Here is a 40,660-nt window from a genome sequence, read left to right on the forward strand (position 1 = left end):
ACCCCCCCCCCCCCCCCCCGCGCCGCCCCCCCGCGGCCCGCCCCGCCCCCCCCCGGCGCGTCCCCCCCCCCCCCCCCCCGGGGGGGCGGGGGGGGGGGGGGGGGGGGCCCGGGGGGGGGGGGGGGGGGGGCCCCCCCCCCGGCCCCAGGGGTCAGCGGCGCACCCCCGGGGTGTCGGTGCCGTTGCCGTCCCAGTCGCCGACGAGCGAGGAGTCGTCCTCCCGCCCGTAGTTGACGACCTTGTCGGCCTTCCCGCCCTGCAGGGAGTTCTGCACGTAGTACGTGCGGCCGCGGCGGACGGCGAGGGTGTCCTTGCCGTCGCCGTTCCAGTCGCCCACCAGCACGGCGTCGTCCGTCGTGCCGTACGGCAGGACGGTCGAGGCCTGGCCGTCGGCGAGCCTGTTGTTGAAGTAGTAGACGTTGCCGCGGCGCACGGCGAGGGTGTCCTTGCCGTCGCCGTCCCAGTCGCCCACCAGCACCGCGTCGTCGACGCGGCCGTAGGTGATCACGGTGCTCGCCTCGCCGTTGGCCAGCCGGTTGCTGAAGTAGTACGTGTTCCCGCGGCGCACGGCGATGGTGTCCTTGCCGTCGCCGTCCCAGTCACCCACCAGCGGAACGTCGCCCGACTTGCCGTACGTCATGACGGTGCTGGCCTCGCCCGACGCCAGGCGGTTGTTGAAGTAGTACGTGCGGTCGCGGCGCACGGCGAGCGTGTCGGTGCGGTTGCCGTCCCAGTCACCCACCAGCACGTCGTCGTCCGACCTGCCGTAGGCGAACACGCGGTTCGCCTCCCCGGCGGCCCAGGAGTCGTTGAGGTAGTAGAACTTCCCGTTCGACGTCGAGACGGTCTCGCAGCCGAGCCGCGGGTTGGAGCCCCGGGGCGAGTTGATCGCGTAGACGCAGATCGTGTGGTCGCCGGGCGTGACGGTGATCGTCCCGCCGAAGCCCGCCGTGCTGCGCCCGTACGTCTTGGCGACGTCCGGCCGGGAGCCGGTGGCCCGCAGCGTGCTGTGCATGACGCCGTCGACGTAGACGTGGAGGGTGACGGCCGTCGACGTGTCAGGGTCGAACGCCCAGCCCGCGACCCGGACCGTCGTGGTGCTCGTGCCCGCGACCGTCTCGAGCTCGCCCTTGGGGGGCCGGTTGCCCGTCGGCGAGCCGAACCAGGCCTTGAAGTAGTAGTGGAAGTTGCGGTTGCCGTACGAGGAGCACGAGTCACCGGTGCCGACGCCGGCGGCGAGCGCGGCCTTGTTCGGCTGGTACGGCGTGTAGTTGTACAGGCTCGCGGTGGCGATGTTGTCGATGTAGACGGCGGAGCTGCCGCACGCCGTGTTCGGGTGGTACCGCACCTGGTTGGTCGCGTAGGGCCGGTGCGCGTAGCGGGTGGGGTAGGCGGCATAGCGCTTGAGCTGCTGCGCCGCGGAGTAGACCTGGTTCGCGAAGCCCGCATACCGCGAGTCGCAGACGCCCCCGACGTTGTCCGGGCAGCCGAAGCCCAGGGCGCGCGAGTAGGTCCGCGCCGACTTGCCGGCCGTGGAGGTGACGAGGCCCTGCTCCTTCTGCAGGGTCACCAGCAGGACCTGCGGGTTGATGCCGCACGCGACGCCGACCTTGGCGATGATCGCCGCGGCCGACTCCCTGCTGGCACCCGTGTAGGCGATCGGGCACAGGTCCGTGGCGGCCCGCGTCGGGGTCGTCTCGCGGTAGTCCTTGAGGCACGTGTTGCCCGAGGAAGGGCGGCACGAGGCGCCCTTGGCCGCGACGAACGAGGCCACCTCCGACGTCGTCATCGCGCGGCCGTCGTACATGATGGCGTCGCTGATGATGTTGCCGGGGTCGAAGTCGGTGATCGCGGCGGCGCGCACCGGCCCGGCTGCCTGGGCGGACGGTCCGGAGGCGGCCTGGGCCGGCGACGTGAGCACGGCGGTCGTCACCGCGACCGCGCAGAGGGCCGCGACGAGCCGGACGCCGCGGGAGAGGCGGGCGCTCACGGGACCACCACCTCGCGGGCCTCGGAGGACCCCACGGTGGTGGGCGACTCGTACTCCAGGACCGCGCGCCAGGTGCCGCTGGAGAGCTGGCTGCGCGGCACCTCGAGGCCGCCGCACGACGTGGTCGCCACGTCGGGCAGCCCCTCGATCTGGCCCCGGGCGGTCGCGCCGTCCTTGGTCAGCACGAGCGTGCAGGTGCCGCCCTCCTCGTACACCGTGGCGTAGCCGGACGCCTCGACGGCTCCGGAGCCCGCGTTGAAGGCGAGGAACGACAGCTCGACGTCGGCCGTGGCGCGGGACGGGGCGGTCGGCGTCGGCGTCGGGGTGGCGGACGGCGTCGGCGTGGGCGTCGCCGTGGCCGTGGGGGACGGGGCCTCGGACGGCGTGGGCGACGGAGTCTCGGCGGGCTCGCTCGGGGTGGCGGACGGCGTCGGCGTGGGCTCGCTCGGGGACGGGCTGGCTGACGGGCTCGGGGAGCTCGTCGCGGACGGGCGGGGGGACGCGACGGCTTCGCTGTCTCCCGGTCTCCACACCGTCAGGTAGGCGATGGCCCCCGCCGCGCACACGGCGACGGCGATGGCGGCGATCAGGATCACACGGCGCAAGGTCGGCTCTCTCGACGGCTCGGCAAAGTCGCGACGACCGTAACCGACATGTCCGAGTTGCCTGCGGCGACTCGCGGGCGGCCCCCGGGCTCGCGCCGGGTCGCCCCCGCACCGCCGCGTCAGCGGCGCAGCCTCACCGACGCAGGGAGGCGACGTAGTCCTGGACGGCCTCGTAGGTGGGCAGCAGGCCCTGGGCGGCGGCCTCGGAGAGGCTGGGCGCGGCGGTGTCCTTGTCCGACAGCAGCGGGGTGATCCGGTTGCCGTGCCGGTCGGTGGTGGGCCACTGCAGCCCGACCGCGGGGTCGAGCGGGTTGATGCCGTGCTCGCCGCCGGGGTTGTAGCCGGTCGAGCACAGGTACAGCACGGTGGAGTCGTCCTCGAGCGCCATGAACGCGTGGCCGAGGCCCTCGCCGAGGTAGATGGCGCGCCGGTCGACGTCGTCGAGCAGCACGGAGTCCCACTGGCCGAAGGTGGGGGAGCCGACGCGCACGTCGACGACGACGTCGAGCACGGCACCCTTGGCGCAGGTGACGTACTTGGCCTGGCCCGGGGGCACGTCGGCGAAGTGGATGCCGCGCACGACGCCGGCGGCCGAGACCGAGCAGTTGGCCTGGGCCAGGTCGAGCGGGTGGCCGACCGCCTCGGCGAACGCCGGGGCCTTGAACCACTCGAGGAACACGCCGCGGGGGTCGCCGAACTGCTTCGGGGTGATCTCGAACGCGCCGGGGACCTTCAGCTCGCGGTACTGCATGGGGTCGGGACTCCTCGTCAGGGGGCGGGCGGGCCTTAGGATCCTACGCGTGAACGCTCCCACGGACGCCTCCGCGAACGCCCCGGTGAACACCCCGGAGGACGCCTCGGCGGGCGCCGCCGCCGGCCCCCTGGCCGGCACGCGCTGGCTGGTGGTCGGCGCCGCCGGGATGCTCGGCCAGGACGTGGTCGCCGCCGCCCGCGCGGCCGGCGCCGACGTGGCCGCTGCCGGGCGCGGCCAGGTCGACGTGACCGACCCGGCGAGCGTGGCCGCGGCCGTGGCCGGCGTGGACGTCGTGGTCAACTGCGCGGCATGGACCGCCGTCGACGACGCCGAGACGCGCGAGGCCGACGCGTTCGCCGTGAACGCCGTGGGGCCGGCCCACCTGGCCCGGGCCGCGGCCGCGGCCGGCGCGCGGATCGTGCACGTGTCCACCGACTACGTGTTCGACGGCGCGGCGAGCACGCCCTACGCGGAGGACGCGCCCGTGGCGCCGCGCTCGGCCTACGGGCGCACCAAGGCGGCCGGCGAGTGGGCGGTGCGGGCCGAGGCCTCCGACCACCTGGTCGTGCGCACCGCGTGGCTGTACGGCGCCGGCGGCGGCTGCTTCCCCAAGACCATGGCGCGGCTGGCGGCCGAGCGCGACCGGCTCACGGTGGTCGACGACCAGGTCGGCCAGCCGACCTGGACGGTCGACCTCGCCGACCTGGTCGTGCGGCTGGTGGCCGCGGACGCGCCGGCCGGCACCTACCACGGCACCGCGAGCGGCCAGGTGTCCTGGTTCGGCTTCACCCAGCAGGTCCTCGCGGCCGCCGGGCTGGCCACGGTGCTCGAGCCCACCACGAGCGAGGCGTTCGTGCGCCCCGCGCCGCGCCCGGCCTACTCCGTGCTCGGCCACGACGCGCTGCGTGCCGCGGGCGTCGAGCCCATCGGGGACTGGTCCGAGCGCTGGAGGGCCGCCGCCCCCGCCGTGCTCGGCCTCTGACCCGGCGCGGCGCCACGCCGTCGCCCCTCGAGCCGTCGTGCCCTCCCGGCGCGCCGCCCACCCGCTACGGTGGGCATCCCGGGAAGGAGGCGACATGCGCCCACGCGGACGTCCTGCCCCGCTGCCTCCCAACGCATGGCTGCGCTGGGACGTGGTCGGCCGGGTGCTGCCCCGCGAGCGGTCGCGGGTGCTGGAGATCGGCTGCGGCCGCGGCGCGTTCGGCTCCCGCCTGGCGCGCCGGCACGACTACACCGCCGTCGAGCCGGACCCCCTCGCCTTCGCCGTGGCGCGGGAGCGGGTGCTCGACGTCGCGCCGGGTGCGCGGGTGGTGCACGGCCTCGCCGAGGCGCTGGGGCCGGGGGCCACGTTCGACGTCGTGTGCGCCTTCGAGGTGCTCGAGCACATCGAGGACGACCGGGCCGCGCTCGCGGAGTGGTTCGGGCTCGTGCGCCCCGGGGGGCGCCTGGTCCTCTCGGTCCCCGCCTGGCAGGACCGCTACGGCCCGTGGGACGAGGCCGTCGGGCACTACCGGCGCTACGAGCCCGGCCAGCTGCTCGGCCGGCTGCGCGCCGCCGGCTTCGAGGACCCGGGGGTCCGGCTGTACGGAGCGCCCCTGGGCTACCTGCTCGAGCTCGCGCGCGACCGCCTCGCCGGCCCGGGCGGACCGGTGTCGGAGGAACGGACCATGGAGGGCCGCACGGCCCGCAGCGGCCGCGTGCTGCAGCCGTCGTCGGCCGTCACCGGCGCTGTCACGGCCGTGGGGACGTGGCCGTTCCGAATCCTGCAGCGCGCGTTCCCGACGCACGGCACGGGGCTGGTCGCCTGGGCGACGCGGCCCGGGTGACCGCAGACGACGACGCGGTGGCGCGCCGGAGCGCACCACCGCGTCGTCGTGACGTACCGACCTGTGTCAGCCGAAGTAGCTCTCGCACGCGATGCCGTCGTTGTCGCCGTCGAGGCGGTAGACGTCCGTGCCGGTCCTGCTCATCCCGTAGGCGAAGGCGGACTGCGCCTGGGACTGGGAGCTGAAGTCGCCGCAGTCGTAGTCGCGGTCCAGCGACCACGCCGGCGTCGTCGACCCGCCGCCCGATGGCCTCGGTGCCGGCTTCGGTGCCGGGCGGCGGACGCCGAGGGTGTCCTTGCGGTCGCCGTTCCAGTCGCCGGCCAGGGTGGTGTCGCCGGGGCGGCCATAGGTGAGCACCTTGGCGGCCTGGCCCCCGCGCAGGGTGTTGCTCATGTAGTAGGTGGCGCCGCGGCGGACCGTGAGCGTGTCCTTGCCGTCGCCGTCCCAGTCGCCGACCAGCACCTTGTCGCCGGCCCTGCCGTAGGCGACCACCGAGGCGGCCGGGCCGCCGGCGAGCCTGTTGCTCAGGTGGTAGACGTTGCCGCGGCGCACGGCGAGGGTGTCCTTGCCGTCGCCGTCCCAGTCGCCCACCAGCACCGTGTCGCCCGGCCGGCCGTAGCTGACCACGGCCTGTGCGCTGCCGCCCGAGAGGCGGTCGGTGAAGTAGTAGGTGGCGCCGCGGCGCACGGCGAGGGTGTCCTTGCCGTCGCCGTCCCAGTCGCCCACCAGCACCGTGTCGGTGGTCCTGCCGTAGCGCAGCACGGTCTCGGCAGTGCCGCCGTTCGCCCTGTTGGTCACGTGGTAGGTGTTGCCACGGCGCACCGCCAGGGTGTCGCTGCGGTTGCCGTCCCAGTCGCCGGTGTAGACCCGGTCGTTCTCGGCGCCGAACTGGAAGACGCGGTTGGCGGACCCCGACCACGCGTCGTTGAGGAAGTACTGCCGGCCGCTGCCGCCGACCTCCCGGCCGTCGGCGGAGGCGGGGGCGACGGCGAGAGCCGCCGTGGCGCCGAGGGCGAGGGCGGCGACCACGCCGCCCAGGACCCGGGCACGCTGCATGATGCGCATCGATGTCGCTCCTGGTCATGCCCGGTCCGTCGCCGGGCGCGAGCGGGAGCCTAGGGGGAGCGGGTCACCGCGCGGCGCCGGCGGACGGGTGAATTCGTCCGGCGGTGCGCCGCCCGCCCGAGCGGCCGGCCGTCGGCGCTCAGCCGTCGAGCAGGCCCAGCAGGTAGGTGCCGTAGCCCGACTTGGTCAGCCTCTCGGCACGCTCACGCAGCTCGTCGTCCGACAGGAAGCCGCGCCGCCAGGCGATCTCCTCCGGGGCGCCGATCTTCAGGCCCTGGCGGTTCTCGATGGTGCGCACGAAGTCGGAGGCCTCGAGGAGCGAGTCGAACGTGCCGGTGTCGAGCCAGGCGGTGCCGCGCGGCAGCACCTCCACCTGGAGCCTGCCGGCCTCGAGGTAGGCGCGGTTGACGTCGGTGATCTCGTACTCGCCGCGCGCCGACGGCTCCAGGCCCTTGGCGATCTCGACGACGTCGTTGTCGTAGAAGTACAGCCCCGGGACCGCGTAGTTGGACTTGGGCTTGGCCGGCTTCTCCTCCAGGGAGAGGGCCTTGAAGTGCTCGTCGAACTCGACCACGCCGTAGGCGGTGGGGTCGGCGACCCGGTAGGCGAAGACGGCGCCGCCGTCGATGTCGCCGAACCGCATGAGCTGGCTGCCCAGGCCGGGGCCGTAGAAGATGTTGTCGCCCAGCACCAGCGCTGCCGCGTCGGTGCCGACGAAGTCCTCACCGAGAACGAACGCCTGCGCCAGGCCGTTGGGCTCGGCCTGCACCGTGTACTCGATGTGCACGCCGAACTGCGAGCCGTCACCCAGCAGGCGCCGGAACTGCTCGGCGTCGTGCGGCGTCGTGATGACCAGGATGTCCCGGATGCCCGCCAGCAGCAGCGTCGACAGCGGGTAGTAGATCATCGGCTTGTCGTAGACGGGCACGAGCTGCTTGCTCACGCCGAGGGTGATGGGGTGCAGCCGGGTGCCGGACCCACCGGCCAGGATGATGCCGCGCATGGTGCCCCATTGTGCCCGACGCCCGGTCCTCAGGCCGTCTGCCGCCGTTCCTTCGTCGACGCGGCCACCTCGGCCTGCTGCCGGACGTACAGCGCGCCGGCGATCGCGAGCCGCAGCGGCGCCTGGTACCAGCGGTCGTAGCGGGCGAACAGGTAGCGGCGCGCGCTCGCGTGGTGGGCGCGGATCATCGGGGCGGGGGAGTGCTTCCACGACGTGCCCTGCAGGTGCGTGACCTCCGCCTCCGGCACGTAGAGGTTGAGCCAGCCGCCCTCGCCGAGCCGCTCGCCGAGGTCGACGTCCTCGAAGAACATGAAGTACCGCTCGTCGAACCCGCCGACCTGCTCGAACGCCTCCGGACGCAGCAGCAGGCACGCCCCGGACAGCCAGCCCACCGGGCGGCGCTCCCCGTGCAGCGACGCGTCGCCCTCGCGGTAGCGCGCCGTCCACGGGTTGCCCGGCCAGACCCGGCTGAACAGGGCGTGGCCGGCGCCGACCTTGAGGGACGGCACCGCGCGGGCGGACGGGTAGACCGTGCCGTCGGCGTTGAGCACCCGGGGGCCCACGCTCCCGGCCCGCGGCTCGGTGGTCGCGGCGTCGAGCAGGACGTCCAGCGCGCCGGGCGCCCACCGCAGGTCCGGGTTGGCGACCACGAGCCACGCCGCCGTCGTGCGGGCGGCGCCGAGGTTGGCCGCGCGCCCGTAGCCCACGTTGCCCTCGGGGTGGCGGACGACGACGGCGCGGCCGGCGCCCACGAGCTCCTCGACGACCGCGCTCGGGCCCCCGTTGTCCACGAGCGTCAGCTCGACCGGCCGGCGGGTCGCGTCGCGCAGCGAGTCGGCGAAGTCGCGCAGCTCGTCGCCGGGGTTGAACACGACGCACACGACGTGCACGAGGTCCCGGTCGGGCACGGCGCCGTCGGGTCGAGGGGGTGCGGGGGTCATCGCGGGGAGCGTACAGGCCGCGCCTGGGCGGTGCGCCACGGGCGCGGGGATCGGCGCCGGGACGTGGCCGACGACACTGCGGCGGCATGCCGAGGGCCGCCGGAGGCGACAGACTGTCGCCATGCCTGTCGCGCGGCGCACCCGCCTCCTCGACGTGCTGCTCACCGTCCTCGTGGCGGGGGTCGCGTGCTCGTGGGCCCTGCTGACCCCGCCGTTCCAGGCCCCGGACGAGCCGCAGCACCTCAACAGCGTGGTGCGGCTCGCCCACGGCGGCGGCTGGCCGCCGCCCCGCGAGGCGGCGATGTCCCTGTCGATCCGCGAGGCTCGCCAGGAGGTGGCCTACGGCACCGACGTGCCGGGGCGGTTCGCCGACCGCGACGACCGCCGGCAGCTCGTGGACGCCACCCCCGTGCCCGCCGCCGAGCGCGTCCGCGTCGACGCGGACAGCTCGCAGCCGTACGGGTCTCCCACCAACCCGGCCGACATCGACCAGATGACGCAGCACCCGCCGCTGTACTACGCGCTCGGCGCCGGGGTGCTGCACGCGCTCGGCCTCGCGGACGGGCGCTGGGACCTGCAGCTGCTGGCGCTGCGGCTGCTCGACGTGCTGCTGCTGGTCCCGGTGGTGCCGCTGGCGTCCTGGGCGGTGCGGCGGCTCACCGGGTCCGCCGCGGCGGGGCTGCTGGCCGGGACGTTCACCCTGTTCGTGCCGCAGGTGGGCCACGTGCTGGGCGCGCTCAACAACGACGCCCTCGTGACCCTCGTGGGTTCCGTGGTGACCGCGCTGTGCGTGCGCGTGCTGACGGGGGACGGCTCCTGGCGCACCGCCGTGGCCGTGGGCGCCGTCGTCGGGGTGGGCCTGCTGACCAAGATCATGGCCGCGTTCCTGCTGCCCGTCGTGGCGCTGGCGTACCTGCTGGCCCCGCGCGGGGCGAGGCGTGGCGCGGCGTCGCTGCTGGCCCCGGCCGGGCGGGTGCTCGTCATGGGCGTGACCGCCCTGGTCGTCGGCGGCTGGTGGTGGGTGCGCAACCTGCTCGTCCTGGGCACCGTGCAGCCCGTCGGCGTCGAGATCCGGCTGTCGGACCTCGAGCCGGAGGGTCCGGTGACGTACGTCGCGACGGCGTGGCCGCGGCTGGCGCGCAGCTTCTTCGGCGACCTGGGCTGGCTCGACGTCCGCACGCCCGCGGCCTTCTGGCTCACGGCGACGGTGGTGCTCGGCGCGCTCGCCGTCGTCGCGCTGACCACCCGGGGGCTGCGCCGCAGCGTGGGCACCCTCGTGGCGCTTCCGGCCACCCTCGCCGTCGCGGTGCTGGCCAACGGCTACGGGTTCTACGCCGAGCACGGCCGCCTCACCGGCCACCAGGGGCGGTACCTCTACGCCGGGCTGCTGGCCCTCGCCGTGGTGGCCGCGATCGCGCTGTGGCGGCTGGCGGGCCGCGACGAGCGCCGCGCGGCGGCGCTGGTGCCCTTCGTCACCGTGGCCGGGCTGACCGTGACCTGCTACGGGCTCGCGCTCGGGTTCACCGGGTTCTACCGGGGCCCGGGGGAGTCGCTCGGCGAGGCGGCCGACCGCTGGGCGGCCTTCAGCCCGGTGGGGGCCCCGTGGCTGGTGGCCGTCCCGGTGCTCACCGGCGTCGTGGCGGTCACGGCAGTGCTCGTCGGCGTGCTGCACGCGCTGGCCACGCGGCGGGACGCGCGGACCGCGCCAGCGCTCGGGCGGGCGCCCGTCCCGGTGTGACGGCGCCGTCGGGCCCGGCCGGGCCGGCGGTCCGGGCGGCGCGGACCGCGAGCACCACGGCGCACGCGGCCGCGGCGGTCAGGACGACGGCCGCGACGGCGGCGGCCCACGCGGCGCCGGTGAGCGCCGGGTAGCCGGTCGCCGTCTCCAGGGGCCGGTCGAGCGCGGCGCCGGGTGCGCTGGGCTCCCCGGCCCGCAGCCACTGCACCACGTCCACGAGGACGACGCCGGCCCACGCCAGGACCGCGACCGGCCACCGGCGCGGCGCCCACGCGAGGCCGGCGGCGACGCCGAGCGCCACCGGCAGCACCACGGGCAGCAGGTAGCGCGGGTACAGGCCGCCCCCGGTGGTCGCGTAGGTGAGCTGCACGCCCAGCGCGACGCCGGCGGCGGCCACGGGCAGCAGCACGAGGAGCACCCGCAGGGCGCGCTCCCGCCCGCCGCCGGGCACCCGACCGCGACTCGCTGCGCCCGGTGCCCGGCCCCGCAGACGGCGCCCCACCACGGCCACGACGGCGCCGAGGAGGGCGACCGCCAGCGGCAGCCCGACGAGCACGTCGACGGCCCACGCGCGCGGGACCGCGGGGCCCCACCAGAAGAGGTTCGGCAGGCGGTCCCAGGTCTCCGGGTCGGCCAGCACCTCGGGGAGCGTGCGCACCTCCCGGCCCTGGTTCTCGGCCGCCCACTCGGGGTGGCCACCGGTGATGTTCCCCGTCAGCCGGACGTTGCGGGCGTAGAACCAGCCCGCCGTCCCCACCACCGCGACGACGGTGGCGAGCGTCAGCGCGGCGGTGCGGGCGACCTGGCGGTGCAGCAGGCCGGCGACGCCGGCCGCCAGGAGGCAGACCGCCGCCGTGATCATCGCGGACGTGCGGGTCAGGGCGCAGGCGCCCGCGACGGTGGCCGTCGCGGCCACGAGGGGCCACGCCACCCCCGCGCGCACGAGGCGCGCCACCAGCCCCAGCAGCACCGTGACGAGCAGGGCCGCGAGCAGGTCGTTGAACACCGTGCCGCTCACCTGGGCCACGACGGCGCTGCACGCGACCACGAACGCCGCGACGGTCGGCAGCGGCGAGCGCGGGCCCGTCAGCCCCGCCGCCGCCCAGCGCGCGACGACCACGAGGAGGGCGGCGAGGACCGCGCCCAGCAACCGGCCGGCGTACAGCGCGACCACCGGGTGGCCGGCGTCGGCGAGCGGGCCGACGAGCGGCGCGAGCAGCAGGTAGTACAGCGGCGGGTGCTGCGCGGTCCACTGCACCTCGGGGATCCACGCGTGCTCCGGGCGCAGCGCCAGCCCCTCCTCGAAGACCGGCAGCCGGCCGTGCCACACCTGGTAGGCGTAGTCGAGGTGGGCCTGCTCGTCGCCCGAGACGAACGGGGCGACGGCGAACGCCTGCACGAGCGCGAACGCGGCCGCGGCCGTCGCGCTCAGCGTGAGAGCCAGGCGGTCGGTCGTGCTCGCCCTGGCTAGGGTGTGGGTCACACGCCCAGCCTAGGGAGGCGCTCCTCCTGCGGCCGGGACCGTCGTCGACGCGCTCGACCACCCACGGAGGTCTTCTGGTGCCGCTGCCGCCGCTCACGCCGTACGCCCGGCTCCGCTGGGACGTGGTGTCCCGTGTCCTCGACGCCGAGCTGCCGGTCGCCGGTGCGCGCGTGCTGGAGGTCGGCTGCGGGCAGGGCGCCGTGGGCGTCCGCCTGGCGGCGCGGCACGACTACACGGGCGTCGACCTCGACGGCGCGAGCGTGGAGGTGGCGCGGCGGCGCATGACCGAGGCCGGGCTCGGCGCCACGCTGGTGCACGGCCCGCTGGCCGAGGTCGACGACGCCGAGGGCTTCGACCTCGTGTGCGCGTTCGAGGTCGTCGAGCACATCGAGGACGACCGGGCGGCCGTGGCCGAGTGGGTCGCCCGGCTGCGCCCCGGCGGCCTGCTCCTCGTCTCGACGCCCGCCTGGCCGTCCCGGTACGGCGCGATGGACGAGGCCGTCGGGCACTTCCGCCGCTACGAGCCGCGGGCGCTCGCCGGCCTCCTGAGCGGGGCCGGGCTGCAGGAGGTCGGCACCCGGCTGTACGGCATGCCGCTCGGCTACGTCCTGGAGGCGGTGCGCAACCGGATCGCCCACGGGCGGCTGGACGTGCGGGAGCAGGACGTGGCGGACCGCACGGCCCGCAGCGGCCGGCTCTTCCAGCCGTCCTCGGCGGTGCAGGGCGCGGTCATCGCCGCCGGCACCTGGCCGTTCCGGGTGGTGCAGCGGGCCTTCCCGGGCGCCGGGACGGGCCTCGTGGCCTGGGGCACGGCGCCCGGGCGCTGACCGGCCGTCGCGGGCGCGGCGACCGCGTCCGACCGCGTCCCGGGCCCCGTCCGGTCCGTGCGCGGCGCCGCGCCCGGCGCGCGTCAGGCCGCGGGCGCGGCGTCGGTGACCCCTTCCTGCGCGACGAGCCGCTCGCGCCGGGCGGGGTCGGCGTCGAGCGCGGCGGCGGTCGCGGCGGAGACGAGGACGACCGAGCCGCCGTCGGCCCAGACCGCGACCAGGCGCCGCAGGACGTCGGGCAGCGGCCCGTCGCCCCGGACGAGCACGCGCGCGCCGGGGGCGGCGCTCGCGGACCCGTCGGCGGCCCACGCGAAGAGGTCGTCGTGGGCGACGGCGACGTCCCCCGCCTCGAGCGCCGGCGCGGCCGGGTCGGGCGCGGGGGCGGCGAGGACGACGTCGGCGTAGGTCATCACGGCGGAGGCGGCGTCGACGGCGCCGCGGGGCAGCGCGCCGGGGAACGTGCGGGCGAGCGCGGGCAGGGCGACGGCGACCACGTCGCGGGCGCCGTCGTGGCGCTCCGGGTCCGCCGTGACGACGACGTCGGCGGCGCCGTCCCGCGGTCCGCCGCCCGCGTCAGGGGCCGGGACGCGCACGGTGGCGCCGCAGCGCCAGACGGCGAGCGCCCAGACCGCCGTGCGCCAGTGCGCCGGCAGGTCCAGCAGCACCGTGGCCCCGGGCGCGGCGTCGAACTCCTCGACGAGCAGGTTGGTCGTCTTGCTCACCCAGTTGTCGAGCACGGCCCCGGACAGCTCGATGCGCTCGCCGTCGTCGCCGTACCACGTGAGCCGGGGGCGGCCCGGGTCTCCCGACAGTCTTTTCGTCAGCTCGTCGACCGTCTTGAGCATTCCGCGTGCGATGTTCACCACATCAGGGTATAAGCGCGCCGACGATGACGCCGATTATGGGTGAAATGCGCCTCGATACCGATCACTAGCACATTCTGGCTTGACGCACCCGAAAGACACGCGTGTAATTCCCGGTATGCAGTTTCCCTAGAGCGTGGAGGGGCACGGGGATGTGGAACTTGCTGGACGGGGACGATCTCCCGTCTGACGCCGACCGCCGTCCGGAGCGCGTCGCGCCGGTGCTGCCGCTTTTCGGCGAGCAGCCCGACGACGCATTGCTGGGGTGGCAGGAGCGCGCCTTGTGCGCGCAGACCGACCCCGAGGCTTTCTTTCCCGAGAAGGGCGGCTCGACGCGCGAGGCGAAGAAGGTGTGCGGCAGCTGCGAGGTCCGCGCGGAGTGCCTCGAGTACGCGCTCGAGAACGACGAGCGGTTCGGCATCTGGGGCGGGCTGTCGGAGCGGGAGCGCCGCAAGCTGAAGCGCCGGGCGGTCTGACGCCGGCGTGCACGGGCCCCGGCTCGTGCGCGCCGCGCCGAGGCGCGGCAAATCCCACGGCGTCCCTCCGCGCCACCGCATGATGACCGTGCGATGAGTGCTCCCGACATCACCCAGCTCCACGGCCCCGGACCGGACGGCCCCGTGCCCCCGGGCGCGGCCCTCGACGTGGTGCACGCGCTCACCGGGGCGCTCCCGCAGGTCGTGAGCGTCACCGCCGTGGTCGTGACCCGCGGCCGCAGCCCCTTCCTGGCCCCCACGCTGGCCGCCGTGCGCGCGCAGGACCGCGTGCCCGAGCACGTCGTCGTCGTGGACGTCGACGCGCCGCGCACCACCGGCTCCACGCTCGACCTGCGCCTCGACGACGCCCGCTTCGTGCCCGCGTCGGGCGCCCGCAGCCTCGGCGAGGCCGTCGACGCCGCCCTCGAGGCCGGTGCCGCGCCCGTCGACGGCTGGCTGTGGATCCTGCACGACGACTCCGCGCCCGAACCGGACACCCTGGCGCACCTGCTGCGCGCCGTCGAGCACACCCAGGCCGTGGCCGTCGCGGGCTGCAAGCAGCGGCGCTGGCCGGTCGCCGAGGACGGCACGCCGCTGGACCCGGGCGCCGACCGCGGCCTGCTCGTCGAGGTGGGCGTGACCGTCTCGCCGCTCGCCCGGCGCATGACCGGCATCGACGACACCGAGATCGACCAGGGCCAGCACGACGCCCGCGAGGACGTGCTCGCGGTGGGCCTCGCCGGCGCGCTCGTGCGGCGCAGCGTGTGGACGGAGCTGGGCGGCACCGACCCCGAGTACGGCGCTTTCGGCGACGGCCTCGACCTGTGCCGCCGCGCGCGCCGCGCCGGGCACCGCGTGGTCGTCGTGCCGGACGCCGTCGTGCACCACGCCCAGGCCTCGCTGCTCGGCCTGCGTGAGCACCCGCAGGGCCCGCCCGACGAGAGCGCCTCCCACGGCGCGCGCCGCCGCAGCCAGCTGCACCACCGCCTCGTGCACGTGCCGCCGTGGCTGCTGCCGGTCGCGCTCGTCGCGATGCTCGTGTGGGCCCCGGTGGCCGCGATGTACCGGCTGGCGCTCAAGCAGCCCGGCCCGGCGCGCGACGAGATCGTGGCCGCCGTGTGGAACGCGGCGCGCCTCGCGCCGCTCGCGCGGGCGCGCCGCCGGGTGGCCCGCACCAGCCGGCTGCCGCGGCGCGTCCTGCGGCCGCTGCTGGCCGGCTGGCGGCAGGTGCGGGCGGAGCGGCACGACGTCCGCCTGGCTCGGGCCGAGGCCAACCGCAGCCGGCGCGTCCCCACCGACCTCGAGCGGGCCGAGCTGCGCGAGCTCGCGCGCCGCCGGCGCACCGGGCTCACCCTCGTGCTGCTCGCCGCCCTCGGCCTCGCGGTCACGGTCTTCGGGCCGTGGCAGGGCGTCCTGGCGCAGGGCGGCCGCGTGGTCGGCGGTGCCCTGCTGCCCGCCCCCGGCACGCTCGGGGACGTGTGGGCCGCCGCCACCGCCGGCTGGGTCGAGACCGGCCTGGGCACCGCGGCGCCCGCCGACCCCCTCCTGGTGCCGCTGACGGTCCTGACCGCCCTGGCCGGCGGCTCGCTGCAGCTCGGCGTCGACCTCCTGCTGCTGGCCGCCCTGCCGCTGGCCGCGCTCGGCGGCTGGTTCGCCGCCGGGGCGCTGACCCGCTCACCCTGGGCCCGCGCCGCGGCCGCGCTCGGGTGGGCAGCGGCGCCGTCGTCCCTCGCCGCGCTCGCCGGCGGCCGCCTCGGCACGCTCGTCGCCCACCTCGTGCTGCCGTGGGCCCTGCTGGCCGCGCTGCGGGCGGTCGGCGTCCAGGCCCGCGACGTGCTCGACGTCCCGGAGGCCCGGGACCCCGCGGAGCCGGCCCCCGAGCGGACCCGCGAGCGGGCCCCGCGCGGGTCGCTCGGTGCGCTCGGCGCCGCCGGCCTGCTCCTGGCCGTGGCCGTGTGCGCCGCGCCGGTGCTGCTGCCGGTGGCCGTCGTCGCGGCCGTGCTCGGCGTGCTCGCCGCGCCTCGCACCCGCCGCTACCTGCCCCTCGCGCTGCTGCCGTCGGTCGTGGTCGCGGCGCCGTTCTGGCTCGCCGTGGCCCGCACGTGGTCCGACGGCGGCTGGCGGCTGCTGCTGGCCGAGCCGGGTGCCGCGGTGCCCGCAGGCGCCGCACCGCAGCCGTGGCAGCTGCTGCTCGGGCTGCCGGCCGAGCCCGCCGCGTGGTTCGGCCTGGACGAGGGCGGCGGTCCGGCGCTCGCCGTCGTCGGCCTCGTGGGGCCGTGCCTGCTCGGTGGCCTCGTGCTGCTGCTGGCGCTGGTCGCTCTCGTGGGCCGGCGCGCCGCCGGCGGGGTCCGCGTCGCGTGGTTCGTCGCGCTGTGCGGGCTCGCCGCGGGCGTGCTGGCCGTCGCCGCGGGCGCGTGGCCCGGGCCGGGGGCGAGCGTCGTGACGCTCGCCCTGGGCGCCGCCGCGCTGCTCGGCGTGCGCGCCGGGCTCCCGGCGGCCGGCACCGAGGCCGGCCACCCCCGGCGGCGCGTGGCGCGCTCCCTCGCCGTCGCCGGCCTCGTCGTGGCGCTCGTGCTGCCTGTCGCCGCCGCGGCCTCGTGGACGCTGGCCGAGGCGCACGGCCACCGGGTCGGCGACCTGCGGGCCACGGCCACGCCGGTCGTGCCCGCCGTCGGTCGCCAGATGCAGGACTCGGGCCGCAACGCCCGCGTGCTGCAGCTCGAGCGGGACGACGAGGGCGTCGTCGGCTACGCCCTGATGCACGCGGACGGCACCGCGCTGACCGACGCGTCGACGGTCGTGCGCGGCCGCGACGCCGGGACGGCCGACCTGGCCGCCGGGCAGCCGCAGGCGGGCGACGGCCGGCTCGACGCGGTGGCCGCCGACCTGGCCGCCGGGCAGGCGCCCGACCTCGCCCCGCGCCTGGCCGACCTCGGCGTCGGCGCGGTGCAGGTGCCGCCGGGCGCGGACCGCGACCTGGTGACGACGCTCGACATGGTGGCCGGCCTGACCCGCGTCACCGAGGGCGAGGGCACCCTGCTGTGGCGGGTCACGCCGGAGGGCGAGCCCGCCCCGGGCTGGGCGCGCCTGACGGACGCGGCGCCCGGCACGGGCGACCGGCCCGAGGTGCTCGGGGTGCTGTCCTCGCACGGCCTGCGGGTGCGCGACGACGTCCCCGTGGCGTCCGACCCCGAGACCGTGCGGGTGGTCGTCCTGGCGTCTGCCGCCGACCCGGGGTGGCGGGCCACCCTGGACGGCCGCCGGCTCACCGCCGTGGAGGCCGGGGGCCTGCAGGCGTTCGAGGTGCCCGCCGAGGGCGGCCGCCTGCGCGTCGACTACGTGGACCCGCGCCAGCCGCTCTGGTTCGCCGTCGGCGGCGCCGTCCTGCTCGTGTTCGTGCTGCTGGCGCTGCCCGTCGGGCGCCGGCGAGGGAGGTGACCGTGGCGAGGAAGTCGGCCACGAACGAGGCCGGGCAGGAGGCCGTGCCGGCCGCCGGCACGCGGGTCGAGAGGTCCGCGGGGCGGTCCGCCGGCCGGACGGCCGCCGGGGCGCGCCGCGCCGGCACCCGCACCGTCGTGCGCTGGGTCGGCCTGGCCGTCACCGGCGTCGCGGTCGTCGGCGCGACGGGCGCCGTCGCCGCCGTCGGGCTGCCGTGGGCGCAGGCCCTGACCGGCGGCGGGCCCGCCGCCGAGCCGGGCGCCGCGCGCACCGTGGCGGTCGACCCGGCGCCGGCCACGCTGGTGTGCCCACAGCCCGCGCGGCTGCCGGAGGGCAGCGACGTCGGCGACGACCAGTTCCAGGCCGCGCCGGTGCGGACGACGTCGACCTACGCCCTGGCCGTCGTGGGGTCGCTCGCGCAGGCCCCGCGCGTGTCCGCGCTCGACGGCGGCGGGGAGCGAGACCTCGTCCGGGGCGCCGCCGGCTCCGCGACGGCGGACGAGACGTCCGGCGGCGTCCTGCTGCGCGCCCGGCCCGACGCCGAGGGGCCGTTCCGCGCGGCCGGTGCCCTGGCGTCGGTCACCACGGCCGGCGACCTGCGCGGCCTCGCCGCCGGTGCCTGCACCGCGCCGGCGATCTCGCAGTGGGTCGTCGGCGGCAGCACCGAGGTCGGCTCGAGCGCGATGCTGGTCGTGCAGAACCCGAGCGAGCGCGCCGCCACCGTCACGCTCACCGTCCACGGCCCCAGCGGCCAGGTGGCGCTCGGCAGCAACGGCTCGTTCGTGCTCGGCCCGGGGGAGTCCCGCGAGACCCGCCTCGAGGCCGCGGCGCCGGACCAGCGGCGGCTCGCGGTGCACGTGACCTCGTCCGGCGCCCGGGTCAACGCGCACCTGCAGGCGCAGTCCATCGACGGTCTCGTGCCGCAGGGCGTCGACCTGCTGACGCCGGGCGCCGAGCCCCGCCGGACCGTCGCCGTCCCCGGGATCGTCTCCGGCGGCCAGGCCGTGGACGACCCGCACGCGCCGCAGCTGCGGATGCTCGTGCCGGGCGAGGAGCCCACGACCGCCCGCGTCAGCGTGTACGGCCCCGAGGGGCGCGTGTACCTGCGCGGCGGCGAGGAGGTGGACCTCGAGCCGGGCGTCGTCACGGACCTGCCGATCGGCGGGCTGCCGGAGGGGTCGTACACCGTGGTGGTCGACGCCGACCGGCCGCTCGTGGCCGCGGCGGTCAGCGCGCGCGAGGGCGTGCCGGCGGCCGACGCGGTGGTGTCGGGCGCGCCGTACGACGTCGCGTGGGTGGCGGGCGCGGCGGTGCCCGAGGCCGCGGGCTCAGCCCAGGCGGCGCTGCCGGCCGGTGCCCGGCCCGTCCTGGCGCTCACCGCCGTGCCGGCCGACCGCGGCGAGGACGCCGACCCGAGCGGGCGGACCGCCGCCGTCGTCCGCCTCTACGGCGCCGACGGCGCGCGGGTCGCCGAGCGGGAGGTCACGCTCGAGGTGGCGCGCAGCACCACCGTGGACCTCGCCGGTCTCGCCGACGGCGCCACCCCGGCCGCCGTGGGCGTCGAGGCGGACGGCGCGGGCGTCGTGTGGTCGGTGCAGCTCTCGGCCGACGACGGGACGTCGGCGGCGGGCACCCTCGTCGCGTCGCTGCCCGCGACCGCGACCGAGGCGGCGCCCGGCAGCGTCAGCGTGCGCGAGGTCGACGCCGTCGGCTGACGCGTCAGCGGCGGGGCGCGGCCACGGTCGTGGGCCGCACGCCGGCGGCAGGCGCGGCGTCGGTGGCGTCCACGGCGGGCGCGGCGGCGGCCTCCCGCGCGGCGATCGCGGCACGGACCCGCGCGCCGACGCGGCGGGCGAGGGTGTGCGAGTGCCGCTCGACGAGGTGGAAGAAGGCCACGGCCAGCACGGCGGAGACCGCGACGCACAGCAGGGCGCGGTAGCGCATGTCCAGGGTGCCCGCCGGGCCCCACGCCACCGCCATGATCACCGGCACGTGCACGAGGTAGAGGCTGAACGAGTACCGGCCCGCCGCCTGGAACGGCCGGGTCGCGAGCAGCCGGCGCAGCGGCGACCAGCCGAGGACCGCCACCACGACGCCGAGCGCGCCCAGGGGGCCCAGCGCCCGCAGGGCGTCGACGTCGTGGGTGAGCTCGGGCGAACCCCGCCCGACCAGCCACGGCATCGTGAGCACCGCGAGCGCGGCCGCCACCACGAGCGGCCAGCCCGCCAGGCGCCAGGCCGGGCCGTCGCACCGCGCCAGCAGGGCCTGCAGCCGGGGGAGCAGGACGGCCAGCAGGGTACCGAGGAAGAACACCGGCAGGTAGTGCAGCGCGCCGTTGGAGGTCTGGAACCCCGCGTACGTCACCAGGGGCGTGGCCAGCAGCACGAGCGGCCACCGCCGCCGCAACCACAGCGCCGCGGCCACGTACAGCGGCAGCGCCAGGGAGAACAGCAGCTCCCACCGGATCGACCACAGCGGGTTGTTGATCGCGTAGCTGCTGCTGGAGACCAGGTCGAGCGCCACGACGACGTTCTTCCAGGACAGGTCGCCGAACGGCATCGCGTGGGTCCACACGCTCGCCGGCGTCTGCCGCACCGGCACGACGAGGATCCACAGCGCGGCCAGCGCCACGGACGCCGCGACGGGCACGCCGAGGCGCACCAGGCGCCCGGGGTAGTAGCTCATCCAGTCGTAGGCCGGGCGCCGCAGCACGGGCAGGGCGAGGACGAGGCCGCTGAGCACGAAGAAGACGAGGACGGCCTCGGGCCCGGCGACGAGCAGGTGCGCAGGCGTGTGCGCGAGCGTCCACTCGAGCGTGCCGGGCCGTGGCTGGTCGCCGCCCTTGTAGGTCGCCGCGAACGCGGGGACCAGCAGGGCGGTGTGGTGCAGCAGGACGATGATCGCGGCGACGCCTCGCAGTCCGTCCAGGCTGTGCAGCCGGCCGGGGGCCGCAGGGCGGGGGGAGGGGCGGGTCACGGGCCACGAAGGTAACAAACCCGCCTGTGCCGCACCTCCCGGCGCCGGCTCGGGGCCGCCGGGAGGGCGCCGGTCAGCGGCCCTCGAAGCGCGGGTCGATCTCCTCGGGAGTGCGTGCCAGCAGGTGGGCGACCTGCTCGACGACGACGTCGTGGACCAGGTCGGCGAGGTCGTCGTCGTCGAGCGCGCGCAGCTCCACCGGCCGCCGGTAGACCACGACGCGCGCGGGCTGGCCGGCGTGGGCGGGGAAGCAGCGCCCGAGCGGCACGCCGCCGGCCTCCCACGGCGCCGGGTCGGACGGCGGCACGTCCTCGACCGCGAACTCCGTGCCCGCCAGCTGGCTCGACCACCGGCGCTCGACGTCCTCGACGGCGTCGAGCACCAGGTCGTCGAACCGCTCGGCACGGGTCCTGTGCGCCGGGGCGCCGGGCGGCAGCAGCGGCCCGCGCAGCCCGCGACCGCGCCGGTCGCGGCGTCGGGCGGGGGCGGCGTCGGCGGTGTCGGCCTGCGCCGACGGGGGCGCCGGGGCCACGAAGGGGACGACGGCGGGCCGCGCCCGCCGCGACGGGCCGTGCGGCCGGGGCGCCGGCTGTCCGCCGCGCGAGGAGCCGAAGAGTCCCACGAGCCGACTCTACGACGGCCTCGGCGGCCGCCCGGGGCGCCGCACGGCGCGGCGCCGGTCACGCTCCGGTCACGCCCGGCGTGGGCGCGCGGGGCAGCCCCGCGCAGGGCGTAAGGTCGCGACGTGAGATCGGTCAGGCAGTGCTCGCGCACGGCATGCACGCGTGCGGCCGTGGCGACCCTCACCTACGTGTACGCGGACTCCACCGCCGTCCTCGGCCCGCTCGCCCAGCTGGCGGAGCCGCACTCCTACGACCTGTGCGCGGACCACGCCGAGCGGCTCACCGCGCCGCGCGGCTGGGAGGTCGTGCGCCTGACGACGCAGCTGGAGGACGCGGGCCCGACGCCGGACGACCTGTCCGCGCTCGCCGAGGCGGTCCGCGAGGCCGGGCGCGTGCGCCCGCCCGCAAGGCCGGAGCCCGGCACCGTCACCGAGACCGCCCGCCGCGGGCACCTGCGCGTGCTGCGCGCCGAGGGCGACTGACCCTCAGGGCACCCAGGCGCACACGAGCTGGCCCTCGCCGCTCACCCTGACCGCACCGGTGGCGTGGGGGACGAACACCGACTCGCCGTGGCGCAGCACCGTCGGGCCGTCGCCGTGCTCCAGCGCGATCTTGCCCTCCAGGCACAGCACCACCCGCGGCCCCTCCGCGGGCAGCGCCACGGACTCGCCGGCGTCGACGTCCGCCACCGTGAGCGCGAACTCGTCCACCGGCGCGCGGAACGAGTGCACCTGGCCGCGGTTGCCGGCCGTCTCCAGCACCGGGTGGACGGGCGGCGTGGGGGTGAACGTGGCGCACTCGACGAGCGCCGCCTCGTCGACCAGCTTCGTGGTGAGACCGGCGCGCAGCACGTTGTCCGAGCTCGCCATGACCTCGATGCCCAGGCCCGACAGGTAGGCGTGGACCTGGCCGGCGGGCATGAACATCGCCTCGCCCGGCTCGAGCGTGACGCGGTTGAGCATGAGGGAGGCGATCGCGCCGGGGTCGCCGGGGTGCTGCTCGGCGAGCTGGAGCACCGTGGCGTCGGCGCGGTCGTACGGCGAGCCCGCCGCGAGCCGGGCCTGCACCGAGGCCACCGTCGCGTCGATGTCCGCGCGGCACCCGGCCCGCGAGCGGGCGGCCAGGAGCCGGGCGAACGCCTGCTTCATCCCCCGGTCGGAGCGGTCGGCGACGAGGGTGTCCCGGACGGCGGCGACGAGCGGCCCGTCCAGCCCCTCCAGGAGCGCGAGGATCGCGCGCGGGGCCCGGAACCCGGCCAGGCCCTCGAACTGCGACACGGCGACGACCATCTCGGGCTTGTGCTGGTCGTCGTGGAACGAGCGCTGCGGCGAGCCGGGCGGCAGGCCCAGCCGGTTCTCCCGGTTGAAGCCGGCGCGCGCGGCGTGCGGCCGGGGGTGCACCTGCAGCGACAGGGCCCGCTCGGCGGCCAGGACCTTGAGCAGGAACGGCAGGCGCGGCCCGAACGTGTCCGACACGCGGCGGCCGAGCATGGCCTCGGGGTCCGACCGCACCAGGGCGTCGAGCGCGACGCCGTCGGCGGTGGTGGACGGGGCGCTCGGGTGCGCGCCCAGCCACAGCTCGGCCGCCGGCAGTCCGTCGGGCTCGGTCCCGAGCAGCTCGTGGATGCGGGTCGGGGAGCCCCAGCCGTAGTGCTGGACGGCGTTGTCCAGCAGGTGCACTGCCGTCGTCACTGCCCCCGGTCACCTCCCCGTCTCGGGAGACACCCTCCCACACCGTGCCCTGCCGGCACGTAGGCTGAGCGCCGTGACGCTCGACCTGTCCACCATCATCAAGGCCTACGACGTGCGCGGCACCGTCCCCGACCAGCTTTCACCCGGGGTGGCCGAGGCGATCGGCGCGGCCTTCGCCCGCGTGGTGGTCCTCCCCGAGCACGCGGGCGCGGACCGTCCGGCCGTCGTCGTCGGCAACGACATGCGCGACTCGGGGCCCGAGCTGGTCGAGGCCTTCGCCCGCGGGATCGCGGCGGCGGGCGTCGACGTGCTGCGCATCGGCCTGTGCTCCACGGACGGCCTGTACTACGCCTCCGGCTCGCTGGGCCTGCCGGGTGCGATGTTCACCGCGTCGCACAACCCGGCCGCGTACAACGGCATCAAGCTGTGCCGCGCCGGGGCCCGCCCGGTGGGGCAGGAGACCGGCCTGGCGCAGGTGCGCGAGCTGGCGCAGACCTACCTCGACGGCGGGCTGCCGCAGCCGGCGGGGGAGCCGGGCACGGTCACCGACCGCGCCCTGCTGGCCGACTACGCCGCGTTCCTGCGCGGCCTGGTGGACCTCTCCGGCGTCCGCCCGCTCAAGGTCGTGGTCGACGCCGGCAACGGGATGGGCGGGCACACCGTGCCGGCCGTGCTCGGCACCGCAGCCGGGCTGCCAGCGCTGCCGCTCGACGTCGTGCCGCTGTACTTCGAGCTCGACGGCACGTTCCCGAACCACGAGGCGAACCCGCTGGAGCCGAAGAACCTCGTCGACCTGCAGCGCGCCGTCGTCGAGCACGGCGCCGACCTCGGCCTGGCGTTCGACGGCGACGCCGACCGCTGCTTCGTCGTCGACGAGACCGGCCGACCCGTCTCGCCGTCGGCCATCACCGCCCTGGTGGGCCTGCGCGAGGTGGGCAAGGAGCTCGCCGCGGGCCGCACCCCGACGGTGATCCACAACCTCATCACCTCCCGGGCCGTGCCCGACCTGCTGCAGGCCGCGGGCGCCACCACCGTGCGCACCCGCGTGGGCCACTCGTTCATCAAGGCGCAGATGGCCGAGCACCGGGCCGTGTTCGGCGGTGAGCACAGCGCGCACTACTACTTCCGCGACTTCTTCTTCGCCGACACCGGCATGCTCGCGGCGATGCACGTGCTGGCCGCGCTCGGCGAGCAGGCCCACCCGCTGTCGGCGCTCGCGGAGATGTACGAGCCCTACGTCGCCTCGGGCGAGATCAACTCGCGCGTGCCGGACGTGGCCGCCGCCCGCGAGCGGGTCCTCGACGCCTACCGGGCGGCGTACCCGGACATCGCCCTCGACGAGCTCGACGGCGCGACCGTGTCGCACTGGGACGGCCACCCGCAGTGGTGGTTCAACCTGCGCGCGTCGAACACGGAGCCGCTGCTGCGCCTGAACGTCGAGGCGGCGGACGAGGACATCATGGTTAAGGTGCGCGACGACGTGCTGTCGTTGGTGCGCGCCGAGGGAGGGGAGCCGGCATGAGCGAGCACGCGAGCAGCGGTACGGGCGTCGGCAGCGGCAAGGGCCTCGACCCCTGGGTGCGCAGCGTGCTGCGGTGCCCGGTCACCGGCGCCGAGCTGGTCGACGGCGTCGGCCCGGACGGGCAGCCCGAGCTGCACTCCACCGACCCGCAGCGGCCGCTGGCCTATCCGGTGCGGGACGGGATTCCCGTGCTGCTGGAGTCGGACGCCCGGCCGCTGGAGCCGCGCGCCTGACCTCCGCGCCCCGGAGCGGTGAAGCCCCGATCCGGGGCGTGCGGGGCGTGTCACAGATCCGACGTGCGCGTTCGGCGTCATGATCGTGCGCGAGCCTGCTCTCTACTGTCGGGCCGGTCCCGGGAACCGATCGGCTCCGCCGCGCCTGCCCCCGCAGACAGCGGCGCCGTGGTTCCCGCCGCTGGAGACGTTGCATGCCGGTCCGCCGCCCCGCCCCCGTCCACGCCCGCGTCCGTCGGCCCGCCGACCGGCGCCGCCCCCGCGGGCGACGCCCGGTCGGCGCGCTCGTCGCGGTCCTGCTGCTCGCCGGCCTCGCCGTCGTCGACCCCGCAGGGCTGCAGCCGACGCCGACCGCCCAGGCGGACACCCGCGTCGCGGACACCCCCGTCGTGCGGCGCGGCGCCGACTACCACGTGAAGAACTCGATGGCGGCCGGGGCCGCCGACTCCGTCTTCCGGTACGGCCGCAGCGGCGACGAGGTGTGGTTCACCGACACCGACGGCAACGGGACGGACACCCCGGTCGTGCGCCGCGGCAAGACGCTGTACGTGAAGAACTCGCTGTCTGCCGGCGAGGCGGACGCCGTGCTCGACTACGGCCGCGCGGGCGACCAGCTCTTCTTCGCCGACCTCGACGGCGACGGCGCCGAGACGCCGGTCATCCGCCGTGGCAACACGTTCCACGTGCGCGGCTCGCTGACGACCGGCCCGGCGGACGTGACCTTCACGTATGGGCGCTCCGGCGACGAGGTGTTCTTCGGCGACGTCGACGGCGACGGCGTCGCCACCGTGGTGCTGCGCCGCGGGGCCACGTTCTACGTCCGCAACTCCCTGACCTCCGGTCCCGCCGACGCCACCTTCACCTACGGCCGCGCCGACGACGAGGTGTACCTCGCCGACGTGGACGGCAACGGCACCGACCTTCCGGTCGTGCGGCGTGCGAACCAGTTCTACGTGCGCAGCGCGCTGGGCGGGGGGCCCGCCGACCGGGTGGTCGCCTACGGGCGTGCGGGAGACGTCGTGTACTTCGGCCGCTGGACCCCGCCGCCGACGGCGCTCGAGCTGGAGCTCACGGACGCCGTGGAGAAGTCCTGGCCCCTTGGGCGTGGGTACGCCGAGAACACCGTGAACGCCGCCTCCTTCCGCAAGGAGTCGGTGACCAGCGGCGTGGTGAACGGCGTGCGCGTGCAGTACGCGGCCTACTACGACGACCTCGGCCGCGTGGTGCTCGCACGGCGCGACCACGAGAGCAACGCCTGGACGACCCAGAGGTCCAGCTACCGTGGGCCGAAGGAGGACGCGCACAACGTCATCTCCATCGGCCTCGACGGCCAGGGCTACTTGCACGTCTCGTGGGGCATGCACGGCCACCCCCTCGCCTACGCGCGCACCACCACTCCGGGCGGGCTGACGCTCGGCAAGAAGCAGGCGATGGCCCCTGAGCGCGGGCGCGAAGACTTGGTGACGTACCCGCAGTTCTTGCCGACCACGAACGGCGACCTGTTCTTCCTCTACCGGCACGGCCGGTCGGGCCGCGGCGACCTGGTGCTCAACCGCCTCGATGCCAAGTCGCAGAAGTGGACGCGCGTGACCGACGCGCTGATCTCCGGCGAGGACGCCCGCAGCGCGTACTGGCAGGCGGTCACGGACGACGCCGGGCGCCTGCACCTGTCGTGGACGTTCCGGCGGACCGGCAACGTCCAGACGAACTCCGACATCATGTACGCCAGGTCGACCGACGCGACCGGCAAGCGGTGGGTGCGCTCGGACGGCAAGGCGTACGCGCTGCCGATCACCCGGGCCACCGCCGAGAAGGTGGACACGGTCCCTGAGGGCAGCAACCTCATGAACCAGACGGCGATGACGCTCGACGACGCCGGTCAGCCGTTCATCGCGACGTACTTCAACACCGGGCTCGACGAGGGTGGCCCGACGCAGTACGCGGTCATCTACCGGGACGGCAAGGGCTGGCACCGGGTCTTCACCGACTTCCGCACCACCACGGCGGACCTCAGCGGCAGCGGCACGCTCGCCCTGCCGCTGTCGCGGCCCAGCATCGCCGTGCGCGGGAAGGGCGGGGGTGCGCAGGTGATCCTCATGATCCGCGACGCTGAGCGGGCGAACACCGCGACGGTCGCCCAGACCGGCGCAGGCGGCCTCGCCGTCGGCGACTGGAGCTTGCGCGACCTGACCGTCGGTCCGGTGCACTCCTGGGAGCCGACGTACGACACCCGGCTGTGGCACGACAAGGGCGTGCTCGAGCTCTACCTGCAGTACGCCGCGCAGGGCAACCACGAGACGACGGTGCCCACCTCCGCCGCGCAGGTGTACGTCGTCCGGGTGCGCCTCGGGAAGATGCCCCCGGCGGTGGCGGCCGCGCCCACGCCGACGCCGACGCCCACGCCGACGCCGACGCCGACGCCCACGCCGACGCCGACGCCGACGCCGACGCCGACGCCCACGCCGACGCCCACGCCTAAGCCGACGGCCGAGCCGACGGCGGAGACCACGGAGCCGGCGACCGCCCCGACCCCGATCCCGACGTCGTCGCTCGCCTCGAGCTGACGCCGTCGCGGGTCCCTGGCGGTCCGAGACAACGAAGTCTGTCTCGGACCGCCAGGGACCCGGAACAGATGGGGAGCCGGGGCGCCGCCCGTGTTTCGGTTGTGTGTCCGCCGGTGTGGCGCACGTCATACCCGGACACGAACCTGCACTAGGGTCACCCCCGGAGACCCTCCCCGGGTCTCGATCTCTTGAGGGGGAGACCATGCACCTGCGTACCACCCGCCGCGCCCGCCTGGCAGCAGCCACGGCGACCGCGGCCCTCGCGCTCGTGGGCCTCGGCAACGTCGCCGTCGCCGCCGACGAGCCGAGCTCCACGCCCGTCCCGGTCGTCACGACCGAGGGGCAGACGTTCTCGTACGTCGTCAACGCCAAGCACGCGAACCCCGGGCAGACCCACCTGGCCGAGAAGGCCGTCGTGGCCGCGGGCGGCGTCGTCGTGCAGTCCTGGCCCGAGATCGGCGTCGTGATCGCGCACTCGGCCAACGACACCTTCCGTGCCGACGTCGTCCGCCTCGCCAAGGGCAAGGCCGTCGCGTCGGTCGGCGTCACCCGCACCGTCCCGGTGTCCGAGGGCACCCCGGACGCCGTGGCCGAGGTGCCGGGCGCCCAGGGCGCGCCGAAGAAGGCCACGAAGAAGAAGACGGTCGGCGTCGGCATCGAGGACGTCGCGGCCACCGAGGTCGCGGTCGACCCGCGCGAGGCCGAGCAGTGGGACATGAGCCTGATCAAGGCCGACCAGGCCCACGAGATCACCGACGGCTCGCCCGACGTGCTCGTCGGCGTGCTCGACTCCGGCATCAACGCCACGCACCCCGACCTGGCCCCGGTCATCGACACCGCCGCCTCGGTCAACTGCACCGCCGCCGGCCGCCCGGACACCTCGGCCACCGGCTGGCAGCCCACCACCAGCTACCACGGCACCCACGTGGCCGGCACGATCGCCGCCGCCCGCAACGGCGTCGGCATCGTCGGCGTCGCGCCCGGCGTGAAGCTGGCCTCGGTCAAGGTCGTCAACGACGACGGGTTCATCTACCCGGAGTACGCGATCTGCGGGTTCGTGTGGGCCGGCCTCGAGGGCATGGACGTCACGAACAACTCGTACTACATCGACCCGTTCATGTACTGGTGCTCCGACCAGCCCGACCAGGCGGCCGTCAAGGAGGCCGTCTCCCGCGCGGTGGACTTCTCGACCGACCGCGGCGTCGTGCACGCGGCCGCGGCGGGCAACGCCGCGACCGACCTCGCCACCAACACGGTCGACACCTCGAGCCCGAACGACTCGACGCCCGTCCGCCGCACGATCAACTCCGGCTGCGAGGACATCCCGGCCGAGCTCGACGGCGTGGTGACGGTCTCGTCGATCGACAAGGCGGCGAACCTGTCGTCCTTCTCCAACCGCGGCCTGGGCAAGATCGACGTCGCCGCCCCGGGCTCGTCGATCCTGTCGACCAACTTCCCGGGTGACGGCTACCGCCTCGCCTCGGGCACCTCGATGGCGTCCCCGCACGTCGCGGGCGTCCTGGCGCTGCTGAGGTCGACCCACCCGGAGTGGACGCCGGCGCAGCTCGAGACGGCCGTGCGCGAGCAGGCCGACGACCACGCGTGCGGCCCGGTGGCGTCCGGCGCGGCCTGCGTCGGCGGCCTGGACGAGAACAGCTTCTACGGCGACGGCATCGTCGACGCCCTGGACGCGGTGACGCTGGGCTGACGTCCGGGACGACCGGTCGGGCCGACGCCCGACCGGTCACCCGGCCGATCACCCTGCCGGCTCAGGTGCGGGTCCCTGGCGGTCCGCGGCAGAACCCTCTGTCGCGGACCGCCAGGGACCCGCACCCGTTCCTGGGCCGAGGAGGGGGCCGAGGAGGGGGCCGAGGAGGGGGCCGAGGAGGGGGCCGAGCGGCTCAGCGGCCGGCGGCGTACCCCTGGGCGCCGCGCGGGTTGGCCGCGGCGCCGAGCACGCCGGTGGCGGGGTCGCGGGTGACGGCGGACAGGCGGCCGAGCGCCCAGTCCCCGGCGCGGGTGACGGCGTGGCCCCGGGCGGCGAGGCCGCGCAGGACGTCGTCGCCGAGGCGGTCCTCGACGACGGCGCCGGCCGGCGTCCAGGTGCGCGGCCAGAACGAGCCGGGGAACGCCGTCGTGTGCAGGGCGGGGGCGTCGATCGCCTCCTGCGGGCTGTAGCCGCCCACCAGCACGCGCAGCAGCATGAGCAGCTGCCACTGGTCCTGCTGGTCGCCGCCGGGCGAGCCGAGCGCCATGACCGGCTGCCCGTCGCGCAGCACGAGCGTGGGGGTGAGCGTCGTGCGCGGGCGCCGGCCCGGCGCGAGGGCCGACGGTGACGACTCGTCCAGCCACGACATCTGCAGGCGCGTGCCCAGGCAGAAGCCGAGCCCGGGCACGGTGGGGGAGGACTGCAGCCACCCGCCCGACGGCGTCGCGGAGATCATGTTGCCCCAGCGGTCGACGACGTCGATGTGGCAGGTGTCGCCGCGGGTCGTGCCGTCGGCGGCGAGCTCGAGCCCGGCGTCGACGACGACGGTCGGCTCGCCGACGGCCGGCACGGTCGGCTCACCGACGCCCGCCGCCGGCGCCCCCGGCAGGGCGGCGGCGGGGGCCGTGAGCGGGTGGTCGGTGCGCAGCGACGGCAGCGCCGGGGCCGGCCGCCCGGGCAGCGCCCCGGGGCGCAGCCCGCTCGACGCCGTCGCGCCGACGAGCGCCCGGCGCTCGGCGGCGTAGCCGTCGGACAGCAGGTGCGCGAGCGCGTCGGCGTCGAGCCCCTCGCCGTACCAGGCCTCGCGGTCGGCCATGGTCAGCTTGAGCACCTCGAGGACGGTGTGCGCCCCTGCCTCGGTCGACGGGTCGAGCAGCGCGTCGTCGAACCCCTCGAGGATCTTCAGGGCCTGCAGGAGCGCGGGGCCCTGGCCCCACGGCCCGGTCTTGGCGACGGTGTACCCGCGGAAGGTCACCGTGGCGGGCTCCTCGACCGAGGCCGAGAACGCCGCGACGTCGGCCGCCGTCATGACCCCCGCGTGGTCGCGCCCGTCGGCGTGCCGGTGCGGCGCGGCGACGAACTCCTCGACCGCGGCGCCGACGACGTCGCGCCAGGCGGCACGGGCGGCGTCGATCGCGGCGGCGCGGTCGGCGCCGGCGTCGAGCGCCGCGGCCTCGGCGGCGACCAGCCGCTCCAGGACCGCCGCGTACTGCGGGTCGGTGACGACCTCGCCCGGCTGGGGGACGCGGTCGCCGGGCAGCCAGCGCTCCGCGGAGGTCGGCCAGTGGTGGCGGAACAGGTCGGCGACGCCGGCGATCGTGGCGCTCACCCGGGCGAGCAGGGGGTGGCCGTCGCGCGCGTAGCCGATGGCGAAGGCCAGCACCTCGGCCAGCGACCAGGTGCCCTGGTCGCGCAGCAGCAGCAGCCACGCGTCGACCGCGCCGGGCACGGCCGCGGCCAGCGCCCCGGACCCCGGGACGAGGTCGAGGCCCTCCACGTCGCGGTAGTGCGCGATCGTCGCGCCGGCCGGCGCCGGGCCCTGGCCCACCAGCACCTGGGGGCGACCCGGCTCCTGCGCGGTGGCGAAGACGCCCGTCATGTCGCCGCCGGGACCGTTGAGGTGCGGCTCGACGACGTGCAGCACGAAGGCTCCGGCCGCGGCGGCGTCGAACGCGGTGCCGCCGCGCTCCAGGACCGCCTGGGCGCTCGCGGTGGCGAGCCAGTGCGTGGAGGCCGCCATGCCGAACGTGCCGCGCAGGTCGGGGCGGGTCGGCGCCGCGGGCGGGGCGACGAAGGAGGGGTTGTGGGCCACGGGTCGGTGCTCGCTTCCGTCGGTGCGGTTCTCGGCGGTCATCATGGCAAACGCTCCGGGCGACGCGTGTCATGGCCTGCTGTGTAGCCTCGGGCACATGACCGTGGACAAAGGTGTCGAGGCAGGCCTGCAGCACCAGGTGACGGAGGAGAGGCCACGCTGGCGCGTCGTCGGGCCGGGGCTCGTCGTGGCCGCGACGGGCATCGGCGCGGGTGACCTCGTCGCCACCCTCGTGGCGGGGTCCCGCTTCGGGTACGCGCTGCTGTGGGCGGCGGTGCTGGGCGTCGTCGTGAAGATCGCGCTCGTCGAGGGCGCCGGCCGCTGGTCGCTCGCGACCGGCCGCACCATCTTCGAGGGGTGGCGGCAGGTGGGCCGCTGGGCCGTCGTGTACTTCGGCGTCTACGTGGTGGTCTGGGGCCTGAGCTACGGCGCCGCCGCGATGTCGAGCACCGGCCTGGCGCTCAACGCGCTGCTGCCGGGCCTCGACGTGCGCTGGTGGGCGATGATCACCGGCCTCGTCGGCGCGGCGCTCGTGTGGTTCGGCCGGTACGGCTTCTTCGAGAAGCTCATGGCGGTGCTGGTCGGGGTCATGTTCGTCACCGTCGTCGGCTCCGCGGTCGCCACGCTGCCGAACCTCGGCGAGGTGCTCGGCGGCCTCGTGCCGCGCATCCCGGACGGTGCGGCGGTCTACACCCTCGGCCTGGCCGGCGGCGTCGGCGGCACCATCACGCTGGCGGCGTACTGCTACTGGCTGGCGGAGAAGGGCTGGACGACGCCGCGCTGGATGCGCGTCATGCGCATCGACAACGCCGCGGCGTACGTCGTCTCCGGCATCTTCGTCATCGCGATGCTCGTGGTCGGCGCCGAGCTGCTGTACTCGAGCGGCGTCGCGCTGGCCGACGGCGAGGGCGGGCTCGTGGAGCTCGCCGGCGTGCTCACGGACCGGTACGGCGCGTTCCTCGGCCACCTGTTCCTGGTCGGGTTCCTCGCGTCGTCCTTCTCGTCCGTGCTCGGCGTGTGGCACGGCGTGTCCCTGATGTTCGCCGACTTCGTCGCCTCGGTGCGGGACGTGCCCGCCGGCGACCCCCGCCGCGGGGCGGGCGGGCGCTACTACAAGGCGTACGTGCTGTGGCTGACGTTCCCGCCGATGCTCCTGCTGCTGCTCGACCGCCCCGTCGCGCTGGTGGTGGCGTACGGCGTGCTCGGCGCGTTCTTCATGCCGTTCCTGGCGGTCACGCTGCTGGTGCTGCTCAACTCGAGGACGGTGCCGCGGCGGTGGCGCAACCGCGCCTGGCTCAACGTGGTGCTCGGGCTCGTCGCCGCGATGTTCGTGGTGCTGGGCGCGACCGAGCTGGTCAAGGCGGCGGCGCCGCTCCTCGGCGGCTGACCGGCCGCAGGGTCCACGCGTCCCGCCGGTCCGGGCGGCGTCCCGCCGGCGCGGTGCTCAGCCGAGCCCCGCGCGCCGGCGGGTCGTGCGGTTGGCGTGCACCGTCCACCGGGGCACCCAGCGCAGCAGGGCCCCGGCGGCCGTGGGCGCCAGCGCCCCGGCCGCCCAGACGCCCGCCGCCAGCGAGCCCAGCGCGGCGCCGGCGGAGACGATCAGCGGCCCCACCGCCATCCCGGTGTCCTGCAGCACGCGCCACAGCCCGAGGAACTGCGCCCGGCCGCGGTCGGGCGAGGCGTCGGACCCCAGCGTCATGAGGACGCCCGACCCCATGCCGTTGCCCAGCCCCAGCACCACCGCGGCGGCGCCCAGCGTGACGGCGTCGTGCGTGAAGGGCAGCCAGACCAGCGCCACGCCCATGAGCAGCATCGACGGCACGCCGATCCACAGCCGCCCCCACCGGTCCATGACCTTGCCGGCCGGGTAGAACAGCAGCATGTCGACGCCGCCGGCCACGCCGACCACCAGCGAGGCGACCGCCGGGTCGAGCCCCAGGTGCACGCCCCACAGCGGGATCACCGTCTGCCGGGCGCCGCGCACCGCGCCCACGAGCAGGCAGGCGATGCCGAGGGTCGTGAACAGCCGGCGGTGGTCGCGCAGCACGGACCGCAGCGTCGGGCGCCCGAGGTCGCCGGACGCGGCGCCCGCCGACGCGGCGGCGGTGCGGCTGCGCGCGCCGACCGGCGTGCCGTCGTCGTCGCGCACGACGGCGACGGTGACCGTGGCGGCGACGGCGGCCGCCGCGCCGAGCCAGTAGACGGCGTGCACGCCGCCGAGCTGGATCGCCAGCGCGCCGGCGAACGGCCCGACGAACTGGCCGATGCGGTGCACGCCGGCGAGGGTGGACAGCACGCGCGCCCGCTGCAGGGGCGGCGTGACCTCGGTGAGGTAGCTGTGCCGCGCGAGGTTGAACACGGCGGCCGCGGCGCCCACGGCGAGCACCGCCAGGGCGAGCGTCGCCAGGTGCGGCGCGAGCGCGGCGCCGGCGAACGCGACCGTCGCCACCGCGCCGGCGACGAGCATGGCGGCGCGGTCGCCGAGCCGCGCGGCCAGCGCCCCGGCGGGCAGGTCGGCGAGGATCTGGCCCACCGCGAGCAGCGACGCCACGACGCCCGCCACGGCGACGCCCGCCCCGAGGCTCGTGGCGGTCGGGGCCACCACGGGCAGCATGGCGCCGACGCCGACGTCGAACACGAAGGACGGCACGAACGCGCCGAGCACGACGCTGCGCAGGGGGAAGAGGGGGCGGGGGCCGGGGGCGGCTGGTGCGGGCATCACCGCCCATCCTCCCGCCGCCGGGCAGTCACCGCGGCGACGGCTCGCGGGCCGGGCGCCGGGCTCAGCGCAGCCCGGCCGCCGTGGTGGCAGGCGCCGTGGTGGCGGGCGGCACGGTGCGGGCGGCGACGGACGCGAGGGCCCGCTCGACGCCGCGCCGCAGCGGCCGCATGGCGTGCCGCTCGACGGCGTAGTGGATGACGGCGGCCAGCGCGACCGTCACGGCGACGGCGGCCGCGAGCGTGAGCCACACCCCGGCCCGGGGCGCCATCCAGTCGATGACGGCGTAGCCGAACTGGGTGTGCACGAGGTACAGCGGGTACGTGAGCGCTCCGGCGACCGTCAGCACGGCGGCCAGGCGCGGCCCGCGCACCGCGGCGCGCGGCGCGGAGGCGAGCCACACGGCCGCGACCGAGGCCAGGACGATCGCGGCGGCGACGGCGGGGGACACGGCGACGCCCTGCAGCTGCGAGGCGTGGTCCGCGCGGTCGGCCACGTGCCACAGGCTCAGCGCCACGTCGACCGCGAGCGCGGCCAGCACGGGGGCGTCGGCGCGGAGGCCGGCCCGGCGCGCGGCACGGGTCGCGGGGGAGCCCGCGCGGCGGGCCGCCGAGCGGCGCAGCAGGAACAGCAGCATGCCCACGCCGAAGTACGGGGCGTAGGACGCGACGAGCGCGTCGGCGAGGCCGGACCAGCCGGCCCGCTGCGCGACGAGCCCGACCACCGGCCAGGCCACCGCGAACGTCACGACCCGGCCGCGGCCCAGGCCGCCGAGGGCGAGCAGCACGCCCACCAGGACGTAGAACTTCAGCTCGACCAGGAGCGTCCAGAACACCACCTGGACCGGCGCGGCGCCGAAGACGTCGGGCGCCATCGTGAGGTTGAGCAGCGTGTCGGACGCGTCGGAGTGCCGGCCGCCCGACCACACCTGCTGCAGCAGCACCGTCACCAGCACGGCCACCCAGTAGGCGGGGAACAGCCGGCCGACGCGCGAGCCCGTGTACTGCGCCAGGGTCCGACCCTGCGCCGACAGCAGGATGACGAACCCGCTGAGCACGAAGAACAGCTCGACCGCCAGCCACCCGTACCGGCTCGCCGCGTTGAGCGGCCCGAAGACGTCCGCCGGGCGCTGCTGCCAGTACGCGCCCGCCGTCGAGGTGGCCGTGAAGTGGTAGAGGACCACGGCCGCCGCCGCGGCGAACCGCAGGCCGTCGAGCAGCAGCAGGCGGCCGCCCGCGCGCGCGGGCCCGCGGCCGGGAGCGGCGCCGGCGTCCGCCGTCGCCCCGGCCTCCGCCGTGGCCGTCCCCGTGGTCGTCCCTGCGCTCGCTCCTGTCCCCGCTCCCGTGCTCGCTCCCGTGCTCGCCGCTGCCTCGCCCGTCGCTGCCGTGGTCGCCGTCATCGCTCCCGACCATAGGTCACGGTTCGATAACGTCGCCAACCGAGAGCCCCGTCGCGCCGGGCGCTAGGCTGGACGCGCAGCGCAGACGGGAGCCCCCAGCGCACGGCAGTCACAGCACACCGAACGACGGAGGATGTCCGTGTCCACCACTGCGCCTGAGCGGGCGGCCGCCAGCACCCCGGGCTTCGACGAGGTCCCGGGCCGCTACAAGGTCCGCTCGCTGGCCCTGGCCGAGGCCGGCCGCCACCAGATCCGCCTCGCGGAGCACGAGATGCCGGGCCTCATGGCCCTGCGCGCCGAGTACGGCGAGTCGCAGCCGCTGCGCGGCGCCCGCATCGCCGGCTCCCTGCACATGACCGTCCAGACCGCGGTGCTCATCGAGACGCTGGTCGCGCTCGGCGCCGAGGTGCGCTGGGCGAGCTGCAACATCTTCTCGACGCAGGACGAGGCCGCCGCGGCGATCGTCGTCGGCCCGCACGGCACCCCGCAGGACCCGCAGGGCGTGCCCGTGTTCGCCTGGAAGGGCGAGACGCTCGAGGAGTACTGGGCCTGCACCGAGCAGATCCTCGTGTGGCCCGCGCAGGACGGCGCCGACGGCCGCACCGGCCCGAACATGATCCTCGACGACGGCGGCGACGCGACGATGCTGGTCCACCTTGGCCTGCAGTACGAGCGCGCCGGCGTCGTGCCGCCGAACACCCTGCCCGGCGAGCCGGACCACACCGACGAGATGAACGTGGTGCGCGACCTGCTGCGCCGCGGCCTCGAGGCGGACCCGCTGCGCTGGACGGAGGTCGCCGCCTCCGTCCAGGGCGTCACGGAGGAGACCACCACGGGCGTGCACCGCCTGTACCAGCTGGCCGAGTCCGGCGAGCTGCTCTTCCCGGCGATCAACGTCAACGACTCGGTCACCAAGAGCAAGTTCGACAACAAGTACGGCATCCGCCACTCGCTGCCGGACGGCATCAACCGCGCCACCGACATCCTCATCGGCGGCAAGGTGGCCTTCGTCGCCGGCTACGGCGACGTCGGCAAGGGCGCCGCGGAGGCGTTCCGCGGCCAGGGCGCCCGCGTGATCGTCTCCGAGGTCGACCCCATCTGCGCCCTGCAGGCCGCGATGGACGGCTTCCAGGTGGCGCGCATCGAGGACGTGCTCGACCAGGCCGACTTCTTCATCACCACCACGGGCAACAAGGACGTCATCCGCGCCGAGCACATCGCGCGGATGAAGGACAAGGCCGTGGTCGGCAACATCGGCCACTTCGACAACGAGATCGACATGGCCGGCCTCGCCGCGACCCCGGGCGTGACGAAGACGGAGATCAAGCCGCAGGTGCACGAGTGGACCTTCCCGGACGGGAAGTCGGTCATCGTGCTCAGCGAGGGCCGCCTGCTCAACCTCGGCAACGCCACGGGCCACCCGTCCTTCGTCATGAGCAACTCGTTCTCCAACCAGGTCATCGCCCAGATCGAGCTGTTCGTCGACGCGGCGCGGGCCGAGGGCGAGCGCCAGTACGCCCGCCAGGTGTACCGCCTGCCCAAGGTGCTCGACGAGAAGGTGGCGCGCCTGCACCTCGACGCGCTCGGCGCGCGCCTCACCGACCTGTCGGCCGACCAGGCGGCGTACATCGGCGTGCCGGTCGAGGGCCCGTTCAAGCCCGAGCACTACCGGTACTGAGCCGCCGGTACCGAGCACAGGCACCGGCCGGCACCATGGTCCCGGGCACCGCCTGCCGGGAGGCTGGGAGCATGGCTCCCGTGACCTCCGCCCCCGGCGTCCGCACCGCCGCCGACGCCGCGAGCGTGCCCTTCCTGCGCGCCCCGTTCCACCGCCGCTCCTGGTCCGAGTACGGCTACCTGTGGCTGGCCCTGCTGCTGGCCCCCTTCGGCCTCGCCTACGCCGTGGCGACCGTCTCGCTCGGCGCCGGCCTCGGCGTCACCGTCGTCGGCCTGTTCCTCGTCGGCGCCCTGGTGCTCGGCGGGCGCGGCTGGGCCGCCACCTACCGCGGCATGGCGGCCTCGCTGCTCGGCACCACGGTGCCCGCTCCCGCGCCGTACGCCCGCCCCCGCGGCTTCTGGCGGAGCCTCGGCGCCCCGCTCGCCGACGCCGCCGGCTGGCGGGCGTTGCTCTTCCTCGGCGTCACCTTCCCGCTCACGCTCGTCGCCTTCGTCGTCAGCACCACCCTGCTGGCCACCGGCCTGGGCGCCACGACCCACTGGGCCTGGTCGCGCTGGCTGCCGCTGCAGCAGGCGGCGGACGGCACCCTGCACCGCGGCGCGCAGCTCGGCACCGACTGGTTCGTCGACACCCCGCCCCGGCAGGCGGCGCTCGCGGCGGCCGGCGTGCTGGTGCTCCTGGCATGGCCGTGGGTCACCCACCTGTTCGCCCAGCTCTTCCGCGTGCTGACCCGCACGCTGCTCGGCCCCACGCGGGCCAGCCTGCGGGTCGCCGAGCTGCACGCCTCGCGCGCCGGCGCCGTCGAGGGCGCCGAGGCCCGCCTGCGCCGCATCGAGCGCGACCTGCACGACGGCACGCAGGCCCGGCTGGTGGCCGTGGCGATGCAGCTGGGCGAGGCGCGCGAGCAGCTCGCCGGCGGCGGTGACCCGGCGCTCGCGGCCGAGCTGCTGGGCACGGCGCACACCTCCACCAAGGAGGCGCTGACCGAGCTGCGCGAGATCGCCCGCGGCATCCACCCGCCCGCCCTCGACAGCGGGCTCGCCGTCGCGCTCGAGACGCTCGCCGCCCGCGCGCCCCTGCCGGTCGCGGTGGACACCGCCGGGCTCGGGGACGACGACCTGTCGCCCGCGGTCGAGGCGATCGCCTACTTCACCGTGGCCGAGCTGCTGACGAACGCGGCCAAGCACTCCGGCGCCACCGGGGCGTCCGTGCTCGCCGCGCGGCGCGACGCCGCGCTGGTGCTGCGGGTGCGCGACGACGGCCGCGGCGGCGCCGTGGTCAGCGGCCCCGACGGCGCCGGGCGGCGCACGGGGCTGGCCGGCCTCGTCGAGCGCGTCCGCAGCGTCGACGGCACGCTCGACCTGGTCAGCCCGGCGGGTGGCCCTACGGTGGTCACCGTGACGCTCCCGACCCGTACCCGGCAGTGACCGGCCTGCGCGTCGTGCTCGCCGAGGACTCGGCGATCCTGCGCGACGGGCTCGCCGCCCTCCTCGGCCGCCGCGGCCACGACGTCGGGGCCGCGGTCGGCGACGGCGACGCGCTCGTCGCGCAGGTGCGCACCCTCGCGGCGGCCGGCGCCCTGCCCGACGTCGTGGTGGCCGACGTGCGCATGCCGCCGTCGCACACCGACGAGGGGCTGCGCGCGGTGCTCGCGCTGCGCGCGGACCACCCCGGCCTGCCGGTGCTGCTGTTCAGCCAGTGGGTGGAGACGCGCTACGCGTCGCGCCTGCTGGCCGGCGACGCCCGCGGCGTCGGCTACCTGCTCAAGGACCGGGTCGCCGACGTCGGGGAGTTCGTCGCCGCGCTCGGCCGGGTCGCCGCGGGGGAGACCGTGCTCGACCCCGAGGTCGTCGGCCAGCTGCTGAACGCGTCGCGCTCGCGCGACGACGGCCTCGACACGCTCACGCCGCGCGAGCGGCAGGTGCTCGACCTCATGGCGCAGGGCCGGTCGAACGGGGCGATCGCCGAGGCGCTGTTCCTGTCCTACGGCGCCGTGGAGAAGAACGTCGCGGCGATCTTCACCAAGCTGCGGCTGCCGCCGGACGCCGCCGACCACCGGCGGGTGCTGGCCGTGCTGCGCTACCTCGGCGCCGCGGGCTGACGTCCGCCGGGGCGCTCCGTCCGCCCGGCGGCCACCCGCAGGAGCTCGGCGAGCAGCACCCGCGCCGAGGCGGCCCAGTCGAAGCGCTCTGCCTCCCGGCGCGCCTGCGCCGAGCGCCCGGCCCACGCCGCGTCGTCGTCCAGGGCCCGCACGGCGCGCACGAACCCGTCGGCGTCGTCCGGGGCCACGTACGCCCCGGCCGCGCCCGCCACCTCGCGGAACACCGGGATGTCGCTGACCACCACGGGCACGCCCAGCGTCATGGCCTCCACGAGCGGGATGCCGAAGCCCTCGTCGCGCGAGGCGGACACCAGGGCGGTCGCCGACCCCAGCACCCGGCGGTAGGTCGCGTCGTCCGCGCCGTCGTGGAACACCAGGCGCCCGGGCCCGGCCAGCGCGGTGAGCCGTGCGCGCTCGGCGGGCGCGACCCGGCTCATGAGGTGCAGCTCGTGCCGGGGCAGCCGCGCCATCGCGCGGGCGAGGGTGGCCACGTTCTTGTACGGCATGAACGAGCCCATGTACACCAGGGCCCGGGTGCGCCCGGTCCCGCCCGGTTCCGCGGCCGTGGGCGACGCCGGCGCGGCGAACGCCGGGTCGGCCGCGTTGGTCACCACGGTCACCGGGCGGCGGGTCAGGCGGTGGGCGGCGATCAGCTCGCGCGTCGTGGCCGAGACGGTGACGACGGCGTCGGCCCGGTCCAGCAGCAGCCGCTGCGGCCACCACGCGAGGTGGAACGCCCGCCACAGCAGCCGCACGGGGGCCGGCAGGTCGGCGGGCGGGGCGGGGTGCCGGTAGTAGATGAGGTCGTGCAGGGTGAGCACCAGGCCGTAGTCGCGGCCCCAGGAGCCCATCGTCTGCATCGGGCTGAACACGACGTCGGGCCGCAGCCTGCGCACCTGGCGGGCGACGAACGGCTCGCGCCAGCTGGTGGGGCCCGAGACGCGGTGCCAGGGCAGGTCCGGCAGGTGGGCGAGCTGCCGCTCGTCGCTGACCAGCAGCTCGACCGGGTGCAGGCGGGCCAGCTCGGCGACGAGGCCGGCCGTGTACCGGCTGATGCCGTCGTGCCGGCCCGTGCGCACGTAGCGGCAGTCGACCAGGACCCGCGGCGTGCCGGGCGCCCCGTCCGTGGCCGCGCCGGTCACCGCCCGGGCCCTTCGAGGGGCCGCAGGAAGTCCGCCACCGCGGCGGCCACCGCGGCGGGCGTCTCGTAGTGCGCGAGGTGGCCGGTGCCCGGCACGACGACGAGGCGGGCGTCGGCGAAGAGCCCGGCCAGGGCGTGCTGCGCGGCGACGGGGGCGAGGTCGTCGAGCTCGGCGGCCACCAGCAGCGTGGGCGCCGCGACCGCCGGCGCGTGCGGGCGCACGTCGCTGCCCGACGACGCGGCGTACGCCTCCAGCAGCGCGCGGCGGTCCGCGAACCCGGCGAAGCGGCGGCCGTGCTCGGCGTGGATCCAGCGGCGCAGCGCGCGGTCGCGGGTGCGCACCATGGCCACGGAGGCCAGGCGGGTCACCACGGGCAGCCGCAGCAGCGCGGTCCCGGCCCGCTCGGGCAGCGCGCCGGCGAGGCGGTGGAAGGCGTCCGTCACGGCCGCAGCGCCGGGCCGGCCCGCGAGGGCGGTGGCGGCGATGGGGTTGACCAGCACCAGCCCGCGGAGCGGCCGCCGCGCCGCCGCGGCGGCGGCCACGACGGACCCGAAGGAGTGGCCGAGCAGCACCGCGTCGCGCGGCGCGACCGCGTCCAGCAGCTCGTCGGCCCACGCGGCGTACCCGGCGACGTCGTGCCGGCCGGCGGGCAGCGGCGCCGAGGCGCCGAAGCCGGGCAGGTCCGGCACGAGCACGCGGACGTCCGCGGCCCCCAGCAGGTCCGCGACGACGGGCTCGAGGCCGTGGTGGTCCCCGCGGAACCCGTGCAGCGCCACCAGCGTGGTCGCCGCCCGCCCGGGGCCGTAGGCGTGCAGCCGCGTGCGGGCGCCGCGCAGCGTCAGGTCGGTGACGTCCGGGCGCGGGGCGCGGCGCGGCAGCGACGGCCGGGCGCCGGGCGCGTCGGTGGGCGCGCCCGGGGGCGCTGCGGCGGGGGAGGGGGTCGGCACACGGGGAGCGTAGCGGCGCGGCACCGGGCCGCGAAGGAGCGTCGGGCCAGTTCAGGGGATTCTCGGGGCAACCCCGGGGAAACCGGGGGGACGTCCTGATACCCGCGGTGGCCCGCGGCCTGCCAGGGTGGGCACATGACGACGCAGCCACGGTCGCCGGGACGCCTGCCGGGACGGCCGGCGCAGGGCAGCACGGCGCCGGACCGCCTCCTGCCGTTCGCCCACCGTTCGCCCGCCCGACGCCTGCCGCGCCACC

The 40,660-nt window shown here is 76.4% G+C and carries 32 protein-coding genes; 16 read left to right on the forward strand and 16 right to left on the reverse strand.

Annotation, left to right across the window (positions count from 1 at the left end; translation table 11 throughout):
• Positions 1 to 151 precede the first annotated feature (151 nt).
• The 3 genes from U5M74_RS15205 to U5M74_RS15215 form a co-directional block, all read right to left on the reverse strand.
• On the reverse strand, positions 152 to 1,990 hold the full coding sequence (locus tag U5M74_RS15205; protein ID WP_410909767.1) for an FG-GAP repeat domain-containing protein: 1,839 nt from the start codon (positions 1,988 to 1,990) through the stop codon (positions 152 to 154).
• Positions 1,987 to 2,586: a hypothetical protein gene (locus U5M74_RS15210; RefSeq protein ID WP_410909768.1), complete on the reverse strand. Its 600-nt coding sequence runs from the start codon at positions 2,584 to 2,586 to the stop codon at positions 1,987 to 1,989. Before U5M74_RS15210 ends, U5M74_RS15205 begins: the two co-directional genes overlap by 4 nt.
• A 142-nt stretch (positions 2,587 to 2,728) precedes the next feature.
• On the reverse strand, positions 2,729 to 3,346 hold the full coding sequence (locus tag U5M74_RS15215; RefSeq protein WP_410909769.1) for a dTDP-4-dehydrorhamnose 3,5-epimerase family protein: 618 nt from the start codon (positions 3,344 to 3,346) through the stop codon (positions 2,729 to 2,731).
• 130 nt (positions 3,347 to 3,476) lie between these two features.
• Here U5M74_RS15215 and rfbD point away from each other — a divergent pair, with 130 nt between their 5' ends.
• Both rfbD and U5M74_RS15225 read left to right on the forward strand, forming a co-directional pair.
• Complete coding sequence (rfbD, locus tag U5M74_RS15220) at positions 3,477 to 4,331, forward strand: dTDP-4-dehydrorhamnose reductase (RefSeq protein ID WP_410909796.1); 855 nt, start codon at positions 3,477 to 3,479, stop codon at positions 4,329 to 4,331.
• Positions 4,332 to 4,425: 94 nt separating this feature from the next.
• Positions 4,426 to 5,175 carry a class I SAM-dependent methyltransferase gene (locus U5M74_RS15225; RefSeq protein WP_410909770.1) on the forward strand — a complete coding sequence of 250 codons (750 nt, stop codon included), beginning with the start codon at positions 4,426 to 4,428 and terminating at the stop codon, positions 5,173 to 5,175.
• 66 nt (positions 5,176 to 5,241) lie between these two features.
• Here U5M74_RS15225 and U5M74_RS15230 read toward each other — a convergent pair whose 3' ends face one another.
• The 3 genes from U5M74_RS15230 to U5M74_RS15240 form a co-directional block, all read right to left on the reverse strand.
• On the reverse strand, positions 5,242 to 6,240 hold the full coding sequence (locus U5M74_RS15230) for an excalibur calcium-binding domain-containing protein (protein ID WP_410909771.1): 999 nt from the start codon (positions 6,238 to 6,240) through the stop codon (positions 5,242 to 5,244).
• A gap of 139 nt (positions 6,241 to 6,379) precedes the next feature.
• Positions 6,380 to 7,243, reverse strand: a complete 864-nt coding sequence (gene rfbA, locus U5M74_RS15235) for a glucose-1-phosphate thymidylyltransferase RfbA (RefSeq protein ID WP_410909772.1) — start codon at positions 7,241 to 7,243, stop codon at positions 6,380 to 6,382.
• Positions 7,244 to 7,272: 29 nt separating this feature from the next.
• A complete protein-coding gene (locus U5M74_RS15240; RefSeq protein WP_410909773.1) occupies positions 7,273 to 8,184 on the reverse strand; it encodes a glycosyltransferase family 2 protein in 912 nt (303 codons plus the stop codon).
• Between the two features lie 121 nt (positions 8,185 to 8,305).
• Between U5M74_RS15240 and U5M74_RS15245 the strand changes: the two genes are divergently transcribed.
• Positions 8,306 to 9,922, forward strand: coding sequence for a DUF2142 domain-containing protein (locus U5M74_RS15245; RefSeq protein ID WP_410909774.1), 1,617 nt, complete (start codon positions 8,306 to 8,308; stop codon positions 9,920 to 9,922).
• Here U5M74_RS15245 and U5M74_RS15250 read toward each other — a convergent pair.
• Positions 9,828 to 11,405: a hypothetical protein gene (locus U5M74_RS15250; protein ID WP_410909775.1), complete on the reverse strand. Its 1,578-nt coding sequence runs from the start codon at positions 11,403 to 11,405 to the stop codon at positions 9,828 to 9,830. The genes U5M74_RS15245 and U5M74_RS15250 overlap by 95 nt on opposite strands.
• Positions 11,406 to 11,482: 77 nt before the next feature.
• Here U5M74_RS15250 and U5M74_RS15255 point away from each other — a divergent pair, with 77 nt between their 5' ends.
• Entirely contained in the window at positions 11,483 to 12,232 is a 750-nt protein-coding gene (locus U5M74_RS15255) for a class I SAM-dependent methyltransferase (RefSeq protein ID WP_410909776.1), read from the forward strand.
• An 83-nt stretch (positions 12,233 to 12,315) separates the two neighbouring features.
• Here the strand turns inward: U5M74_RS15255 and U5M74_RS15260 are convergent, their stop codons facing one another.
• Positions 12,316 to 13,095 carry a TIGR03089 family protein gene (locus tag U5M74_RS15260; protein ID WP_410909777.1) on the reverse strand — a complete coding sequence of 260 codons (780 nt, stop codon included), beginning with the start codon at positions 13,093 to 13,095 and terminating at the stop codon, positions 12,316 to 12,318.
• A gap of 152 nt (positions 13,096 to 13,247) precedes the next feature.
• Between U5M74_RS15260 and U5M74_RS15265 the strand changes: the two genes are divergently transcribed.
• The 3 genes from U5M74_RS15265 (at position 13,248) to U5M74_RS15275 (ending at position 18,724) form a co-directional block, all read left to right on the forward strand.
• Entirely contained in the window at positions 13,248 to 13,571 is a 324-nt protein-coding gene (locus U5M74_RS15265; protein WP_084817769.1) for a WhiB family transcriptional regulator, read from the forward strand.
• 93 nt (positions 13,572 to 13,664) lie between these two features.
• On the forward strand, positions 13,665 to 17,009 hold the full coding sequence (locus tag U5M74_RS15270) for a glycosyltransferase (RefSeq protein ID WP_410909778.1): 3,345 nt from the start codon (positions 13,665 to 13,667) through the stop codon (positions 17,007 to 17,009).
• 2 nt (positions 17,010 to 17,011) lie between these two features.
• Positions 17,012 to 18,724, forward strand: coding sequence for a DUF5719 family protein (locus U5M74_RS15275; protein WP_410909779.1), 1,713 nt, complete (start codon positions 17,012 to 17,014; stop codon positions 18,722 to 18,724).
• A 4-nt stretch (positions 18,725 to 18,728) separates the two neighbouring features.
• On the opposite strand, the gene U5M74_RS15280 is transcribed toward U5M74_RS15275, so the two are convergent.
• A complete protein-coding gene (locus U5M74_RS15280) occupies positions 18,729 to 19,985 on the reverse strand; it encodes an acyltransferase family protein (RefSeq protein ID WP_410909780.1) in 1,257 nt (418 codons plus the stop codon).
• Positions 19,986 to 20,058: 73 nt separating this feature from the next.
• A complete protein-coding gene (locus U5M74_RS15285) occupies positions 20,059 to 20,607 on the reverse strand; it encodes a metallopeptidase family protein (RefSeq protein WP_410909781.1) in 549 nt (182 codons plus the stop codon).
• A gap of 123 nt (positions 20,608 to 20,730) precedes the next feature.
• Here U5M74_RS15285 and U5M74_RS15290 point away from each other — a divergent pair, with 123 nt between their 5' ends.
• The gene (locus U5M74_RS15290) at positions 20,731 to 21,090 is read left to right on the forward strand and encodes a DUF3499 domain-containing protein (protein WP_410909782.1); all 360 of its coding nucleotides are present in this window, start codon (positions 20,731 to 20,733) and stop codon (positions 21,088 to 21,090) included.
• A 3-nt stretch (positions 21,091 to 21,093) separates the two neighbouring features.
• Here U5M74_RS15290 and manA read toward each other — a convergent pair whose 3' ends face one another.
• Positions 21,094 to 22,299, reverse strand: a complete 1,206-nt coding sequence (gene manA, locus U5M74_RS15295) for a mannose-6-phosphate isomerase, class I (protein ID WP_410909783.1) — start codon at positions 22,297 to 22,299, stop codon at positions 21,094 to 21,096.
• A 73-nt stretch (positions 22,300 to 22,372) separates the two neighbouring features.
• On the opposite strand from manA, the gene U5M74_RS15300 reads away from it, so the two are divergent.
• The 4 genes from U5M74_RS15300 to U5M74_RS15315 all read left to right on the forward strand — a co-directional run bounded on the left by U5M74_RS15300 (position 22,373) and on the right by U5M74_RS15315 (position 28,326).
• The gene (locus U5M74_RS15300; protein ID WP_410909784.1) at positions 22,373 to 23,821 is read left to right on the forward strand and encodes a phosphomannomutase/phosphoglucomutase; all 1,449 of its coding nucleotides are present in this window, start codon (positions 22,373 to 22,375) and stop codon (positions 23,819 to 23,821) included.
• A complete protein-coding gene (locus tag U5M74_RS15305; RefSeq protein ID WP_410909785.1) occupies positions 23,818 to 24,054 on the forward strand; it encodes a Trm112 family protein in 237 nt (78 codons plus the stop codon). The genes U5M74_RS15300 and U5M74_RS15305 overlap by 4 nt, the downstream gene beginning before the upstream one ends.
• Positions 24,055 to 24,248: 194 nt before the next feature.
• Complete coding sequence (locus tag U5M74_RS15310) at positions 24,249 to 26,618, forward strand: BNR repeat-containing protein (protein ID WP_410909786.1); 2,370 nt, start codon at positions 24,249 to 24,251, stop codon at positions 26,616 to 26,618.
• Between the two features lie 202 nt (positions 26,619 to 26,820).
• Positions 26,821 to 28,326 carry a S8 family peptidase gene (locus U5M74_RS15315; RefSeq protein ID WP_410909787.1) on the forward strand — a complete coding sequence of 502 codons (1,506 nt, stop codon included), beginning with the start codon at positions 26,821 to 26,823 and terminating at the stop codon, positions 28,324 to 28,326.
• 193 nt (positions 28,327 to 28,519) lie between these two features.
• Here U5M74_RS15315 and U5M74_RS15320 read toward each other — a convergent pair whose 3' ends face one another.
• Positions 28,520 to 30,460 (reverse strand): gamma-glutamyltransferase family protein, encoded by a 1,941-nt coding sequence (locus U5M74_RS15320; protein ID WP_410909788.1) that lies wholly within the window; start codon positions 30,458 to 30,460, stop codon positions 28,520 to 28,522.
• A gap of 55 nt (positions 30,461 to 30,515) precedes the next feature.
• Here U5M74_RS15320 and U5M74_RS15325 point away from each other — a divergent pair, with 55 nt between their 5' ends.
• Entirely contained in the window at positions 30,516 to 31,805 is a 1,290-nt protein-coding gene (locus tag U5M74_RS15325) for an Nramp family divalent metal transporter (protein WP_410909789.1), read from the forward strand.
• Between the two features lie 57 nt (positions 31,806 to 31,862).
• Here U5M74_RS15325 and U5M74_RS15330 read toward each other — a convergent pair whose 3' ends face one another.
• Positions 31,863 to 33,137, reverse strand: coding sequence for an MFS transporter (locus U5M74_RS15330; protein WP_410909790.1), 1,275 nt, complete (start codon positions 33,135 to 33,137; stop codon positions 31,863 to 31,865).
• A 64-nt stretch (positions 33,138 to 33,201) separates the two neighbouring features.
• Positions 33,202 to 34,536 carry an acyltransferase family protein gene (locus U5M74_RS15335; protein ID WP_410909791.1) on the reverse strand — a complete coding sequence of 445 codons (1,335 nt, stop codon included), beginning with the start codon at positions 34,534 to 34,536 and terminating at the stop codon, positions 33,202 to 33,204.
• Between the two features lie 133 nt (positions 34,537 to 34,669).
• Here U5M74_RS15335 and ahcY point away from each other — a divergent pair, with 133 nt between their 5' ends.
• The 3 genes from ahcY (at position 34,670) to U5M74_RS15350 (ending at position 38,315) form a co-directional block, all read left to right on the forward strand.
• On the forward strand, positions 34,670 to 36,214 hold the full coding sequence (gene ahcY, locus U5M74_RS15340) for an adenosylhomocysteinase (RefSeq protein ID WP_410909792.1): 1,545 nt from the start codon (positions 34,670 to 34,672) through the stop codon (positions 36,212 to 36,214).
• A 71-nt stretch (positions 36,215 to 36,285) separates the two neighbouring features.
• Positions 36,286 to 37,641: a sensor histidine kinase gene (locus U5M74_RS15345; RefSeq protein WP_410909793.1), complete on the forward strand. Its 1,356-nt coding sequence runs from the start codon at positions 36,286 to 36,288 to the stop codon at positions 37,639 to 37,641.
• A 5-nt stretch (positions 37,642 to 37,646) separates the two neighbouring features.
• The gene (locus U5M74_RS15350; RefSeq protein WP_410909797.1) at positions 37,647 to 38,315 is read left to right on the forward strand and encodes a LuxR C-terminal-related transcriptional regulator; all 669 of its coding nucleotides are present in this window, start codon (positions 37,647 to 37,649) and stop codon (positions 38,313 to 38,315) included.
• On the opposite strand, the gene U5M74_RS15355 is transcribed toward U5M74_RS15350, so the two are convergent.
• On the reverse strand, positions 38,294 to 39,457 hold the full coding sequence (locus tag U5M74_RS15355) for a glycosyltransferase family 4 protein (RefSeq protein WP_410909794.1): 1,164 nt from the start codon (positions 39,455 to 39,457) through the stop codon (positions 38,294 to 38,296). The two genes, U5M74_RS15350 and U5M74_RS15355, sit on opposite strands and share 22 nt — an antisense overlap.
• Positions 39,454 to 40,404 (reverse strand): alpha/beta fold hydrolase, encoded by a 951-nt coding sequence (locus tag U5M74_RS15360; RefSeq protein WP_410909795.1) that lies wholly within the window; start codon positions 40,402 to 40,404, stop codon positions 39,454 to 39,456. Before U5M74_RS15360 ends, U5M74_RS15355 begins: the two co-directional genes overlap by 4 nt.
• Between the last annotated feature and the right edge of the window lie 256 nt (positions 40,405 to 40,660).

Origin of the sequence: Puerhibacterium sp. TATVAM-FAB25, assembly GCF_046535855.1 — a bacterium.
In the GTDB taxonomy this organism is placed as follows: Bacteria; Actinomycetota; Actinomycetes; order Actinomycetales; family Cellulomonadaceae; genus Puerhibacterium; species Puerhibacterium variabilis_A.

Bases quoted from the DNA above. Each gene is read 5' to 3' on its own strand.
- U5M74_RS15240 (WP_410909773.1), bottom strand. From the start codon at position 8,184: ATGACCCCCGCACCCCCTCGACCCGACGGCGCCGTGCCCGACCGGGAC.
- U5M74_RS15330 (WP_410909790.1), bottom strand. From the start codon at position 33,137: ATGCCCGCACCAGCCGCCCCCGGCCCCCGCCCCCTCTTCCCCCTGCGC.
- U5M74_RS15270 (WP_410909778.1), top strand. From the start codon at position 13,665: ATGAGTGCTCCCGACATCACCCAGCTCCACGGCCCCGGACCGGACGGC.
- U5M74_RS15325 (WP_410909789.1), top strand. From the start codon at position 30,516: ATGACCGTGGACAAAGGTGTCGAGGCAGGCCTGCAGCACCAGGTGACG.
- ahcY (WP_410909792.1), top strand. From the start codon at position 34,670: ATGTCCGTGTCCACCACTGCGCCTGAGCGGGCGGCCGCCAGCACCCCG.
- U5M74_RS15215 (WP_410909769.1), bottom strand. From the start codon at position 3,346: ATGCAGTACCGCGAGCTGAAGGTCCCCGGCGCGTTCGAGATCACCCCG.
- U5M74_RS15225 (WP_410909770.1), top strand. From the start codon at position 4,426: ATGCGCCCACGCGGACGTCCTGCCCCGCTGCCTCCCAACGCATGGCTG.
- U5M74_RS15305 (WP_410909785.1), top strand. From the start codon at position 23,818: ATGAGCGAGCACGCGAGCAGCGGTACGGGCGTCGGCAGCGGCAAGGGC.
- U5M74_RS15335 (WP_410909791.1), bottom strand. From the start codon at position 34,536: ATGACGGCGACCACGGCAGCGACGGGCGAGGCAGCGGCGAGCACGGGA.
- U5M74_RS15315 (WP_410909787.1), top strand. From the start codon at position 26,821: ATGCACCTGCGTACCACCCGCCGCGCCCGCCTGGCAGCAGCCACGGCG.
- rfbA (WP_410909772.1), bottom strand. From the start codon at position 7,243: ATGCGCGGCATCATCCTGGCCGGTGGGTCCGGCACCCGGCTGCACCCC.
- U5M74_RS15345 (WP_410909793.1), top strand. From the start codon at position 36,286: ATGGCTCCCGTGACCTCCGCCCCCGGCGTCCGCACCGCCGCCGACGCC.
- U5M74_RS15230 (WP_410909771.1), bottom strand. From the start codon at position 6,240: ATGCGCATCATGCAGCGTGCCCGGGTCCTGGGCGGCGTGGTCGCCGCC.
- U5M74_RS15310 (WP_410909786.1), top strand. From the start codon at position 24,249: ATGCCGGTCCGCCGCCCCGCCCCCGTCCACGCCCGCGTCCGTCGGCCC.
- U5M74_RS15320 (WP_410909788.1), bottom strand. From the start codon at position 30,460: ATGACCGCCGAGAACCGCACCGACGGAAGCGAGCACCGACCCGTGGCC.
- U5M74_RS15265 (WP_084817769.1), top strand. From the start codon at position 13,248: ATGTGGAACTTGCTGGACGGGGACGATCTCCCGTCTGACGCCGACCGC.
- U5M74_RS15245 (WP_410909774.1), top strand. From the start codon at position 8,306: ATGCCTGTCGCGCGGCGCACCCGCCTCCTCGACGTGCTGCTCACCGTC.